The sequence below is a fragment of the Edaphobacter aggregans DSM 19364 genome (genome assembly GCF_000745965.1).
Taxonomy (GTDB): Bacteria; Acidobacteriota; Terriglobia; order Terriglobales; family Acidobacteriaceae; genus Edaphobacter; species Edaphobacter aggregans.
This window is the reverse complement of the sequence record NZ_JQKI01000001.1, coordinates 304,777-360,104: the sequence shown is the minus strand read 5'-3', so window position 1 is coordinate 360,104 and position 55,328 is coordinate 304,777. Positions and strand designations below refer to the sequence as shown.

Here is a 55,328-nt window from a genome sequence, read left to right as displayed (position 1 = left end):
CATCGATGAAGCCACATGAATGGGCACCCGGCGATGGATCATTCGGTGCGGAGGGCCTGCATTGGCTCGACGGCAGAGGCGCGGCGTGCGGGCATGACGCTTGCGACGACGGCGCTGAGGATGAGAGCGGCGCAGGCGGCAAGGATGGTCCGGGGATTGTAGCCGGTGACCTGGTAGAGCTGCGACTGGAGCAAGTGTCCGGCGATGAGGGCAGCGGGAACGCCGATAGCGAGGCCGATGGCGATCTGTGTGGCGGCTCCCTTGAGGATGAGGCGGACGACGCTGGCGCGGTCGGCCCCGAGAGCCATGCGGAGGCCGATCTCGGGGATGCGGCGGGCGACGCTGTAGGCAGTGACTCCGTAGAGCCCGATGGAGGCGAGGATAAGGGCGAGCACGCCGAAGATGGCAGTGAGGCGGACGACCAGGGTCTGGCGGGTGAAGTAGTTGCCGACCTGCTCGTCGTAGGTGGTGAGCTGGCGGATGGGGATGTTGGAGTCGATCCGCGCGAGCGCCTTGCGGACCTGGGCCGTGGCCTCGGCAGGGTCGCCCTGGTAGCGGACAATGAGATTTGAGGCGTAGTGCTTGAAGCGCTCGCCCTTGATGGCCTGCTCGCGCATGACAGCCGGGGCGTCGATGGTTTCGAAGTTGGTGGTCTGCGCCATAGGGGTGAAGAACATGGGGTTGGTGGGGCGTGAGGGGTCACCGTACTTGCTGTCGTCGACGACACCGACGATCTCATACTCGCCGGTCATGCTGGGATCAGGGCCAAAGTGCAGGCCGATCGGCTGCTTGCCGTTGAGGAACTTTTTGACGAAGGTCTGATTGACGACGGCGACGTGCGTGCTGGTCGCGGTATCGCTCTCGGTAAAGACGCGTCCCTGAAGCACGCGGGTTCCAACGGCGTCGAAGAAACGGGGACTGACGGAGGTGTAGCTGGCGTTGAGCTGGGCGTTGGGGTCGCCACCGTGAATGGCAATGCCTGTTCCCCAGTTGTTGTAGGACATGGGACTGTAGGTGGCGTAGGAGGTGTCGGAGAGGTTGGGAATGGCGGCGAATGTCTGGTCGATCCGCCGGTAGAGTCCATCGAGTTGCTCGTACTGGTAGCCGGCGGACTGAAGATCGGTAAAGGCGATGAGGCGGCCGTGGGTCTCGAAGCGGAAGTCCTGCTGCTGAAGCCGCTGGAGGCTGAGGATGAGGAGGCCGGAGGTGCTGACGAGAGCGACGGAGAGCGCGGCCTGGAGGATGACGAGAGCGCGCTGGAGTCCGCTGACGTTTCCGGTGGTGCGATTAGCTCCGCGCAGAGCATCGGCGGGGTCGAGCCGTGAGGCGAGCAGTGCGGGAGCGATGCCGAAGAGCACGCCGGTGATGGCGGAAACGGCGAGAGCGAAGAGCAGGACGGGGAGCGAGGGCGAGGCGCTGAGGGGATTGACGGAGACGCCGCGCATGACGATGGCAAGGATGGCCTTGACGCCGGCGTAGGCAACGAAGAGGCCGAGAGCGCCGCCGAAGATGGCGAGCGTGATGGATTCGACGAGCATCTCGCGAACAAGGCGAGAGCGGGAGGCACCAAGGGCGCTACGGACGCTGAGCTCCTGCCGGCGGGCTACGCCGCGGACGAGCATGAGGTTAGCGAGGTTGGCGCAGGCGATGACGAGGACGAAGGCAGCGATGAGTTGCAGCATGGTGAGGCTCTTTTCGTACTCGTCGCGAAGGTTGTTGATGCCGTCGCTGGCGGGGGCGAGCTCGGTGGTCTGCTTGGCGATATCGGCTTCAGAGTCGTGCGTTGCCGCGCCACGGTTGGCGCGGATCCAGCGTAGGAGCTCAACCTGCATAGCGCTTTGGACGGCGGGCACGGAGCGGGGGTCGCGGATGCGGACGAGGATATCGAGCCAGTGAGACTGCGGCAGGATGTAGAGTTTGCGCTCCGGTTCAAGGATTGGCTCCTCTGCGAGAGGAATCCAGACGCCCGCGGGGTCGGCGGAGTTGCGATCACCGAGAAAGCCTTTGGCGGTGATACCGACGATGGTGAAGGGATGACCGGTAAAGGTGACGGAGGAGCCGACAAGAGTTGGATCGCTGTTGAACTTGGACTGCCAGATAGCGTGACTGATGACGGCGACCGGAGGCGCACCTTCTTTGTCGTCGTCGGGGGTGAGGAGGCGTCCGGCGAAGGGCTTCACGCCGAGGACGGAGAAGTAGTTGCCGGAGATGGCGCGGGCTTCGAGCGGCTGCGCGGCAGTGTCGCTCTTGCGGCGTACGCCGATGGTGATGTTTCCGGCCTGGACGGCGGCCATCCCGTCGATGCCGGGGGTATGGTCGCGGAGGGTGCGGTAGAGGTCGTAGGAGAAGATCCGCCAGTGACCCTGGAGCCCGCCATCGACGCAGCACTCAATCTCTTTGCCGACCTTGTAGAGCTGCTCGGGATGGTCGACGGGCATAGAGCGGAGGACGACCTGGTAGGTAAGAGTGAAGATGGCGGTGGTGGCTCCGATGCCGAGGGCGAGGGTGACGAGCGCGGTGAAGGTGAAGCCGGGCGCGCGGCGCAGGCGGCGTAGTCCATGACGCAGGTCGTTGAGGATCGCTTCCATCATTACTCTCCAGTCACAGATCAGGTACGGCGCAGAACGGTGCCGTGGTTCCAGAAAGTTGCACGTCCGAGGCCATTGCGTGAGGGGCTGCTTTTACGGGAGATCAGCAACTTAGAGGACGGGAGAGAAGGCGTGGCTGTTCGATTTCAGGGATCGATGTCCGCTATTGGACAAGTTAGGATAGGCAAAAGGAAAGGCTCCCTTGCGGGAGCCCTTCGGTCGTTCGTATCGTTCAGCGTTTGCCCTGGATGACGGGGGCTCCGGCTTTGCGGCGGGCTCGTTTGGCGGCGATCTCGCGCATCTCGCGGCCGAGGGAGGTGCGGTTCATGATCATCTGCTGGGCGATGCCGAAGAAGTTTCCGACGGCCCAGTAGAGGCCGAGGCCGGAGGCGTAGTTCCAGACGAAGTAGCCGGAGATGGCGGGCATCATGAAGGCCATCATCTTCTGCTGCTGCGGGTCGACGCCGGGGGATGGCGTGTAGAACTGCATGAGGAACTGGCTGACGACCATGACGATGGGCAGGATGTGGTACGGGTCGGCGGCGGTGAGGTCGGGCAGCCAGCCCCAGTGGGCGTGGCGCAGCTCGACGACCTTGGGGAGCATGGTGAAGAAGGCGAAGAGCAGCGGGAGCTGGACGAGGGTCGGGATGCAGCCTCCGAACATGTTCACTCCGTTGTCCTTCTGGAGCTTCATGATCTCCACGTTCATCTCGTTGCGCTTGGGATCGTTGATCTTGTACTTCTTGTACTTCTCCTTGATGGCGTCCATCTGGGGCTGGATGCGCTGCATCTTGAGGCCGGACTGCATGGTCTTGATGCGCAGCGGGAGGAGAAGCACGTTGATGATGAGGGTGAGGGCGATGATGGCCCATCCCCAGTTGCCGACGATGTGCAAGTGGATCCACTGAAGGGTGAGGAAGAGGAACTTGCCGATGATGCCCCAGAAGCCGAAGTCGAGCAGAGGCTCGAGCGAGACGCGCTTGCCGTTGTACGGGGTGGAGTAGATGTTGCGGAGGATGTTGACGGCCTTGGGGCCGGCGTAGACGCGGGTCTGGGTGTGGCCGCTGGTATCGCCTAGCGCGGCACCGAGGACGGAGACGTTGATGGCTCCCTTGGCGGGCGAGCCGGAGCCGAAGCCGGTGCGCTTGATGGTCCTGGCGACGTCGAGCTCGTTGTGGAGCGTGGCGACGGTGGCGGTGCCTGGCGAGTCGGGGAGGAAGACGGCGGCGAAGTAGGTGTCGGAGGTGCCGGCCCAGTCGAAGGGACCATTGAGGGTGTCGCCGCCGGAGACCTTCTTGGCGGCGAAGTGCTCCTCGGTCGCGTTGCGGGAGAGGTCGACCTCGGCGCCGGCGTAGGCCTCGGCATGGTCCTGGTCGCCGAAGCCGCCGGGCCAGGCGATGAGCGCGCGGACGGGCGAGCCGTTGCGGATGACCTGGACGTCGGCGTGGAGGACGTAGGTCTCATCAAAGGAGAAGGTCTTGGTGACGTCGACGCCGTTGGCGGAGTACTTGAAGGTGAGGGTTGCGGGCGCGGTGACGTTGCCGGTGGCCGAGGGCTGGAAGAGCGCCTGCTTGAGCGCGGTGCTGAGGGCGGCGTCGTAGGTGTGGAGCGAGAGCGGGTAGCCGTACTGCTCGGCGGCCTGGGTGTGGACGAGGTTCAGGGGCTTGTTGTCGGAGTCCTTGTACTGTTTGAGGATCCAGCTCTTGACCTGGGCTCCGCGATTGGTGAACTCGATGCGGTAGAGCTCGTTTTCGACGACGGTGGTCTGCTCGGCGGCGGCCTGAACGGCGGGGGTGGCAGAAGGCTTCGCGGCGGTGGGCGCCGGGACGGCTGCGTCGGGCGCCGCCTGCTGGGCGGCGGGCTGCGACTGAGTGGGCGCGGGGGCGTTGGAGGACACGTGCTGCGGGTTCGCCGTCTGGGGGTTCGTCTTCTGGCGGTAGTAGCTGAGGCCGAAGAAGACCGCCAGCATGAGGAACATCATGACGAAGAGCGATCGGCTGTCCTGCCCGCCGCCGCCTTGCTGATTTGGGTTTTTGAACTCTGCCAAGGGGATGGTTCCTGTTCTGTTACGACGTGGACTTACGCACGGACGCGCCGGGGGCGCGAAAGACGCAACTTCTATGGTAAATGGTGCCGGGAAGTGGCGTAAATTCAAGCCGAACTAACTTAGTATCTATGGATACATGACCCACCCGGGGGCTCAGCGTTTGGCCCGCCAGTGCTTCGGTGTCGTCGCTGTATCTGAGTCGCGAGTTCAAAGACGGAATATTCATGGAGAGACCCATGCCGAGATCGACCGAGGAGTTGATGAAGCTGAACCTGCACGGCGTGTTTGGAGAGCGTGACCGGGCAAAACGTCTCGCCGTGATTTCCGAGATCTGGGCCACCGATGGTGTCTTCATCGATCCTGAAGGAAGGCATTCCGGTTATGCGGCCCTGGATGAGGCCGTGGAGAGTTTGCTGCGTAGGTTTCCGGAGTTCGTCTTTGTCGAGCGTGAGCCGCTGGATGCCTTTCATGGCCTGGGAAGACTTGGGTGGGGGTTCGGGCCTGCCGGGCAGGAGCCAGCCGTCACAGGGCTTGATGTGGTGGTGGTCGCCGGCGAACGCATCACAGCGCTGTATACCTTTCTCGATAAGCCGAAGTAGACCTTGGCGCCCGTCACTGGTTTAGCTTGAGTGAGACGATCTCGGGCAGCAGGTCTTCTTCGAAGATGAGCTGGGTGGACTGTCGCGCTCGCAGGCTGGTGACGACGTGCAGGAGGATTGCGGCGACGGCGAGAACGGCGACCATGAGTGCGAAGCTGCGGGGGTTGGCGAGCATGCGGCCTTCGAAGTCTGCGGCTTGTTTGAGCCAGTAGATGGAGGCGAAGAGCGCGGCCCAGAAGACGAAGTGGAGGTTCGCCTTGCCGGGCAGGTAGGAGCAGGCGAAAGAGATCTTCTGGAAGGTGAGGAGGCAGAGCTCGACGATGAGGATGCCGAGGAGCGCCATCGTGATGAGGTGGCCGGCGATCTGTGGAGGGGGGTCTCCTTGGAAGAGAGCCGTGGAGAGAGCCAGCAGCGCGGGAGCGACTCCGATGAGTAGCAGAGAGACGCGGACGGCGCGGTGGTACCGGTGTGCCTGACGAACCTGGGTGACGCGGAAGATCCAGTTGGCGCGCAGCGTGATGGGGATGGCGATGACGACGCGCAGGGCGAGGACGGTGAGTGAGACGGTGAGGACGCTGGCGAGAAGGAAGGTTGTGTTCAATCCCGGATGCAATGCGCCGGCCTGTACGAACTTCGTGTCGATGAAGCCGAGGATGATGGTGAGTCCGATGCCGACGTAGAAGCTGAGGATCATGCGGTGCTGTCGGCTGCGGAGCAGGGTGCGCAGGCTGAAGAGAGTGATGACTCCGGCCAGCGATGTTCCGAGCGAGAAGCCGAGGCCGAAGGAGCGCGTACGCGCGGAGGGCAGGATGTCCGGCTGCTCGACGATACGGGGAAGCATGCGGAAGTAGGAGAGCAGCAGGGCGGTGAGTGCGCCGAGAGCCGACAGAGCAAGCGCGATCCAGGCGTGATGCGCGAGGGGCGCAAGCTCAGGACGCATGGAGCCGTTTAACTGATTGAAGAGTCCGAGGAACCAGTAGGCCGGGAGCCACTGAAGCGTGCGCTGGTTCTGGGGCGCGGCGAGGGCGGCGGGCGAGTTGAAGGAAGGGCCGAGGAAGTAGGCGCTGAGCAGAAGGCACAGCGCGGCTGCCTGCAATATTGCGGAGAGGCGCAGGAAGATCTGGCGCGGAAGCAGGTTGGCGGCGAGTCCCTGAAGAGCGAGCACGGTGAAGACGAGGAAGGCTCCTGCGGCGAAGACGGTGAACCAGTAGGCGGGCAGCGTGCGCAGCAGGCTGAACTGACTGCCGACCCCGACGGCGAAGACCAGGGGCCATCCGAAGCCTGTGAAGAGGTTGAAGCTGAGGATCGCCAGCGCGGGCGCGGCAAAGAGGGCGGCGATCTTCGAGAAGAAGAGGGTGCTCGAGCGCATGGGCAGAGGACCGAGGACGAGCATGTCGCGGCGGTCGGGAAAGGCGGAGTCCCAGCTGAGGACAGCCATGAGCCCGGCGATGGACATCGTGGTCTCGATGAAGAAGTGCTCGAACATGTAGGCGGCAGGTACGGGGATGGGGCGACGCCCGACGATGAGGAACGGCACGGGGAAGGTGCAGAAGAAGCTAAGGGTGGCGAAGACGGAGGCGAACTGGCCCATGAGGCGCGAGGGGTCGCCGTCGGAGGAGAGGACCTCGAGATCGATGACGCGGAGGAGGAAGACGCGATAGAGGACGCGGAACTGGAATATGAAGCGGTTCCAGCTTGGTGGTATTAACTGTCCAAGCATATTCACGAATTCCTTCAAGAGAAGTGGCGCTGCACGCGAACCGCAGATCCTTCGACTACCCCTTCGACTCACTTCGTTCGCTTCAGGATCCGCTGAGGATGACACTGTTTTTCGTGACGTCTGTTTACGTTTGCCCCATCGGTTTCTATACGGCAGATGACATGGTCTATGCATGGATGAGGTCCGCGATCTCGCGTGAGATGGCAAGGAAGTCATGCTCGATGGCGAGCTGGGAGAAGATGCCTTCGAGCGTGGGCAGCTCCATGAGTGTGCGGAGGTGCTCGATGGAGTCGTCGGCGACGACCTTGCCGCGATGCAGGATGATGACGTGGGAGCAGATGCGTTCGACGGTCTCGAGCTCATGCGAGCTGAAGAGGACGACCTTGCCGCGACGGGCGAGCTCTTCGATGAGGCTGCGCAGCACCAGCGATGTGCCGACGTCGAGTCCGGAGAAGGGCTCGTCGAGCAGGACGAGATCGGGGTTGTGCAGGAGCGCGGCGGAGAGAAGGATCTTCTGGCGCATGCCCTTGGAGTAGGAAGACATGGGAACGTCGCGGTCGCTGTAGAGGCCGAAGAGGCGCAGAAGGCCGCGTATGCGCACGTTGGCCGCGGTGCGATCCATGGCGCGAAGCTGCGCGACCATGACGAGGTACTCGATGCCACTGAGGTGCGTGTAGAGATGCGGCTCCTCGGGAACGTAGCCCATGCGCTGGCGGTAGGCCATCAGGTCGTCGCGAATTGGGCGGCCGTCGAAGAGCACTTCGCCGGAGCTGGGCTCGATGAGGCCGGTGATGATCTTCATCGTGGTGGATTTGCCGGAGCCGTTGGGGCCGAGGTAGCCGGTGATCTCACCTGCGCGCGCAACGAAGCTGACGTCTTCGACCACCGCTAGGCTGGAGTAGCGTTTCGTGATGTTGCGAAGCTCGATCATGGATCGCCTCGTTGCGGGCTATCTAATGGAATGAAGTGAGAACCTGAATCCGTGCGAAGAGCCAGCTCTTTTGTGCGGCGTAGTCGGTGCGCGTGACCTTTGGCACCAGGTGGGTGAAGAGCAGGCTGAAGACGAAGGCGATGGTGAGGATGATGGAGCCTGCCTGGGTGAATCGGAAGAGTGGTGGCGCGGAGTTGATCTCGTGATAGCAGCCTTCGACGACCTGGGGGCTGCGCTCGCGTGCGGCGTGCTGGGTGACGAGGGAACGGACGCCGTCGAACAGAAGCTCAGCCGCGGTGCCGGAGTGGAGCTGCTCGTCGAAGATCCACAACATCTCGTCGCCGAATTCGGAGCGGAAGGAGTGCGGATGCAATCGAAGGATGACGCGATAGGCCAGGCGGAGGATCGATGTCATACGTTGCGCGGCTTCCTTTCGCGGAGACGGAGCTGGGCTTGTTGGACGATGCTTTGGAGGCGTTCGACCTCGGCGGAGAGGACGACACGGCCTGCGGGAGTGAGGCGGTAGAAGCGGCGGTCGTCATCTTTGTTGCGGCTGGTGCGGGGTGCGTCGATGACGAGTTTGGCATCCATCAGCTTCTTCAGGTTGTCGTAGAGGGTGCCGGGGCCGATGCGATAGGCGCCCTGGGTCTGCCGGGCAATCTCCTGGAGGATGCCATAGCCGTGCAGGTCTTCGCTGGCGAGGGCGAGGAGGATGTATTGCGCGGCAGTAGAGAGTGGTGAGGATTTGGTGGCGTCCTTCATAACAGCTCCTGGTCGGAAGCCGACTATATCGGATTCCGACTAGTCGGGCAAGAATTTTTTTGCGGCGGCACTCAGCGGTCGGGGACGGGGTCGAGGCCGCCTTTGGCGAAGGGGTGGCAGCGGGCGATGCGGCGCAGGGTGAGCCACGAGCCTTTGATGGCACCGAAGCGCGTGAGAGCGATGTAGGCGTACTCCGAGCAGGTGGGGAGGTAGAGGCACTGCGACGGGCTGATGACGTGCAGCGCGGGGGAGAGCACGGATTTGTAGATGCGGAAGAGAGCGCGGGCAGCGGGGCTGTGCTCGGGGTCGGGCATGGCGTTTAGTGCTGCGACGATTGCGCGGCCTTCTGGATGGTACGGAAGACGTGCGCGACCTCGCGGTCGAGAGTGGCGAAGTCGAGATCGATGATGCTGCGGCGCGGATGCAGGACGACGTCGATGGGGCCTTCAAGAGCGGCGATGTTGCGGCGCACCGCCTCGCGCATGCGGCGCTTGATGCGGTTGCGATCGACGGCCTTGCCCATGACCTTGCCGACGGTGAGTCCGATGCGCGGGGTGGGTTCGGTGAAGGTGGAGTCCGCGGGACGAGGGGCGACGAAGTAGGTCATCTGACGCGAGAACTGCTTGCGGCTGGACTGGTAGACGCGCTGGTAATCGGCGTGTTTGCGGAGGCGAAATGTGAGCGCCATGGCTGGGTGTGGCGGACGTTCGATGCGCCGCGGAGACTCCAGTCTATCGCGTCGATCGGATTAGTCGCGCGCTATGCTCGGGCATGCGAAGGCGTGACGCGGCAAAAAAATTCCCGCGAAGGTAGGCTTGCTCGTTCGCGGGTTGGTTGGGGAGGTCGTTAGACGTAGATGGTGTCGTGGCGACGGCCGAAGTCGATGAGGGCCTGGCGATCGGTGGGAGGCCAGACGGGCTCGCGGTGCATCCAGTCGACGAGTTCGAAGAAGAAGCGGTCGTGCCCGGGGGCCATGACGAGGAAGCGTGCCGGCGCATCAGTGGCATTGCGATAGGCGTGGACGGTGTGCGGAGGGATGAGGAGGAAGTCGCCGCGGCGCGCCTGGATGCGCTCCTGTTCGCGGGACACCTCGATGGTTCCTTCGAGCACGTAGAAGCTCTCGGTCATGTGCTGGTGTAGGTGCGGCGGCGCTCCGGGGAAGCGTGGCGGGATGCCGAGCTCGATGACGGAGGTGCTGCTGCCGGTGTCGTCGAGCGTGGCGTGGATGTCGATGGTTGCACCGAGAACAGCGAAGCGACGGCGAGACGAGGACGCAGACGGTACAGGATGTAGCGGGGGGAGGGCACGGTCAAATGCAGCGGAACTCATTCCGTTTCTCCTTTTCGACTTAGCTCTGGAGGAAAGGATGACTGAGTGCGCTGTTCGACGCGGAGGGACAAGGCCTTTGTGACAAGCGGCGGGAGGAGTGTGACGAGCGGAGAGGGAGCGCCTGTGATGCGGCGGATCTGCGGGGATTTGTGAGTGCCCCCCTCTGAAGCCCCGTCAGGCTGTAACTGAGGCTAAGTGTTGAGAAACACGCAGGCGCTCACAGAATTTTTTGATTTGGGGAACCCGAAGGAGGGACGCCGGGGTGGCGTCCCTATGAGAGGAAAGAACTAGTCGCGGTAACCGGCGCTGACGGCGATCTTGTGACGGCCCTTGGCGCGGCGGCGGCTGAGAACGTTGGCGCCAGCCTTGGTCTTCATGCGGCTCAGGAAGCCGTGGGTCTTGGAGCGGCGGCGGCGGTTGGGTTGAAAGGTACGCTTCGGCATGGAACTAACTCCTCAAAGTGGCAGGAGTCTCCTGCCGATCAAATTCGCTTCTTGCAGCAAGTATTGATTGTACCCTATCGGACTGGATTTTCACAGGGGCCTTGCGCGCGGCGGGAGGCCCGGGCAGGGGGTTCTCGACGAAACGAAAGTTGTAATGCTCGAAGAGGGGAATGAGACTCGTAAGGCATATCACAAAGTCCTTCGAGTTGATAGAGATTCTTCCGATAAGCGGACGAATTTCCTAAGGCATAGCGGAAGAAATTCCCTTCTTCACCGTAGATGGTGCAACTCCATTTTTTTCGGAGGGGGAGCTTGAAAAGGCTCTGGAAATCCGTGCTACTATCGAACCCGATTCGCAAGATTTTTTCTGCAGGTCCAGCAATTCCGCACTCTGCCTTTTGTAGCAACTCCTCTTCATGACGCATGTGATGGATGTCGGGTGAAGAGAATTCTAGCGACACAGATATGTCTCGACTTGCCTGCAATGGCGGGATGGACTTCTGTTTGCTGGCTTCGACTTTTTAGTTTGAGCAGTTAGTGAGAACCGTGTGCGGACCGCTGGTTTTCGGAAACACAGGAACAGATAGAAGGAAAAAGAGAGATGTCATTCGTTCCAACGGCCACCGCCGTGTTGAATTACTGGGTTCGCATCCTTGCCGCGCTCGAGAAGAAGATCAATCGCCAGTCGTACGAAACATGGCTGAAGCCGACGCGCTTCTCTCACTTAGAGGGCAAGAAGCTCTTTGTGCGAATCCCCTCCTCAGACTTCCAGCACATCGGGGACCGGTATGCGGACCTGATCCAGGAGGCGATCGAGAACCTGGGCCTGGACATTGAAGCGGTGGCGTTTACGACCCCCGAGCAGGACCCGAGAGCCCCGAAGGTACGCGAGGACGGCGGATTTGCGCCGGTGCCGAGCCACAGCCAGAGCGCTCCGAAGCAGACGCGCCCGGGCACGCTGACGACGGGAGCGCAGGCGGGACCGATGCCGGAGCAATCGCGGTTCGACTGGAACACGGCATCGCAACTGAACCCGAAGTATCAGTTCGACGCGTTCGTGGTGGGCAGCGGCAACCAGTTTGCCGTGGCTGGGGCGCAGGCGGTCGCCGAGCGGCCGTCCAAGGCGTACAACCCGCTGTTCCTCTACGGCGGCGTGGGCATGGGCAAGACGCACCTGATGCAGGCGATCGGCCACGAGGTGAAGCGCCGTCAGCCGCACGCGGCGATCTGCTACGTGAGCGGCGAGAAGTTCACCAACGAGATGATCGATTGCGTGCGCTACCAGAAGATGACGAGCTTCCGGGACAAGTTCCGCAACGTGGATGTGCTGCTGATCGACGACATTCAGTTTCTCGCGGGCAAGGAGCGCACGCAGGAGGAGTTCTTCCACACCTTCAACGCTCTGCACGAGTCGATGAAGCAGATCGTGATTGCGAGCGACCGCCCTCCCAAGGAGCTTGCTGACTTTGAAGACCGTCTGCGGTCGCGCTTCGAGTGGGGACTGATCACCGACATTCAGCCGCCGGATCTCGAGACGAAGGTCGCGATTCTGCAGAAGAAGGCGGAGAGCGAGCAGACGCAGCTTCCGACCGACGTTGCGCTGTTCATCGCCTCGAATGTTCGCACGAATGTTCGCGAGCTTGAGGGCGCGCTGGTGCGGCTGATCGCGTGGTGCTCGATGCACGGCGTGGAGATTACGCTGGCGGTCGCGCAGACGTGCCTGAAGCAGTTCATCGACACGCAGGTGCGCAAGATCACGATCGAGACGATTCAGCGGACCGTCGCCGAGAACTTCGGGATGCGCGTGGCGGAGCTGAAGCAGAAGAACAACTCGCGCCAGATCGTGGTGCCGCGGCAGATTGCGATGTATTTGGCCAAGCAGCTCACGGAGGCGAGCCTGCCGGAGATCGGGAGGCAGTTCGGGGGCAAGCACCACACGACGGTGATGCACTCGATCGCGAAGATCGACGAGCAGCGGCGGGCGGACAAGGACCTCAATCGGACCATCAACAAGCTGATGGAGACGCTGAGTTAGAGGCAGGAAGTAGGGAATAGGGAGTAGGGAGTGAGGGCCGCCTGGTGCGGCCCCCTTTCTCTTTGAGTTAGAGCGACCGAAGCTAGAGCAGTTCGATGGAGGTGACCTTCAATGTGTCGCCCTGGACGTCTCCTTCTACATTCACGCGGAGATGATCTTTTTTGCTGGAGGTCTTGAGGGCTTCGGTGATCCTGGCATTTCCCTCGGCGTCGAACTTCAGGAACTTCTGGTCACTAGTGATGATCCCGAAACCGTCGCCGGAGCACTTGAGAGCGCAATCGCGTGTGTGTGAATCGGGATCGGCAGCCACTCTCTTGGAGCAACTGACGTCGACGACCGCCACGTTTTGATAGCTGGCGGCAGATGCGAATGCCGGCATCGCGCACAGGCCTGCCAGCATGAGGACTGAAGTGATTCTTCTCATCGTGGATCCTCCGTTTGAAGCGGTTGAAGATGCATTTTTGGACTATGCAGCAAGGTGTGGAGCCGCGTTGCTATTGATTTGAAGCGCAGACTGCGCCTCGCGAGCTGTTGTCAGCTGGGCGAGGACGAAAGCCCCTACTGCGATCTCGAGATTGCGCACGGCAAGATCGTAGAACATGCCAGTGGTGACGAGGTTGATGGCAATCGCGATGAGCCATGCCATGACGATGTAGCCGCCAATCTTCGTCCAGCGGCTGAGCACGATGATGCCGGCGAGAATCTCGATGAGACCGACAACGTGCATGAAGGTCGGTATGCTGACCGGCAGAGCCTTTGTCGCCAGTGGGCTAAGGTACATTCCCCAGTCGGCGAGTTTATTGAAGTATTTGTCGATGCCGGCGATGATTGGGCCCACGCCGAGCGCTATCTTGAGTGCCCACCAGCTGATGTTCAGGCGATCGGTGGCGTTTGCGGAGTATGCCATTCGATTTACCCCTCCGCCTAAGAGAGCAGCGCAAGCGGAATTCGGTTACAAAGCCCGCCCAAATACTTGACCTGCTTTGCGCCAGCGTGGATGTAACCTTTTCCGGCAGAAACACTCTACAATCTGCAGAGCGATGGAGACTATGGAGAGCCTGGAGCGGGCCCGTTCCGAGAGTTGGACCGATCGGGAGGTCATCGATCGGGTACTGGCCGGCGATCTTGCGCTGTACGAGATCCTCATGCGCCGCTACAACCAACGGCTCTACCGTGTTGCGCGGTCGATTCTGCGGGACGATGCAGAGGCGGAGGACGTGATGCAGGATGCGTATGTCCGGGCCTACCAACATCTTGACCAGTTCGCGGGGCACTCCTCTTTTTCGACGTGGTTGACGCGCATCGCGGTCCACGAAGCTTTACGCAGGCTGCCTGGCCGCAGGCGCACCATGCAAATGGAGGAGATTGAGGTAGACGGAGAGGGTTCTATGGATGCTGCGGAGACTTCGCCTGATCCTGAGCAGAGAGCGTCGGTGAGCGAGCTTGCCCGGCTGTTGGAGGATGCGGTCCTTGCGCTTCCGAGTCAGTACCGCAGCGTGGTCATGCTGCGCGATATCGAGGAGATGAGCACGGCAGAGACGGCGGCGGCGCTGGATCTCACGGAGGAGAACGTGAAGATTCGACTGCACAGGGGACATGGCATGATGCGCACCGGGCTGTGCGAGCGCGTTGGCAGCCAGGGGAAGAATGCCTTTCCGTTCATGGGAGAACGTTGTGATCGCGTCGTGATGGCAGTCTTCGCGCGATTGAAGTCGTCGCTCTAAGCTCTATTGCATCGACAGATACAACCGCTCAAGAGGGAATCGTCTGCGCATCAATACGCGGCACCAACCTCATTTCATCTTCTTTGTGTGCGAAAACTCATTTGCGCAAGCCGTCATGCGAGGAGGATACTTGGCATTGCCCGTGGGTCTCTACCTACTGAATCGGAGGGATAGATGGCTGTGAAGAGATGGTGTGCGAGCTTTGCGATGACCGCCGTGATGATGGCGCCGTGTGTGGCTCAGGCGCCGAGTGCTCCTCCGGTGAAGATGGGGCTGTGGTCGGGGACGACGGTGACGAAGCTGACCGGGCTTCAGCTTCCTCCGGAGGTCCTCGAGAAGCTGAAGGCGATGGGGAAGCCTGTGCCGGGCTCGGAGCCGCGGACTATTGAGACGGAGTCGTGCCTGACGGCGGAGAAGTGGAAGGAGATGTTCACGAAGCTGCAGCAGGATCGCGAGGGCTGCAAGGTGGAGAACCTGAAGCAGGACTCGAGCAGCATGTCGGCCGACATGGTGTGCGATTCGGTGCGTGGTGGGACCGGAAAGGGCCACGTGCAGGTGAACTTCCTGAGCACGGAGAAGGTGCACGGGACGATGCACATGGAGATGATGGCGCAGAGTCAGCCGCAGCCGATCGTGGTGGACGTCACGTTCGACAACACGTACCAAGGCGCGGACTGCAAAGGCATCTCGCCGGACACGCCGAAGATGATCATGAAGTAGCGGCTACTTCGGCAGGTACTCGGCGGGGATGGGCGAGGCGGGAGTCTCGCTGTCCCAGAGGACCTGGACGATGTAGTAGCGGTCGCCGCTCTTGAGCAGTTGAATGCTGTTGATGCCGCGGGCGAAGGGCTGCGGGTCGGTGGAGGCGTGGCGCGACTCGTAGGTGCTCCAGACGTGGGCGATGTTGCCGAACTGCTGGACCTGGTTGTGAAGGCCGCGCTCGAAGAAGCCGTTGGCGGACATGGTGGGGCTGGAGCGCTCGATGTAGCCGTCGATGGAGAGAATGATGGCGTCGGCGCGGTGGGTGTCGCGGTCGAGCCGCGAGGGGATCAGGCGTGCGTCGGGCAGGAAGAGGGAGCGCATGCGGTCCCAGTCGCGCTGCTGGCCCTTGGGGCCGGAGATGACGTCGTAGAGCGCGGCGACGATGGCGTCGATGGAGCGCACGTCCTCGGGCTTCGCGGCGGGCCAGGAGGGGTGACCGGCGAGCGAGCCTTTGAGGGGTGACGGAGGCGGCTGCGTGGGAGCGGTGGGCACGGCGGGGCGCTGGGCAAAAGCTGTCGTTGCTGCGAGAAGTGCGAGCGTGGCGAGGCGTTTCATCGTCTGTCCGGTCTCCGTTGCCGTTTTATCTTCGGCCCTTCGGCAGTTTATCGCGCTTGTAAGCGCCGGGATGGATGAGCGATGATCCTGCGATGATTCGGTCGATGGTGTTGCTGGTTGCGGGTTTCGGTGCGCTGCTGGCCGGTGCGCAGAGGGCCGGGTACGATCAGCCGTATCGTCCGCAAGTGCACTTCTCACCGCGCGAGAACTGGACCAACGACCCGAATGGCCTCGTTTACTTTCGCGGCGAGTACCATCTCTTCTTTCAGTACAACCCGTTCGGCGATGTGTGGGGGCACATGAGCTGGGGGCATGCGGTGAGCACGGATCTCCTGCACTGGCGCGAGCTTCCAGTGGCGATTCCGGAGAAGGCCGGCGAGATGGTCTTCACCGGAAGCGTTGTGGTGGATCATGCGAACTCGAGCGGGCTGTGCGCGGCGGGCACGGAGTGCATGGTCGCGGTGTACACCGGCTATCGCAAGGATGAGAAGCGCACGCTGCAGAATCAGAACCTGGCGTACAGCCGCGACGCAGGGAGGACGTGGACGCGGTACGAGGGGAATCCTGTGCTCGACCTGCATATGTCGGACTTCCGCGATCCGAGCGTGTTTTGGGACGAGAAGGGCGGGTCGGATAAGAAGGGCCACTGGGTGATGGCGGTGGCGCTGCCGCTGGAGCACAAGGTGCGGCTGTACCGTTCGCCTGACCTGAAGCAATGGACGCAGATGAGCGAGTTCGGGCCGATGGGCGCCGTGTCGGGAGACTGGGAGTGTCCGGACCTGGTGCGGGTTCCTCCGGAGAAGAAGGGCGGCGCAGAGGTGTGGGTGATGAAGGTGGGGCTGAATCCGGGAGCGTTGCAGGGCGGATCGGGCGAGCAGTACTTTGTCGGCAGCTTTGATGGAACGCGCTTCAATGTAGGTACAGAGAGCGGAGCCCATGGGTGGACGAACTACGGGAAGGATGACTACTGCGCGATCAGCTTCAATAACCTTCCGGCGGGCGCGAAGCCTATGCTGCTGGGCTGGATGAGCAACTGGCAGTATGCGGCGAAGCTGCCGACGTCGCCGTGGCGGGGGCAGATGAGCGTGCCGCGCAGGCTCTCGTACGTTCGCGATGCTGCGGGTGTGGCGCTGCGGCAGGAGCCGGTGATCGCTCAGCTGCGGGGCGCGCATGCGGGGGTCGTCTCGGCGGCGGAGATCGTGCGCGAGGCTCCGTTCGAGATGGTGCTGCATTTTGATCCGAAGGCCCAGACGGCGTTCGGGGTGAAGCTGTACAGCGACGAGGAGCACTGGACCGAGATCGGCTTCGACCCCGTGACGCGCGTCTTCTACATGGACCGCATGCACGCGGGCGAGGCGGTAGCGCCGGAGTTTCCGGTGAAGACAGATGCGCCTCTCAGTAAAGACCGGCTGTACGATCTGCACCTGATCGTGGATCGGTCGTCGGTCGAGGCGTTCGCGCAGGATGGGACGATCGCGATGACGAACCTTGTCTTCCCTCGCTCTCCGCGGACCAGGGTCGTGTTCTTCGCGCGGGATGGAGAGAAGCCGGCAGTGAAGGGCGAGGTTTGGACGCTCCGGTCGATCTGGTAGACGTCCGGAGCGTCAGAAATCAGAGGCTCAGTCGCTGAGGTACACGCTCTTTCCGATCCACTCGGAGTTGGCGATCTGCTGGAACATGAAGTCGGCGACGTCGCTGCGGGAGATGCTGGAGCCGAGGCGGGGCAGGGCGTCGGCGTCGATGCGACAGATGCCGTGCGCGGGACCGTTGGTGAGCCTGGGGGGCAGGACCATGGTCCAGTCGAGGCCGCTGGCGGAGAGCAGGTTGAGCTGCACGATCTGATCGTGGATGGGCCATTTGAGCACGGTGTTGAAGATGAGGCTCTGGATAACCCAGCGGCGCCAGGCCGGCTGATTGCGGAGGGCGTCGGGGCGGGCGCCCGCGGCCCCGAGGACGATGATGCGGCGGACGCCGGCATGTCGCATCGCTTCGATGATGAGCGGCACGGCGCGGGGCAGAACGTTCTCGTTGCGGAGGGGGGATTTCGCACCAAGCGCGGAGAAGACGACCTGGGCGCCATCTACGGTGAGCGCGACAGCGGCGGGATCGAAGGCGTTGCCCTGGACGACGGTAACGCGATCGCGGAAGGGGAAGGATGCCGGCGAGCGGACGAGCGCGGTTACGGTGTGGCCAGCCTCAAGCGAGTGGTCGGTGAGGAGACGGCCGGTGGCTCCGCTGGCACCGAAGATGGCGATGTGCATGAGCGTGTCCTCCTTCCCGACCGGTCTTCTGGGCGGTTTCAGATTCGGGACTGATTATCCTCCGCCGCTGGCGGAAGGTGTGAAAAAAGAGGGGCGGTCAAGTGGCTGATTCGGTTTTATTTGGCGGCTATTCCCACGAAGTGGCGTGAGTCTTCTCAGCGATGAGGCGGGGTGGGCTGTGAAGAAGTGGGATAACGCGGGACGGAGCGGGGAGTTGTGAACAGCTCTTCCGCGTCTTGCTTTTTGCGGGGACGGGTTTTCTAAAACAGGACACGAGTGGAAGTCGATGATGGCAAAGAGGATAGGATAGTTATCCACTTTTCAGCAGCCAACGATTACGGCTACGAGTATTTGTCTTTAAATCATTCTTTCTTCTTAGAAGCCTCTCGCGCCCCGCCTTTGTTTCGCTTCGCCCCGGGGCTTTCGTGGCTGGCCTGGCTTTGTGTATTTCGTGCCCCCACCTGAACTGCTGTGCAGTCAACACAAACGGCGAGGTTTCCACAAAGAATTGTGTCGCGCGGCGTGCGGACAACGCCCTAGAATCAGGCAGGGGCGGCAGATGCACCCCGGCCCGACACTGCTTCCGAGTGCATGGCAGCCCGGATTCGGTGTACAGTTTGGCCAGCAGCGAAACCAAATAGAGTCGACCTTAGGCTTTTTCGAGCCAGCGACGGGAGAGAGTGACTGTGACGACCGCTACCCACGATTCCGAGATGACCGCAAACGCAGCGCCTACGGGCAACCTCGAGATCAGCGTCTCGCGTGCGGAGCTTCTGCGTGAGCTGACGGCGGCGCAGTCCGTCGTCGAGCGCAAGACGACGATCCCGATCCTTTCGAACTTTCTCTTCGAGGCGACCGAAGACGGCAAGCTGACGATCACGGCGACGGACCTCGATCAGTCGCTGCGCACCAGCTGCACGGCGAAGGTGAAGAAGGCCGGAGCGTGCACGATTCCGGCGCGCAAGCTGTACGACTACATCAAGCTGCTGCCCGAGGGCGACATCTCCATCAAGCTGATGGACAACCACTGGGTGCAGATTCGCGCAGGCCGGTCGAATACGAAGATGGTCGGCATGGCGCGGGCGAACTTCCCGCAGGTGCCAGAGTTTCCGGCCGCCGGCGCGGTGAAGATTCAGGTGTCGTCGCTGAAGAACATGGTCTTGAAGACGATCTTCGCGATCTCGAACGAAGAGAGCCGCTACACGTTGAACGGCGCGCTGCTGGTGCTGAAGGCCGAGTCGATGGCGATGGTGGCGACCGACGGCCATCGCCTGGCGCACATCGAGAAGATGGGCGAGCAGCTGGACGGCGTGCAGGGCGAGAAGAAGACGCTGATTCCGCGCAAGGCGCTGGGCGAGCTCTCGGGCCTGCTGGCGAATACGGACGCGGAGACGCTGGACTTCGCGGACGACGACCAGACGCTGTTCTTCCGCGTGGGCGGACGCGTACTGACCAGCCGCAAGCTTACGGGGCAGTTCCCGAACTACGAGGCCGTGCTTCCACGCGACAACAACAAGTTTGTGATCGTGCGCTCGGAGGATCTGATGGGTTCGATCCAGCGCGTGGCACAGTTTGCGGATGAGCGCTCGGGCGCGATCAAGATTCGTCTGGAGCAGAACGAGCTGAAGCTGTCGTCGTCGTCAACGGACGCGGGCGAGTCGGAGGACTCGATCGAGACGCCGTACAACTACGATCCTCTGGTGGTCGGGTTCAATAGCCAGTACCTGCTGGACTTCCTGAAGGCGATTGGGAACACGGGCGAGGTTCGGCTGGAGTTCAAGGACGCGCAGTCGGCTGGGCAGATGCGTCCCGAGGACGGCAACGAAGATGTGAAGTACCGCTACATCCTGATGCCGATGAGAATATGAGTGCTGCGCGCACGGCGAAGTGCAAAATCAACCATAATTTGGCCATCTGGCCAAGTTATGGTTGATTTAGTTATAACGCTGCATATCCATTTCATGCAGTCTCATGGCGTGGGTTAGTAATCGCGCAAAACGCGGTACAGAAGCGGCGTGAGGCGACATGCCCTACCACCTACGACGCTGTTCATCCCCCGGCCCAGAGAAGAGGTGTTCGCCTTCTTCGCGAACGCAGGTACCCTCGGAGGGAAGGCTGGTTTATAGCCTTCCCTCCTCGCTCTGTCTTCCATGGCTAAATTGGGACGACCGGGCGAATCTGTAGGGCTGGCATTTGCATGATCTATCAATCAGCAGAAAATAATTCCATAGTCGGTGGCGAGTCGATGGACATTCTGAATGGCAATCGCAGGGTCCTCAACGTGAAGTTGCCGTTCGGTTGGAGCAACCGCATTGTCCGGTGCGGGAAGAGCCGTCGCCATCACAAATTCCTCGAACCCGGAGGGCGAAAATACGAGGAGATAGTGATTCGTGACATTGCCAGAATTACGTAGTTCGTGAGGGATGTCGCGCGGGGCCATAAGAGTATCACCTGCCTTGAGAACAAAAACCTCTTCTCCGACGATGACCTCCAACTCTCCCGAGGTTACATAGTACGTTTCATCTTCACGCGTATGGATGTGGCGAGGCACACCTATGCCCGGCGCGAGACTTACCTCCAGGAGGCAGTATGCTCCTCCAGTGTCTGCTCCCGTTAAGCATACGGAACCCAAGCCGACATCGAAGTAATAGCGTTTGGATAGTGGCTGATGTTTGATGGACGGGGCTTTTTGAATGAGGGCTTGAACTTCTGGCATGTGTACTTCCTTTTCCACGGTATGTTGATTGGCTAAATCCATCGCTTAAATGCGACGTAGGTTTAACCCTGTTAAGGGAATGTCTATTCCCTAATTCGCTAAAAATTTTTAGCTCAGTAACTTCATCGCGGCATCGGCTACTGCCGTCATATCGGCGCGACTCCGTCCGGTCTTTCCGGCAACTCGCATGCCCTGCAGCAGGCATAGCATCAGGCGAGCTGTCGCGTTGCTGTCAATGGTGGCCGGGATGGAACCGTCTGCCTGACCCTGACGAATTAAGTCGACCAGGAGCATTTCCTGCCTGTGAAGCGCCGCTGTCACCCGCTGCGCGATCTCGCTGTCGAAGGTGGCCAATTCCGCTGCTGTGCCGACGATAAGGCATCCTCGTTTGCCTTCTATGCCATGCGAAGATTCGGCACAAAAGATCAACGCAGCGTGTATGCGATCCCGGCCGGACTTGGCCGCACTGATGATCGGCCGCAATTTTTCCCAACGCATCGTCGCTTCGTGATCGAAAGCGGCCAGAAAAACCGCACGTTTATCCTTGAATGCTTTGTAAACACTGCCTGAGGCTAGTTCCATGGCCTCCGTCAGATTGGCAATCGAGGTCGCATGGTAACCCCGTTCGCGAAAGACGCGCACAGACTTGGCGAGCGCTGTTTTCATGTCGAACTCGCGTGGACGACCCCGGTCCCTGGATGCTGTGGATGAAGATGCTGCCATCCAGCTATTATAGGGAAAGTACATTCCCTATATCAATATGGCCTTTGCGGAATTGATCGCCGGGTGCCGGGTCGGCACTTCCCGGTACCTAAAACGAAAGGTCTAGTCTAGTCCCTGCATTGATCTCCCGGATTTTGCAAGAAATTACCTTTTCCAGATATGCGGCCATCGCCGCACTCGTCTTCCTCGACTTCGCCCGGAGGCTGTCGTCACATACCGGCTGAGGTGACAGAGCGAGGTTATTCGCGACCTCAGAGTGAATCACGCGGTTTGAGGGGTTCTCCCACAACCTTGTTCGCCCATATCGGATACCTCAGCCCTGCCAGCCGATTAATAACAAACGCCTGCACGGTCAGCAGAACCACTGCTACTTCAATCACCACTAGATACACTCCACCTTCGCGAGAATCCCGAGCGACACAATCATAGTCGTTGCTCCCGCCGGCGGATGGCTTACCCGTAGAACACCATCAGTGCTCCCGTTGACGCCAGCGACAGTGCAGCTGCCAGGACCTCCGGCCAGTGGGCTTGCTGGAGCGCGCTCCCTCCGAAGCCGTGTGACCCAGTCACGATGTATGCCCCGTATCCGCAGACCAGACCGATCGTGTGTCCAAGTACAGCATTCCGTGGGCTCGACGACTCCCCCAGCGGTGTAAAGAAGAACAGATAAGCTGTCGGCCCCAGTGATGGAAAGACAAACGGTGTCCTCGTCGCCACGCTCAACAGGGCAAGCAGAGCGATCGTCATGAACCCGTTGAGGAACATATACGCCGACCACACCAGGCGCGCCGGCAGATGGTCCAACAGCCACGTCAACCGCAGCCGCTCCACCAGTTCCAGAACATGCCGCGCCTGCTCCTCGACCGCCAATCGCTCACCTGCCATCCGCACCTCGCTAGATATTGGGCAGCAGGTCGAAGTATTCGTCGTCCTCGTTCTTTCCGCCCTCGCCCTTGCCCAACAGCTTCTCCGACTCCACAAACTCTTCATCGCTGCCGACTAGGGACCAATAGGTCTTCCTCTGTCGCGATCGGTCTTAGTTCGCATAGGCTCTGTGTGGGGACATCTCTGAAACGTCAGCGTAGCAATTGCGGAAGAGCTGAATAAATTACATATTCCTTCTAGCAGCAGGCCACCAAGTTTCAGCCCAAAACGAAAGGCTCAGCATCCAGCCGAGCCTTTGTCTTTTCCCGACGGGAATGCTAATTTCCAGATCAAACAACCACGGAGGACTTGTGATCACGACACCGGAGATCGTTCCAAGCAACTGGTCAGAAGTTCGCGTTCATCCACGTCACGGTTCCGCGTGCGGAGATCGCAGAGGCCATGCACGCTGGGCTCGCTGAGCTGACTGCGGCGCTGAAGGCTCAGGGGGTTGCGCCGACGGGGCCGTGGTTTACGCATCACCTTCGTCGCCCCACGGCGACCTTCGACTATCGCATATGCTTTCCGGTGAACGAGGACGTGAGGCCGGAGGGGCGCGTGGAGATGGGCTCGCTCCCGCCGGCAACGGTGGTGCGCTCGGTGTACAGCGGCGACTACACAGGGCTTCCGGCGGCGTGGGGCGAGTTCATTGTGTGGATCGAGGCGAACAAGCTGGAGACTCGCGAGGATCTGTGGGAGCGCTATCTTGTTGGTTCGGAGTCGAGCGCGCGGCCGGAGGAGTGGCGCACGGAGTTGAACCGCCCGCTGGCCTAGGCATCTGTAATGTCAAAACCCAGAAAGGCCGGTCGATAAGCCGGGCCTCGCTTCGTGCGCTTTCTACCGCCGAATTTCGCTCGACGATGCGCGGGCGGCCAACCGCAGCGCGGCGATTTGCCTCCTATCATTCACCCCGCGAAAGAAGGGAGAACGCACGCGACAGAGACATAGAGGAGATAACTGCGATGAGTCTGCAAACTGTTCTGGTGGACGAGCTGAGAGATTTGTATAGCGCCGAGAATCAACTGGTAAAGGCGCTTCCCAAGATGGCGAAGGGCGTGTCGAGCCCGAAGCTGAAGGACCTGATCACAACGCATCTGGAAGAGACCAGGGGGCAGGTAGACCGGCTGAAACATATCTTCGAGCAGCTGGGTAAGAAGCCTTCGGGCGAGGTGTGCAAGGGCATGGAGGGCCTGGTGAAAGAGGGCGAGGCGCAATTGCAGAGCGACGAAGAGGGTGCCGCGAAGGACGTCTGCATCGCGGGCGCGGCTCTGAGGGTGGAGCACTACGAGATCGCGGGCTACACGGCAGCGATTGCGGTTGCGAAGTCGCTGGGGCAGGACGAGATTGTCTCGCTGCTGTCGGAGTCGCTGGAGGAAGAAGAAGCGGCGGGGCAGAAGGTCCAGGCGCAGGCCGAGCCTCTGCTGGAAGAGGCCGCGAGCGAGGGCGAAGAGGAGGAGGCGGAGCCCGCTGGCCGCGCTACGAAGACCGTCGCCAGGAGATCCGCGCATCGCGTCTCGCGTTGAAGACGAGGCCGCGAGGCCATGTCTTACCTTTTCAAGAAGATGGCTGGGCCTTGGAATCCGGGAAAAGGCCGCATTTTATGCGGCTTTTGCGCTTTCGCAGGCAACCATGTTCGGGCGCAACCGTTGAGAGAAAACGGCCATCCCACTTATCTAGTGAGGTGTTTTATGGCTTTTGAGCAGGTTTTTGAGCAGAAGGCAGTTCGTACCGTGATTGAGGTACTCCACGACGGCGAGAAAGGGTTTCAGTCGTTGGGCGAACAGCTAAAGGATTCGCGCGCCAAGTCGTTCTTCATTGAGGAGTCGGCGACTCGCAGGAAGTTTGCGTCGGAGCTGGAGTCCGCGTTGAGCTCCGCAACCGGCAAGAAGGTGGCGGAAGGTGGCACAACGTCAGGGTCGCTCCTTCGCGCATGGGGCGAGCTGAAGGCGAAGATGGGAGGCAGCGATCACACGCTGCTGGAGACGGCAGAGCAGGGCGAGGACGCCGCCAAGAAGGCGTACGAAGAGGTGCTCAGGATGAAGGATGTTCCCGCACCGATTCAGTCCATGCTTCGCCAGCAACAGACGCACATCCTCGAATCGCACGACAAGGTAAGGGCGATGCGCGATTCTACCGCGGCATAGTCCGCATCACAGAGGAGTTGAAGAAGGCCCGGCGCTCGTCGCCGGGCCTTTCTCGTGTTGTTCAGGTGCTCGTGTGCTGTTGTTCAGGTGGGAGATGAGAGCCTGAATCGCTCGCGAACCTCGTAGACCGAGCCGGTTGCGGTGGGTTTGCTCTCGTAGAGGAGAAATTCGTCCACAGAAGATGGCGTGAACCGGGGCGCTGAGGACAGCCTTGTCTTCAGGCCGCGAAGTGCGTTGTTGCCGCTTCTTCCTTTTGTGCGCGCCAGAGTGATGTGCGGATGGTAGGGCCGCGTCTCGGGCGTGAAGCCGCAGAGCGTGGTGGCTGCGACGACGTGGCGCTCGAGCGCGGTGAGCTCCGGCGAGGGATGCACGCCCACGAAGAAGACTCCGGCGCGCTCGAAGACGCCGGGAGCGTCGAGGCGCACGGTGAAGGGCGGGAGATGAATCTCGCCGAGCCGGGCGATCACGCACTCATACGCGTTGCGATCACTCGCGCCGAGGAACTGCAGCGTGATGTGCCATGACTCCGGGGCGGACCAGCGCAGTCCGTCGTCGGCGTGGCGGAGCTTCGCAGTCATGCGCGAGAGCTCGTCGATGACGGCGGGCGCCAGGGCGATACCCACGAAGAGACGCATGCTCATGAGACGTTCTCCGGCTCCGCTGCGGAGAGTCTGTCGAGGAGGAGATCGAGCACGGGCTGCTGACTCTCGAGGATGCGTGTGCGCGCTTCAGTGAGCGAGAACCAGGCGCCGCGATCGACCTCGGGGAACTCGGCCCGGCGGCCAGAGCGCGGCGGCCACTCCATCTGGAAGGTGCCGCTGACGAGCGCGGTGGGGTCGCAGTCGCCCTCGAAGGCCCAGACAGAGACGAGCTTTCCGCCTGCCTGTTTGATCGTTCCGAGCTCAAGAAAGTTTCCCTGCGCGGGGAAGCCGGTCTCCTCGGTGAACTCACGCCGCGCGGCGTCGAGGGGCGGCTCGCCGGCGGTGTACTCGCCCTTGGGAATGGTCCATGCGCCGAGATCCTTCTTCGCCCAAAAGGGGCCGCCGGGGTGGACGAGGAAGACCTCGAGGGCGGCGTTGCGGTGGCGGTACATCAACAGGCCTGCGCTCTGCTTCGGCATGGGTACTCCTTCAAAAGATTGATGCGGCGCGTGCCATGCCGGATACTGCATGGGTGGCTTTGACAGAAACGGGTGTCGCGGGGCGCAGCTGGACACGCATCGATGGTATTGACCTGCTGCGTGGACTATCGATCTTCTTCGTGTTGATGAATCACGTCAACATGCGGCTGTTGCTCGCGAGGGTTCCATACACGAAGGGCCTGCCACCGCAGCTTACGTCGTCGCTGGTGTGGAACGGGCAGTATGGCGTCCAGATTTTCTTTGCGGTTTCCGGCTACCTGATCACCTCAACGAGCATGCGGCGTTGGAGCTTTCCTGACAAAGTGTCGGCGAAGGAGTTCTACACGCTGCGCTTTGCGCGCATCGCTCCGCTGATGCTGCTTCTGCTGGTTGTGCTCCTGACGCTACATATAGTGGGCGCCCAGGGGTACGTCGTCTCGCAGAAGGTGGGTGGACTGTGGCATGCGGTGCTTGCGGCGTTGACGTTCCGCATCAACGTGCTGGAGGCGACGCGCGGCTATCTTCCTGGCAACTGGGACATTCTGTGGTCGCTCTCGGTGGAGGAGATGTTTTATCTCTTCTTTCCGCTGGCCGCTTTACTCTCAAAGCGCACGCGGTTTCTGGTTCCTGTGCTCCTGGCGTTCGTGATCGCCGGGCCCTTTGCGCGGGCAATCGCCTTCAATCCGAATCCTGTTTGGCGGGAGTACTCCTACATGGGAGGCATGGATGCGATCGCGATGGGCTGCCTGACGGCGATCGCTTTGGGGAGCACGAAACTGTCGAAGCGCTGGATCGCGGTCTGCGCTGCGCTGGGATCGGGGCTGCTGATCTTTATTCTTTGCTTTTCGATCAAGGCCAATGCGCGGGGACTGGGGCGTAACGGGCTGGACATGAGTGTGCTTGCTGTGGGTACTTGCCTTGTGATCGCGACGGCTGCACAGTCCGGGTGGCGCTCGCCACGAGTGCTTGGTCCGCTGCTCGCTCTGGGACAGTTGAGCTACGAGATATACCTGACCCACATGTTTGTGGTGCTGGGGCTGTTCGCAGTCTTCGTGCGTGCGGGTAAGCCGATGCGCGGTGTGCCCTTGCTGTTTGCGGCTGTGATCGTCTGCGCTGGCGTTGTGGGATGGATCCTCGCAAGGCTGTACGCGGAGCCGATGAATCTCTGGCTTCGCAAACGGGACAGCGATGGGCCGACGAAGCTTGGAGTGGCTGTGGAGGAGGCGAGCTGAGCTATTCCTCCTGAGACGATGATCTGTTGAAGTGGGACCCTCCCACGGCCGCGGCGCATTTCCTTTGGTAGGCGGCTATCGCACTGGTTCCAATAGGCTTGCAAGGCTTGAAAGAAAAAATGGGGCCTATACTTGACGCCGTACACTGTTTGTCATACAGTATGTTTCGTACAGTGTATGGGACCAGCGATCAAAGACGGCGTGAACGGAGCGGGCGGTGGACAGGCTGGCGGCGAGCTGTTTGACTCGCTGCGGCTGGAGCTGCGACGCGGCTGCCTGGTGCTGGCGGTGCTGGCGCAGCTGCGGGCAGAGCACTACGGCTATACGCTGCGCAAGTCGCTGGCCGAGGCGGGACTGGAGATCGAGGAGAGCACGCTGTACCCGCTGCTGCGCCGTCTGGAGACCCAGGGGCTGCTGACCAGCGAGTGGCGCGAGGAGGAGCGGCGCAACAAGCGCTTCTACCGGCTCTCTGCGGAGGGCGAGCGAATTCTGGGGCTTCTGCTGGCGGAGTGGAACGGGATCAACGACTCGCTGGGCAGGATCGTGCAAGGGGAGAAGGTCGATAAGGAGAGATAGCGATGGAGCTTCTGGAGCGTTATCTGCAGGCAGTTGGAGAGCATCTTCCGGTGCGCGGCCGCGCCGACACGCTGGCCGAGCTGAGGGCCAATCTTGAGGCGGAGATTGAAGGCCGCGAGGACGCCGCAGGCCGTCCGCTGACCGAGGCCGAGGTGGCCCAGGTGCTGGAGGCGCACGGAATGCCAGTGCTGGTGGCGGCGCGCTACGGGCCGCAGCACTTCCTCATCGGTCCGCAGCTGTTTCCCTTCTACTCGTACACGCTGAAGCGCAGCTTTCCGCTGGTGCTGGCGGCGTACTCTGTAGTGCAACTGGTGGCGGCGATTGTGCAGTCGGGCTCGGGGCAGGACCTGGGGCAGAGGATCGGGGCCGCGGCTGCTCACTTCCCGGCGGTTGCGCTGACGTTCTGGGGCGTAATCACGCTGGGCTTCGCGGTCTTCGAGTACGCGCAGGGCAGTTACGTCCCGAAGCTGATGCTGCCGAGGTGGACCGTGCGCGATCTTCCGGAGCTGGAGCCGGGGCAGAAGAAGCACTCGCTGGCGAACGGCGTGGCGGACCTGATCGTGAGCGTGTTGATCGTGGTCTGGCTGCTCGCGGTGCCGAATCATCCGTACCTGATCATCGGGCCGGGCGCGAAGGTGGTGAACGGGACGCCGTTCGGGCTGACTCCGGAGTGGCACGTCTTCTACTGGCAGATCGTGGGGCTGCTGATCGCGATGCTGCCGTTGAAGATTGCAATTCTGCTGCCTTCTCTGCGGCGCGTGCGCGGCTGGCTGAAACTGGCGGTGAATGCGATGGGGATCCTGATCCTGGTGGTGATGGTGCAGGTCCGGACGTTCTTTGTGGCGGGGACGGAGATCTCGGCGGAGAACCTGCGGTCGCTGGCGGGGATCAACGCGGGCATCACCTTCGCCTTCAAGGTCGCGCTGGCCATCTCGGTGGTGAAGTTCCTGTGGGATCTGTGGAAGGAGATCACCGCGGGCCAGCACCGCGACGTGGGCTACGCACCCGTGCGATGAGGTCCGGTAGCTTACACTGCCTCGTATGAGAGCGATGCTTGCGGTGTGCTGCGCCATGATTGCGATGACCTCCGGAATCAGTTATGCGAAGGCAAACGACGTGGCCGCGCAGTCTACCCAGATGATCGTAGTGACGACTGCGGCGTGGGATGCGGTCGACGGGAGGCTGCAGCGTTACGAGCGGGCTTCAACACGCGAGGCGTGGCAGCCGGTAGGGGACTCAATCGCTATCGTGGTCGGGAGGCATGGCCTGGGCTGGGGGTCAGGAGTGGCTGCAGTCGCGGCTGACCGCAGGCCTGATGATCCAGTGAAACGAGAGGGCGATGGCAAGTCCCCCGCGGGAGTGTTTCAACTGGGCACTGCCTTTGGCTACGCTTCCGGCCCGCTGAACGGATCGAAGATGCCTTACCTGGAGCTGACTTCGACGGTGGAGTGTGTCGACGATACGGGCTCGAAGTACTACAACCGCATCGTGGATCGATCGACCGTCAGGCCTGACTGGAAAAGCTCGGAGCACATGCGCAATACGGGGGAAGCCTATCGCTGGGGCATCGTTGTGGACCACAACGGGATCGCGGGGCCGCAGTCGAAGCAACCGGTACAGGGAGGAGGGTCGTGCATCTTTCTTCATATCTGGCAGGGAGCAGGACACGGCACTGCAGGATGTACTGCGATGGCCCCGGCTGAGCTTGAGGTGCTGTTGCGATGGCTCGATCCAAAGCGCAGGCCTCTGCTGGTGCAACTGACGGCAGGCGAGTTTGCGCAGGTGATGAAACAGTGGAAGTTGCCGCTGATCGTGACCCTACCAGGTGTGCCTGGTCGTTGAGCTGCTACTTGCCAAGGTCTTCGAAGCGGAGGTTCTGGATGCCGTACTCTCTCCAGTCCTTGTAGTCGAAGTGCCACCACTCGTGGGGGATCACGGCGAAGCCCTGCTCTTCCATCGCCTGGCGAAGAAGCGCTCGCCGGGCGCGCTCGTCGGCGCTTCCGCCGGGGTAGTCGGCGTAGGCGCGATCGGTCATCTCGTCGTACCCGCTGGGCATCACCACCTCTTGGCCGGTCTTCAGATCGTAGAGCGAGAGGTCGATGGCACAGCCGCGGTTGTGCTTCGAGCCTTCCGCGGGATCGGCGACAAAGATCTTCTGAGGGTCCGGCGTGGCGTCCCAGAAGATCTTCGTGATGTACCAGGGGCGGTAGCCGTCGTGCAGGATAAGTCCGTATCCATGCGCCTTCAGGCTTTGATTAGCGCGAACGACGGCCTCGGCGGCGGGGCGCTGCAGGAAGGCCCGCGCCTGGGTGTAGACCGGCGTGCCGAGGAAGTTGTTTGTGGTGGCGTAGCGGATGTCGAGCTTGATGGTGGGGTCGAGCTTCACCACCTCGACGAGGTCTGAGGGGCGGAAGCTTCCCTGCTCGTGCGGCGGCTCTGCCTTGAGCGCGGCGGTACGCAGCTCGGCGACGGGCTGCAGCGGCGTGATGTGGAAGCTTACCTGTTGGGCGCCAGCGGTGCAGACGAGCGCGATGGACAAAAGAAGGCCGCAGAGTCCTGGCTTGGGCATACTGCAAGCCTATCGCAACATGGCGGCGAAACAAGGCTCTGGCGTTGCGGGAGAGGGACGCTACAATCGACCCCAATGCATGGGAGGACGATGAAGGCGCGCTGGGGGATGAGGCCGGGACGTTGGGTGCTGGGTGCAATGTTGCTGGCGGCGGGCGCGGCGCATGCGATGGGCCAGGGCCGGACGAGCGAGTGCGCGAAGCTCACTGCGGTTCGCCTCGACGAGACGACGATCGAGTCAGCGGCGGTAGTGGAGGCGGGCTCGTGGATTCCGCCGGGCGCGGCGAATGCTGTTCGCAACCAACCGGCGTTCTGCCGCGTCGCCGGGGTGTCGAAGCCAGCCGTGAGCTTCGAGGTGTGGCTGCCGCTCGCGAAGTGGACCGGACGGTTTGAGGTGGTGGGCAACGGCGGCATGGCGGGAACGATCCCCTACGGCGCGATGCTGAATGCGCTGCGACGGGGGAACGCGACGGCGAGCACGAACACAGGCCATGTGGCGATCCCGGGCCAGGGCTTCGATTCCAGCTGGTCGCTCGGCGAGCCCGGACTGGTGGAGGACTTCGGACACCGGGCACTGCACCTGACGACAGCGCATGGCAAGCAGATCGTTGCGGCGTTCTATGGCAGGCCGCAGGAGCACTCGTACTACGTGGGCTGCTCGAAGGGCGGCGGACAGGGGCTGATGGAGGCGCAGCGGTATCCGGCAGACTTCGACGGCATCGTTGCGGGAGACCCGGCGTACAACTGGACGAGCCTCTACGCCGGCGCGCACCTCTACTACGCGCAGTCCACGTTGAAGGATCCGGAGAGCTACATTCCTCCGGCGAAGGTGAAGCTGCTGGCCGATGCGGTGAACCGTGCCTGCGACGCCAGCGATGGGTTTGCCGATGGAGTTCTGGATGATCCGATGGCGTGCCACGTCGATCCTGCGGTGCTGGCGTGCAGGGAAGGCGAGGACCCGGTGAACTGCTACACGCCGAAGCAGGTGGAGGCGGTGAGGAAGATATGGGCGGGGATGAAGGACGACGAAGGCAGGCTGATCTTTCCCGGACTGCTTCCGGGCGGCGAGGCTGGCTCGGGAGGGTGGTCGTCGTGGGTGACGGGCTCGGCGCCGTTTCAGGCGACGCACTGGAAGGCCGCAGATGGCTTCTTCCGCTACATGGTGATGGGCAATGCGAAGTACGACGCTATGAATTTTGATTATGACCGCGATAAGGCAGCTCTATCAAAGCTGGCCCCGGCGCTCGACGCAGTGGACGCTGACCTGCGGCCGTTCGCGCGCCGCCGCGGCAGGCTGATTCTTTATCACGGGCTCAGCGACCCGGATATCTCGGCGTTGAACACGATCCACTACTACCGCCAGGTGGTGGGGATCACGGGAGCGAAGACGCCGGAGTTCGCGCGCCTGTTCCTGGTGCCGGGGATGCAGCACTGCGGCGGAGGTCCGGGGCCGGATACGTTCGACGCAGTCTTGGCGATGGAGCGCTGGGTGGAAAAAGATGAGGCGCCGGAGAGGATCGTGGCTTCGCACAAGGCTCAGGGACACGTGGATCGCACGCGCCCGCTGTGCCCGTATCCACAGATGGCAGTGTATGCCGGCAAGGGGAGCACGACGGATGCAGCGAGCTTTGTATGTCGGGTGCCGCAGTCGGGGGCGAAAGTAGTGTTCAGGCGTTAGATTACTGCCGTCGTTCCACTTCAGTCGCGCCTTTGACGCGAAGCGCAGCTCAAAGATCACTGCCGTAGCTCGACCTCAGTGGCACCTTGTCCGCCCTGGTTCTGTGGTGGCTCGGTGATGTTGGCGACGTGCGGGTGGCTGCGCAGGTAGTCGCGCAGCGTGCGGCGAAGCACGCCCATGCCGGTGCCGTGCACGATGCGGATGCGCGGCAGGCCGGCGAGGAAGGCGCGGTCGAGGAAGCGGGCCACCTCGTCGTGGGCCTCGTCGGCGGTGCGGCCGATGACGTTGATCTCCGACGACATGTAGTCGGGATCTTCGGCGGTCGAGACGGTGACGCCTCCGCGCTTGCGTGCTGCTTCGAGCGGCGTGACCACCTTCACTTGTTCGACCTCGGCGATGTCGTCGATCGGGACCTTCATCTTCATCGGGCCGATGGAGACCTCGAAGGTCTTTGCGTCGATCACGCGTTCGACGCGCGCCTGTCGGCCCAGCGACTTCAGTTTGACGAGGTCGCCGACTCCTGCGCCTTTGACGATGTGCGGCTGCGCGTTGGGGTCGTTTTTGTCAGCGCCGGTCATGTGCGCGACGACGGTAGATTTGAACTGCTCGCCAAACTCGCGCCGTGCGCGGGCGAGCGTGGTGGCAGAGTCGCGCGCGATCTTCTTCGCGACGGCCTTGTCGTCGATTGCCCTCACGGACTCGCGCAGCTGGTACTCGAAATCGTTGATGAGTGATTCCAGCTTCTTCTCGAGCTCCTTGGTGCGCGCCTTGACCTCGGCGCGGCCTTCGAGGTCGAGCTGGATCTTTGCTCGAGATAGTTCATGCTCGCGCTGCTTCAGGGACTCGCGTTCCTCGGCAACCGCGGTGAGCTGCTGGTGCAGGCTGTCGAGGAAGGCGGCGATGTCGGCGGTCTGGGTGGAGAGCTGTGTGCGGGCCGCGGCGATGATCTCGGGCGAGAGGCCGAGACGCGAGGCGATGTTGAGGCCGGCGGAGGCGCCGGGTACGCCGAGGCGAAGCTGGTAGGTCGGGGTCAGGGTCTCCTGGTCGAACCCGACGGCGGCATTCAAAACGCCGGGGTTGTTCGCGGCGTAGACCTTCAGCGAGGTGAGGTGCGTGGTGATGCAGCTCCAGACGCGGGCGCGAAGGAAGTGCTGCGCCACGGCGACCGCGAGTGCTGCGCCCTCCTCGGGGTCGGTGGCGGAGCCGAGTTCGTCGAGCAGCACGAGCGACGACGAGGTGGCCTCGCGCGAGATGCGGTCGAGGTTGACGACGTGCGCGGAGAAGCTCGAGAGGTTGCGCTCGATCGACTGCGCGTCGCCGATGTCGGCGAAGATGCCGGTGAAGAGCGGCAGCCGCGCCTCTTCAGCAGGCACGGGAACTCCGGCCTGCGCCATCAGGGAGAGGAGGCCGATGGTCTTGAGCGAGACGGTCTTGCCGCCGGTGTTCGGGCCGCTGATGATGAGCTGCCGCGCGTCGTTGGTGAGGGCAACAGTGAGCGGGACTGGGGACTTCGCCTCCGTGCCTTCGGCGCGCGCTTCGGCGATCATGCGAAGCTCGAGTAGTGGGTGACGCGCCGAAGTCAGAGAGAGGTGTGTGCCTGCGGAGGCATCCTGCGAAACCCACGTCTCAGAATCGAGACGTGGGGCACCCGCATTTGTGCCGGTGAAGACGGGGCGGGTGCAGCGGAGGTCATTGGCGAAGCGCGCGCGGGCGGCGTGGGATTCGATCTCCGCGAGGATCGCCGCACCCGCGAGGATCGTCGGTGTATCGGCGGCGAGCGCACGCGTCATGGCGACGAGGATGCGGTGGATCTCCGACTGCTCCTCGTCGAGCAGGCGCACGAGCTCGTTGTTCTGCTCGATCGTCTCGAGCGGCTCGACGAAGACGGTCTGGCCGGATGAGGACGAGCCGTGCACGACGCCCGGAACCTTGCGTTTGAACTCGGCGCGCACGGGGATGACGAAGCGGTCGCCGCGGATGGTGATGACGGCGTCCTGGGTGCTGCCCTCGGCGGAGAGGCGCGCGAGCGAGCGGCGCAGGCTCTCTTCGATGGCGCGGCGCTGGTGCTCCATGGCGCGGCGAATGCGGCGTAGCTCGGGCGAGGCGTCGTCGGAGAGCGAGCCGTCGGGCTCGATCTTGCCGCGAAGCTGGCGCAGCAGCGGCGTCAGGTCGGAGTCGCGAATGGGGAGCGAGAGCGCGGCGATGCCGGGCCAGTCGCGCGGCTGCGTGCCGCCCTGCGGGACGATCAGGCCGCGCCACGCGTTGATGCGCTCGACGACGGTGATGAGTGAGAGGATCTCCAATGCTTCCAGAGCCGAGCCCTCGATGCGCGCCTTCTCGAGTAGCGTGGTGGGGTCGAAGAGGCCGTGGAAGTCGAAGCTGCCGCCGGAGGCGTAGAGCGCGCGCATCTCTTCTGTGCGCTGGTGTTGCGCGTCGATCCAGGCCTGATCGGCGGAGGGTTCGAGCACCAGCACCCACGCGCGGCCGAGCGGCGAAAAGGTGCGCCCGGCGAGGGAGTCGCGCAGGCGCGGCCACTCCAGCGCGGCGGAGCTGGCTTCGGCGAGAGGCGACGGAATCCGTGGGACTAATTCGAGCGAGGGCACGTCTATTATCGTAATCGCGCATGGAACCCGCCGCAGGCGGCGTGCGTAGCTGCTACAGCAAACGGGACCCACGGGAGCACGGAGGTGCTGTATGGTCTGTCAGGCATGTGGAAGTGCTGTCGAACCAGGAGGCAGATTCTGCCCCCGCTGCGGAGCGCAGATCGTAGCCGCCGCGCCGCCGGGCCCGCCTCCGCAGTACACTGCGTATCCGGCCTACGCTCCTATGCCCTACATTCCGCGGGTGCAGCGGCATCTGCAGGCGCTCGGCACGCTGTGGTGCCTCTATGCGCTCTACCGGATCGTCAGCGGCCTGCTTGGCCTGTTCGTCTTTCGCGCCGTCACGTGGCACCGCTGGGGTCCCGACTGGCCGCTGAATCATTGGGGCGACTGGGGCCACGGCTGGATGCACCTGGTCCCCTTCATCATCGCCATGACGATCACGGCGTCGCTCTTCGGGCTCTTCGTGGGATACAGCCTGCTTACGCGCCAGACGTGGGGCCGCGTCCTGGCCATCGTTGCAGGCGTGCTCGTGCTGTTCAAGCCGCTGCTGGGAACGGCGTTGGGAATCTACACGCTGTGGGTCATGGCTCCCTCGGCTTCGGGAGTGGAGTACGACGCGATGGTGGATGCCGGATATCGGCCCGGCATGCCTCCACCGCGCTAGCCGCGTAAACTGGACCCATGAACTTTCCCGTAACACGCATGCGCCGGCTGCGCCGCACCGAGGCGATGCGTTCGCTGGTGCGCGAGACGCATCTCCATCCCGGCGCGCTGATCTATCCGCTCTTCATATGCCCTGGCGAAGGCGTTCGCAAGCCGATCGGCTCGATGCCCGGCGTCTTCAACCTCTCGCTGGACGAGGCCATGAAAGAGGCTGAGGCCTGCGCCGCACTAGGCATCGGCGGGTTGCTGCTCTTCGGCCTTCCTGCCGAGAAGGATGAGCAGGCCAGCGGAGCATGGGCTGACGACGGCATCGTGCAGACGGCGCTGCGCGCATTCAAGGCGAACCGCAGGCTCGACACGCTGGTGACGATGGCCGACGTCTGTCTGTGCGAATACAGCTCGCACGGCCACTGCGGCGTCGTCGCGCGCGATGGCGATCACTACACCATTGAGAATGATTCGAGCGTCGCTCTGCTTGCGAAGACGGCGGCGTCGCTCGCGAAGGCCGGTGCCGACATCGTTGCGCCGAGCGACATGATGGACGGCCGCGTCGCCGCGATGCGCGAGACGCTGGACGCCAGCGGCCACGAGCAGACACCCATCCTCAGCTACGCCTCGAAGTTCGCGAGCGCCTTCTACGGCCCCTTCCGCGAGGCTGCGGACTCGGCCCCGCTGTTCGGCGATCGCCGCAGCTATCAGATGGACGGCGCCAACCTGCGCGAGGCCATGCGCGAGATAGAACTGGACATTGCCGAAGGCGCGGACATGCTGTTGATGAAGCCGGCGATGCCCTACCTCGATGTGATCCAGGAGGCGCGCCAGCGCTTCGATCTGCCCATGGGCGCCTACCAGGTCTCGGGCGAGTACTCCATGCTGCACGCTGCGTTCGAGCGCGGATGGCTGGAGCCGGAGCGCACGATGATGGAGTCGCTGACGGGGATCCGAAGAGCCGGCGCGGACTTTATCGTGACGTACTTCGCCAAGGATGCGGCGAAAGTGCTGGGTTAGCTAACCCTGCGCCTGCAGCTCCGGCGGTCACCACAGATACTTTCCTAGCGGGTTCGGCTTTGGATGGGATGAAGCTCGGGTCCGCGGGCCGTCGTGTCCGCGGCTCTCCGGAGCGCCGCGCGCGCCAGCAGGCGCGTGGAGTCCAGCGTTGGCAGCGGCGAGTTCTGATCGTTCATTAGCAGCGGAATCTCCGTGCAGCCCAGAACGACGGCGTCCGCGCCCTCGGCCTTCAGGTGTGTGATGATCCGCTGAAACGTAGCGACGGCTTCAGGCCGGAAGACTCCACGGAGCAGCTCGTCGAAGATGATGCGGTTGATCTCCTCGCGCTCCTCCGCCGTGGGCCGCACAAACTCCAGCCCCCGCGCCGCAAGCTTCTCCGGATAGATCTCGCTCTCGACCAACCAGCGCGTTCCGGTCAGGCCGATTCGCCGGAAGCCGCGCCGCTCGGCCTCCTCGGCGACGACCTCGGCGATATGCAGCCAGGGCTTGGGTGATCGTGCCTCGATCAGCGGCAGCGCCTGATGGATGGTGTTGTCCGGGCAGATCAGGAGGTCCGCTCCGATCTTCGCCAGCTTCTCGGCCGAGGAGAGCATCAGCTCGCCGACGCCCTTCCAGTCGTCGCGGTGGATGCACTCCATGTAATCGCGCAGCGAGTGCGTGTGCATCGAGACCTCGGGGTGGCCGTGCGTGCCCATCCACTCCGCGCCCTCCGCGCAGACCGTCCGATAGCAGAGCGCCGCTCCTTCGGCCGAGCAGGCGACGATTCCTATGTGCCGGGCCATTCTCTGATTTTAGAATGGTGCATGGCTCGAGTGGCGGTAGTGGGTGCAGGTGCAATTGGAGGCGTGGTGGCTTCGCTGCTGCAGTCGGCAGGGCGGCACGAGCTGGTGCTGTGCATGCGCAGGCCGCTCAAGGAACTCGTGGTGGAGACCCCGGCCATCGGCCTGCGCAGCGACATGCAGCACGAGATACGCCCTGAGATGCGCATCGAGGCGACGATTCTGACACAGCCCGAGGAGGCGCAGCCCGTCGACTGGGTCGTCGTCGCAACCAAGGCGTACGACGCGGCCGGCGCTGCGCTGTGGCTGGAGTGGCTGTGCGGCGGCGGCGCTCCCGTTGCTGTGCTGCAGAACGGCGTCGAACATCGCGAGCGGTTTGCGTCGTACGTCGCCCCCGAGCGCATCGTTCCCGTCATCGTCGACTGCCCGGCCGAGCGAAGGCCCGCAGACGATGCTGGCGTCGAGAGGATCATTCAGCGCGGCACGATGAGCCTGAAGGTCCCGGAAGGTACGCACAGCAGGGGGTTCGTCGAACTCTTCTCCGGCACGGCCGCCGACGCCGCGACAGTGCCCGACTGGACCACCGTGGCCTGGAGGAAGCTCTGCCACAACGCCGCTGGAGTGCTGCCGGCGCTGCTGCTTCAACCCGCTGGCGTTCTCCGCGGCGAGGCCGTGGGTGACGTTGCGCTCGACCTGGTGCGCGAGTGCGTCGCCGTGGGACGGGCCATGGGTGCAACGCTCAGCGACGCCGTGCCCGAGGAGGTGCTGGCCGCCTATCGCCGCTCGGCGCCCGACTCCGTCAACTCGCTCCACGCCGACCGTCTCGCTGGCCGGCCGATGGAGATCGACGCACGCAATGGCGTGATCGTGCGTATGGGGAAGAAGCACGGCATTCCGACGCCGGCCAACAGCATGGCCGTCGCGCTGCTGCAGGCGATGACCGCGCGATGAGCCTCAGCGCGCGAGACACGCCCCATTGCCGATCAGCCGCTGGTGCAGCAGCCGCGGCATCAGCAGGTTGAAGAAGGCGTCTTCCTTCGGCAAAAGGCAAGCCTGCGCGTTGGCGACGCCCGGCGTCGGGCGCGTCAGCCCTACGTCGTCCACCTCGATGTGCACGGGCGTCATCGCGCAGGTCTGCGCATCGATGGCATACGCCACCGCAACCGCATCGAAGAGCGTCGGGTTCGCCTGCCGTGTCGCGTGGCTCCACTCCGCGATCAGGATCTGAAGCGCGTCCGTCATCGGCGTGCTGACGGTCGCCAGCTCGGAGCGCCTGGCCTCGTCGAACCGGATCTGCGTCGAATCGAGTGGCAGCATGAAGACGGGCACGCCGGAGCGCATCAGCTTTTGTGCCGACCTCGGATCGCGCGCGATGTTGTACTCCGGCTCCGCCGGCTGCACGGCCGCCGATCCCTTCTTGTCGTACCCCCGATAGATCGATCCTCCCATCAGCACCACGCGCTTCAGCCTGCGAAACGTCGCCGGGTCGCGGTCGATTGCCGCGCCGATGTTGGTCAGCGGGCCCAGCGCGATCAGCGTGATCTCATCGGGATGCGCTGTGATCTGCTGCAGCAGAAACGTCACAGCATCCTCGCGCAGGTTGCGCGCTGCTCCGGCCCTGGCCCACGGCAGCTGCGTGAAGGCGGCGGTTGCCCCGGTTGGAATGCCCGCCCGGACCGCGATCTCGGTGCGGCCCGTCTCGCACAGCATTCGGTCGAGCATGCGCGCCCGCATCGCCGTGTCTCCCCACGCCGAGGAGATTCCCAGGATCTCGAACTCAGGGCTGGCCAGCGCAAGGTCGATCGCGAAGGCGTCATCCACGTCATCGCCCACGTCGGTGTCGAGGATGACCTTCATCCGCGGCTCGCCCGGCGCGCGAGACTGTGCCGATGCGGCCGCCGCGAAGAGGGCAAGCGCGGTGAGGAGAACGAGAGGACTTCGCCGGAACGCAATCACGTCAGTTCCCTTCTTCGCGAAGAAGATATGTAACGGCAAGGGTATCGCGAAACCGCCCGAAGGCGCTTGACAACTCGCGTACTCTAAAATGTTTGAGTAGCGAAAATAGGAGATAGCTTTGGCTGACACGATCTTTGACATAGTGATTCTTGGCGGCGGACCTGCCGGTTACACCTGCGGCATCCGCGCGGCGCAGTATGGACTGAAGGTAGCGCTGGTGGACGCAAACGACCGCCTGGGCGGAACCTGCCTGCTCTGGGGCTGCATCCCCACCAAGGCAATGCTCTTCTCAGCCGAGCTCTGGGACCACCTGAAACACTCCGAGCGCTACGGCATCGACGGCGTCACGCCCAAGCTGAACTGGAAGGGCGTGCTCGCCCGCAAGGACGACGTCATCACGCGTCACACCAAGGGCCTCGACTTCCTGATGAAGAAGAACAAGATCACCACCTTCAAGGGATTCGGCAAACTCACCGGCCCGGCGAAGGACGGCGTCCACACGATCGACGTCAAGCTGGCGGACGGAAAGGCCGAGACAATCAAGGCGAAGAAGGTTGTGCTCGCCACCGGCTCTGACGCGCGCGTGCTGCCCGGCTACAAGCCCGACGACACCATCCTCACCAACTACGAGATTCTCAAGATCGCCGAGATGCCGAAGTCGCTGGTCGTCATCGGCTCTGGCGCGGTGGGCGTCGAGTTTGCCTCCCTCTTCAAGAGCTTCGGCGCGGACGTGACCGTGCTTGAGGTGCTGCCGCGCGTGGTGCCGGTCGAGGACGAGGAGATCTCCAAGGAGCTGCTCCGTCAGTTCAAGAAGCGCGAGATCGACACGTACCTCTCCATCAAGGACACGAAAGTCGAGAAGAACAAGGACGGCGCTCTCGTCACCTGGACCGACGCGAACGGCAAGCAGCAGTCCAAGCAGGCCGAGAAGGTACTGATGGCCGTCGGCCGCGCGCCGCGCACTGAGGGCATCGGCCTTGAGAAGACCTCCATCAAGCCCGACCGCGGCTTCATCATGACCAACGAGTGGATGGAGACGACCGAGCCGGGCGTCTACGCGATCGGTGACATCGTCGCCGGAATGCCGCAGCTCGCACACTCTGGTTCGATGGCCGGACTCGTCGTCGCCGCGCGCATCGCGGGCAAATACGCGAAGGCGGTCAACCGCCAGCGCATCCCGGGCTGCACCTACTGCGAGCCGCAGATCGGCTCGGTCGGCCTCACAGAGGCGCAGGCCAAGGAGAAGGGCTACAACGTCAAGGTCGGCAAGTTCCCCTTCGTCGGCAACTCGAAGGCGACGATCCTCGACGCGCACGACGGCTTCGTGAAGGTCGTCTCCGACGCAAAATACGGCGAGATCCTCGGCGTCCACATCATCGGACCCAACGCGACGGAGATCATCGCCGAGTGCGTCACCGCCATCCAGCTGGAAGCGACGGTGGAGGAGATGATGTTCACCATCCACGCTCACCCAACGGTAGCTGAAGCGCTGCTCGACGGTTTCTCCAGCGTCGAAGGCAAAGCGGTGAATGTGTAAGATTGCACGGAAAAGGTGGGATGCATTTCTGCATTCCACCTTTTTGGAATGATGGATACAGAAATCGAGCTACACGATTCCGAACTGCTCAAGGTTGACATCGAAGCGGGAACGCTTTTGATTGATGCGTATGTCCATCGGAGTGGCGTCGACGTTCGGCGAGAGGGCGGCTATCAGCACACTCTCTTCAGGTTCGAAAATCTTCGGATGGAGAGCGACAAAAGCGCGCTCTCCGGAGATATTTATGACTGGACTATCTTTGCCTCGAATCTGAATCAGAAACGATCTGATTCCACTTCCGTTCAAGACTGCAAGCCCGGTAAAGATGAAGATCACTTTCAGAGAGGATGGTCGTGAGGTCATGTTTTTCGGCGACAGATTAATCGTCGAGGAAGCAGGCCCCTACCGATTCGTCGAATTCTGGCGTGAATAAGAAATGGCACTCTAACCCTCAATCTACAGCAGTCATCCATCTTGACATCATGATGTTCCCAATGAAAACATCATGATGTGCGAACCACCCTGACCATCGACGACGACGTCGCCACCCTCCTCGAAAAGGAGATGCGCCGTACCGGCCAGCCATTGAAGCAGACCGTGAACCAACTGCTTCGCTCCGGCCTGCAACAGGCGGCCACTCCTGCGAAGCCGAAGCCCTTTCGCGTGAAGGCGCGAAAGCTTGGCTTGCCGGCCAAATGGACCTCCGGCTCCGTCTCCGAGCTGATCGAGATGCTTGAAGGGCCGCTGCATCGATGATCGTGCTCGACGCCAACATTCTTCTCTATGCCTACGATGCGGAAGCTGCACAGCATCGCGTCGCGCGCGCGTATCTTGAGCGCGTCTTCTCAGCCCCGGATCCGATCGGTCTTCCTGTCCACAGCATTGCGGCCTTTCTGCGCATCATGACGCATCCCGGACTGCGCAGCGGCCGGTTCTCGCTCGAAGAAGCAATCGAAACCGTCGACGAGTGGCTCTCCCTGCCGCAGGTGCGCCTGCTCGCACCCGGCGAACGGCACTGGGCTCTTCTTCGCCGGACGCTCCTCGAAGGCCGCGCCACCGGCCGCCTCGTCACCGACGCCGAGATCGCGGCGATTACCATGGAATATGGAGGCGAGCTGCAGACCAACGATCGCGACTTTGCCCGCTTCCCCGGCCTGCGCTGGAAGAATCCGCTCGCGAAGCACTGATGTACATCCACCTCCTCCAACTCGGCCGTATCTCCTATACCGAAGGTCTCGCCGTTCAAAAGCGTGTAGTCGACGCGCGCAAGCAGAACCTTATCGGCGACACGCTCCTGCTGCTCGAGCATCCGCCCGTCCTTACGCTCGGCCGCAACTCGCATCGCGAGAACGTCCTGGCAAGCGATGAACTCCTCGCATCCCGTAACGTCGAGCTGCACGAGATCAACCGCGGTGGAGACGTCACCTACCACGGTCCCGGTCAGCTCGTCGGCTATCCCATCGTCGACCTGCGCGGCGACTGGCCCGGAAAAAAAGGCCCGCACCTCGGCCCCGTCGACTTCATGCGCATGATGGAAGAGGTCGTCATTCGGATCTGTTACGACTTCGGCGTCCCCGCGCAGCGCATCGCCGGCCGCACTGGCGCCTGGACGATTGCCAGCGGCAACGTTCAGGAGAAGAAGCTCGCCGCGATGGGCATTCACGTCTCCCAGGGAGTCACCTCGCACGGCTTCGCGCTCAACGTCACGACTGACCTGCGCGATTTTGAACTGATCGTCCCCTGCGGGATCACCGACCGCACCGTCACCTCGCTTGAGCTTGAAGCACAGCCCACCGACGACCCTGCGCGGCAGGTCACTATGGAGAATGCAGTCAACTCCACCGCGCGCAACTTCGGCCGCATCTTCGAGCGCCAGATGATCTGGGCCACCTCGCTCGACGAGATATTCATCACTCCGTCACATTCCTAGCCGACGAAATCTTTACATCGTTTCACATGCCTCTCATCGTGCAGCAAGACCGCGTTGCTTTCATGGCTGAAAGCGGTGTTGCCGGTATGAAGTGGACTGCGAGCGCGTGGCATGAAGCAGACTTCGGCAACTCGTAAATCACTGCGTGGAGACTAAAAAATGTATACGCCCCGACTCCCCCGGCTTTTCGGCACGCTCGCACTCTGTGCCGCATGCAACCTCAGCGCACACGCACAAGAGGTCAAGACCGTCTTCGTGATTGCGATGGAAAACCACAACTGGACCCAGCCCGCCAACCAGTCCACCGGTGGCATTCAGCAGATCTTCCAGAACCCCAACGCGCCCTTCATCAACAGCCTCGTCGACGGCACTGCCTGGGCAGAGATCGATGGCCGCACCCAGCACATCAGCGAACAGGTCGCCTACGCCAGCGCCTATCACAACGTCCTCGCCACCATGAACGGCAGCAACCCACACATCCATCCCTCTGAGCCCAACTACATCTGGGCGGAGGCAGGCAACAACTTCGGCGTAGCCAACGACAACGATCCGTTCGCCGCCAACGGCCCCAACAACCAGAACACCACCCAGCACCTGGTCACACTGCTCACCAAAGCGGGCAAGACGTGGAAGTCTTACCAGGAAGATACCGAACTCACTCCTGACGCCAACGGCAAACTCACCAACGTTCCACTATCCCCGAGCCAGTACACGGTCCCGCTCAGCAGTATCTCCGGAACCTTTACCAGCGGCGTCAACCAGTTCAACGGCTCCGCTCAGTACAACTACGCCGCCAAGCACAACCCCATGGTCTTCTTCACCGACTCGAACGGCGGCAACGACAAGTCCACCTCCAACCCGCTCGCATCGCATTACGCTCCGCTGCAGCAGTTCTTCTCCGATCTCGAGAACAACACCGTGGCTGACTACAACTGGATCACGCCTAACCAGTTCAACGACATGCACACCACACTCTCCGCGGGCTACAAAGGCCTGACAGGCGACCCCGCCAAGATCCTTCAGGGCGATGACTTTCTGCGCCAGGTGATCCCCGTGATCATGGCGTCGAAGGCCTATCAGGACAACGGCGTCATCATCCTCTGGTGGGACGAGTCCGAGACCGACGGCATCACCGGTGACAACCCCGATGCCTTCGACCACACAGTGCCCGAGATCATCATCTCCAAGCACGCTCACAAGAACGAGAACGGCATCCCCTACGCCAGCCCGGTCAACCTCAGCCACTCCTCTGACCTCAAGACCATGCAGGAAATCTTCCACGTAGAGCCGTTGCTCGGCGACACGGTCAACGTCAACGATCTCTCCGACCTCTTCCAGCCCGGCGCGATCCAGAAGTAGCCCTTCTAGATTGCCGGCCTTTTGTTGTGTCGTTCCCGTACGACAAGCGCAGAGACCTCGCCAATCGGAGGTCTCTGCGCTTTTTCTTTCGGTACGACGCCATTTGCTCGTTTGGGGACTCTCCGACCGCTAACCGCACCATCCACGCCAGCCCTGTTGAAATCGCCGTATAATCCGATTCGTATGCTCGGTTCAGGCCGGGCCGTAGCGAGTGTCTGTGTTGAACCGCCGCAACTGTTTCAGGGAGAGATTCATGCCGACAGACGTAGTTATGCCCCAGATGGGCGAGTCCATCACCGAAGGCACCATCACCAAGTGGCTCAAGAAGCCGGGCGACTCTGTCCAGCGCGACGAGCCGCTCTTTGAGATCTCGACCGACAAGGTCGACGCCGAGATCCCTTCGCCCGCTGCTGGAACCCTGAAGGAGATCAAGATCGGCGAAGGCACTACCGTCACGATCAACACCGTCGTCGCCGTCATCGACGCGGGCGGCGCGGCCTCCGCGGCTGCCCCCGCCAAGGCCGCAAACGCTGCTGAGCCGCCGGTCGACTCCGCGACTCCTCCCGCCGTCGACGCGCCCGCCACCACGATGGCCAATCCCGCCGAGGCCGACTCCGCAGCCGCGGGCACAACCATCGAGGCAGGCGGTGGCACCGAAATCCTGATGCCGCAGATGGGCGAGTCCATCACCGAGGGCACCATCACCAAGTGGCTCAAGAAGGTTGGCGACTCCGTCCAGCGCGACGAGCCTATCTTCGAGATCTCGACCGACAAGGTGGACGCCGAGATCCCCTCGCCCGCTGCCGGAACCCTCACCGAGATCAAGGTCCCCGAGGGCAAGACCGTCACCGTCAACACCGCCGTCGCCGTCATCAGCGGAGGCGCCGCCAAGGCCGCTCCTGCTCCCGCGAAGGCCGCTCCCGCCGCCGCTGCTCCTGCTGCTACCGCCGCTCCTGCCGCTCCCGCTGCTGCAGCCTCTGTCGGTGAGCGCGGACGCTCCTCGCCGCTGGTCCGCAAGATCGCCCAGGAGAACGCCGTCGATCTCGCGCAGGTCCCCGGAACCGGCTCCGCCGGCCGCATCACCAAGGAAGACATCCTCGGCTACATCGAGGGCAAACCTGCAGCTGCCCCTGCCGCCGCTGCACCAGCAGCAGCCGCACCGGCCCCGGCCGCACCGAAGCCCGCCGCCCCGGCCGCTCCTGCGCCGCAGCCCGGCGAGCTCGTCCCCATGTCGAAGATGCGCGCCATCATCGCGCAGCGCATGGTCGAATCGAAGCGCACCTCGCCGCACGTCCACACCGTCTTCAAGGTCGACATGACCCGCATCGTGCGTCTGCGCGAGAAGGAGAAGTCGAAGTACGAGCAGCGCAACGGCGTTAAGCTCACCTACATGCCGTTCATCACCCGCGCCGCCGTCGTCGCGCTGCGCAAGCACCCGGTGGTCAACGCCGCCGTGCAGGGCGACGCCATCCTCTACAACAAGAACATCAATATCGGCATCGCCGTCGCGCTCGAGTGGGGCCTGATCGTCCCTGTCATCAAGCAGGCTGAGGAGAAGAACTTCCTCGGCATCGCGCGCAGCATCGTCGACCTCGCCGAGCGCGCCCGCAACAAGAAGCTCGCCCCCGACGAGGTTGGAGGAGGCACCTTCACCCTCACCAACTCCGGCATCTTCGGCGAGCAGTTCGGAACGCCGATCATCAATCAGCCGCAGGTCGCCATCCTCGGCATCGGCGGTCTCAACAAGGAGCCCGAGGTCATCACTGATAAGGAGGGCAACGACTTCATCGCGATCCGCTCGATCCAGCGCTTCACGCTCGGCTTCGATCATCGCATCGTCGACGGAGCCGACGCCGGCAAGTTCATGAGCGACTTCAAGGCCTACCTCGAGAACTGGTCCGAAGACATCGGCTAGTCCTTCGCGGACGGCGAAGAGCCTCTTCGGCGCGTCAGCGCAAATCACAAGCGGCGGTTCCTCCATGGAGCCGCCGCTTTTGTCCTTCGTTTCCGTCAGCCGAGTCAGGCTTGGCGATTGTTTCGCTGCCTCTATCGGTTTGCTAGTCTTTGCTCGCGTAACAAACCTGGCCCGAGTAACGCAGAATGGCGTGACCGGTGTTGAAATCGATTTCGCCTATGGCAGTCATATCCCCGGTAGCGTTGGCGAACCGGCCCGTGCCTCCCGTTAGGTGAACCTTGTAGTCGGTGATTGTAAACAACCCTGCCCTAACAAATGTGCCATGGGCCTGAGCCTGGTCGATCGTCAGCGTCTCTCCTGTATCGGTTACCAAGTGGTGCTCCACCGTGACGGTTGTGGAATCGGAGCTGGTAGACAATATCTCGACTCCGATGGCTCCCTTCAGGTCGCCGGTTACGACCCCCAGCGTTGTGGGATGGCCGTCTATCTGTCCGAAGCCCCCTACATTTGTAAGGATTGCTCCGCCAACGTCTGAGCAGGTTTTATTCTTTGCGAATCCGTTTACTGTAAGCAATGCCGTCAACAGGGCCACACTAGAAACAAAGCTGAAGAAGCGAGTCGCAGACTTCATAGAATCCTCCTGGGATTGTTTGCGGCTTCGGGTTTTCAGCAAATGGCCGGTGGGGTTCTTCCGAACGCGCAAAGACGGTAGAACACATTCCAAAGTCTTGGACAGCCTGGGCCTGGAGGGATGGAGCCTGTTGTGGTGCGCCGCATACTTTGGATGGGGAACAATGGTCTGTGGGTTATCCGAGCGATGTGAGCAATGAGGAGTGGAGGTTCGTGGCGCTCTATCTGGCGTTGTGCCGGGAGGACGCTGCGCAGCCGGGTTCGCCAGCCTGCCCTGAGCTTGCCGAAGAGGCTCGATTCCGTAGACGGCGAAAGGCGCCTTCGGGGAAGAAGCGCAGACATCAAGCGGCGGTTCCTCCATGGAGCCGCCGCTTTTGTCTTACCTCACTTACATCTTCAGACCGCGATTACTTGAACAGATGCGTGGAGTGCGTAACCGCTGCGCCCGCGCGCATGGCTGCGGCGACTACAGCAGTCTCGGCCAGCATCGGCTCTGTCGCACCCGCCTGCACTGCGGCTCTGCGATGAAGCTCGATGCAGTATGGGCACTGTGTCGTCAGCGCCACCGCAAGCGCCATCAGCTGCTTGTGCAGAGCATCAATGGTACCTGGCTGGAACGCTAGCTTGTCGAACTCCCAGAATGCCTTCATCGACTCAGGCGCGTTTTCGTCCAGCTTCTTCAGCTGGGTGAGATTCTTCATGTCAAACATGCGTGTTCTCTCCTTTTCAAGATTCGAGCGGTGCCGAACTGCGCAGCGTGAGCCAGGCCGGGGACCGGTTCTCATTAGAGCACTCCGTGCGGTGAGGGTTACAAACAACGCCTTAAAAATCCGGCGAAACCGCCCCGATGGCGACCCTTTACAAGCAGAAGGCAAGCACGCTACAAGCTTTGTTCCAGCCCCTCTCCGCACCTATACTCAAACATGGGAAGAGGAGTTTCATGGCTGCACTCATCGAAGCGATCAACGTCAAGCGCAAGACCCTGTTCGAGCACGAAAATATGCCTTACTACTGCATGGAAGCCGACGTCAGCTCGCCCACCGCGCGCGGCGGACAGACGCTGGTGCGCCTGAAGATGCGCAACCTGCTGACCAACGCAGTCTTCGAGAAGACCTTCAAGGCCGGCGAAAAGTTCAAGGAGCCCGACCTTGAGCTCGTGCCCGCAACGTTTCTCTACGCCGACAGCGACGGCTTCCACTTCCTCGACCAGCAGAGCTTCGAGACGCTGACGCTCACAGACTCGATGGTCGGCGACGCAACGGACTTCCTCGTCGAGAGCCTCGAGATCCAGGTCCACAAGTACAACGGCAACCCCATCGGCCTCCAACTCCCAATCTTCGTCGATCTCGAAGTCACCGAGACCGAACCGGGCCTCAGCGGCGCCTCGCAGAGCGGCAGCGTCACCAAGGTCGCCACGCTCCAGACCGGTCTCGAGATCCGCGTGCCTCTCTTCATCAAGGAAGGCGAGAAGGTGAAGGTCTCCACCGAAACCCGCGACTTCGCCGGCCGCGCGTAAAAACTCAGTCCAGCCTAAAACGGTGTCATCCCGACCGAAGCGCAGCGAAGTGGAGGGATCTGCTTTTCGCCATGCGGCCACGACCGCATGGGATTTTCCATCCAGCTAGCGCTGAAGCAGCCAGGCGATCCCAATCGTGACAAGCCCTGCACCCAGCAGCCACGCTCGTGCAATGTTGAGACGCTCAAGCCATTTGCCATTCATCATCGTCGCACCTCGCGACGTAGACCATACGCCTACTTCCCTTCCTTCAATCGGTCCAGCAGCCGCGTAAGCACCTCGCGCTCCTCCTCGGAAGGCTGGAACTGGAGCGGCTTCCGCCGTATATATCGCAGGTTCAGGTTCGCAATATCCGAGGCCATCACGATGAACAGGTTGCCCGGAATGTTGAACCAGTACTCGTCCGGGACGGTCTCCAGATCCTCCGCCTTCGCCTTGCGAAACTCCGCGCGCTCGAACCGCCGCGGATTCGCCAGCGTGATGCTCGCGAGCGAGCCGTCGCTGTTCAGCATGCGATCCTGCACCGTGCCCTGGTAGAGACCGCCCGTCTTCGTCAGCACGTCGGCCATGATGCGGAACGTGCCCTCGGGCAGTAGCATGTCGCTGAACAGCAGGTCCCACTCCGAGAGCCGCGGCACGATCGTCGCCAGCAGCGTGCGCATCCAGCGCCGGCGCAGACGCCGCCATATCAGGTTGTAGTTCAGGACGATCATCACGCGCACCGCGCACGCAATCAGCACAATCAGGTACAACCGCCAAAGGATCGCGTAGTTCATCCAGAAGAACGCGTACAGGCTGGTGAAGAATGGAGCGTGGTGCTGCTGAAAAAAGCTGTCGCTCTGCAGCGCGGAGAAGACCGTCTCCACGTCACCCTGCGTGCCGCTGCTCCACAGCGCGCCCGACCACCGCGCCCATGCCACGGCAATCACCAGCGGAACCGTGGCGCCGATGACGGAGCGCGCCACCTCTTCGGCCCGACTCTCCGCACGCGTCTTGCGAAAGACGACAAGGTCTGCGGCCCAGCGAGCGATCAGGTTGGGTCCCAGCAGGTAGACGGCGATGAGGAAGCTGACAAGAAGCGCCAGCACCAGAGAGTCTCCTAGGCGACGGCTTCGCGGAGGTCGGCAAGGTTCAGCGTAATCTCGCCGAACGACGTGGGAATCACGGCCGACTCGTGTGTGCGGAGCTGCGCCAGCACCGCATCCTCATGCCGCTGAATGAAGTCGATGATCTCGGCGCGCAGCCGCTTCTGACTGGTGCCGATGTTGTCATCGCGCAGCGAAAGCACATACTCAAGCTCAGAGCTGCTCATCGAAAACCCCTCAAACGCACTGCACGAAATTCAGTGCATCCGCTCTGAAGATACCACGCAAAGTGGAAAATAGCGCGTGCTTGTTGAGGTTCGGGTTTGACGAGATGGGGTATCTTGAACGCAAGAGCATGCCCGGTAACTGAAAAAGTATTTCTAATTGTTCGTCTCGTTATCGAAGCCGTATTTGGAGCAGTTTGTTTCGTCGACTTACTTCTTCTCCCGCAGATATGGAGAGAAAGAGATCAGTTGGCTCTAGCAACGGGTAAATTGCTCGGGGTGACCCTCGTGATCCTGATCGGCATTCTTTGCTTCAAAGATGTTGTAAAGATCAGCCATGTTTTAAAAGGAACTCGCCCCAGCTCATCCGTAAAGTAAATACGCCTGCAGCATTAATGAGCAATTGCTACAGCAGCTCCTGAGCCCGCAGCACAGCCGCCACAGCCTCATCCGCCGTAGCCCCCACCGCACTCAGGTGCCCCATCTTCCGCCCCTTCCGCGGACGATGCTTCTCATACAGATGCAGCCTCACGCCCTCGACCGCCAGCGCCGCATCAAAGTGCGGCTCGCGCGCCGAGCCATCCTCATTCAGCCAGACATCTCCCAACAGATTCGCAATCGCACACGGCTGCACGACGTCCACATCTCCCAGCGGAAGATCGCACACCGCGCGCACAAGCTGCTCGAACTGGCTCGTGACGGAAGCGCGCTCGCTCGCGTGATAGCTGTTGTGCGGACGCGGAGCTAGCTCGTTCACCAGCAGCTTACGATCGGTCGTCACGAACATCTCGACCGCCAGAATCCCCTCAAGCTGAAACGTGTCGGCGATCTCCTCCGCGAGCCCGCTCGCCTCCTCGGCCATCTCGTCCGTGATCGGCGCAGGCATCACGCTCCACGCCAGAATCTGGTTCTCATGATGATTCCACGCCGCGGGATACACCTTCACCTCGCCCGATGGCGAACGCGCCACCAGCACGGAGATCTCGCGCTCCAGATCGACGGCCTTCTCCACAACTCCCGCAGCCTCGCCCAAGGCCTCCCACGCGCCACGAACCTCCTGCTCGAAGTCCGCACCCACCCGAAAACCAACCTTGCCCTGCCCGCGTCCGTCGTAGCCGCCCGTCGCGCTCTTGCAGAAGACCCGCCCACCCAGCGCCGTTACCGCCTCGCGCACCTGGTCGAGCGACCGCACCGCGCGATACTCCCCTCCCGGAAAGCCGTGCTTCCGCAGCCAGTCCTTCTGCTCGATCCTGTCCTGGATCACGGCCAGCATCGCGTGCCCCGGCCGCACCGGAGCGAAGCCCGCCGCCGCATCCATGCTCGCCAGCGAGATCTGCTCGATCTCCAGCGTCACCACATCGCATCCCCTCGCAAGGTTGGCCGCCTCACGCGCATCGTCCCAGTTCGCCTCAATGCACGCATCCACGACGAAGCGCGCCGGGCACGCCGGATCGGGATCGAGCACCTGGATGCGATAGCCCATCGCGCGCGCCGCCATCGCGGTCATGCGGCCCAGCTGTCCGCCTCCGAAGATGCCGATCGTCGCTCCGGGAAGAATCGGCTGCGCGGTAGCACGATGCGATATAGCACGGCTGCTCACGCCTCGCCTGCCTCGGCGACCGGCTCTTCACCAACGGTTTGCGCCAGCACCTCATCGCGCCGCGCCGCGCGCCATGCCGTCAGCTTCTCCCGCAACGCATCATCGGTCGTCGCAAGAATCTGCGCCGCCAGCAGGCCCGCATTCGCCGCGCCCGCCGCACCGATCGCCAGCGTTCCCACAGGAACACCCTTCGGCATCTGCACGATGCTCAGCAGCGAGTCCATCCCCTGCAGCGCCGTCGCCGGAATCGGAACGCCGAGCACCGGAACCACGGTCTTCGCCGCGACCATGCCCGGCAGATGAGCCGCGCCGCCGGCACCGGCGATGATCACGCGCAGCCCGCGCGCAGCGGCAGTCTGCGCATACTCGAACAGAAGATCGGGCGTGCGATGCGCCGAGACCACACGCACCTCGTGCGGCACTCCAAACTCCGTCAGCATCTCGACGGCGCCGCGCATCACCGCATAGTCATTGCGGCTACCCATGATCACTCCAACCAGCGGTGAGGCGTCCATACGCTGATTATAGTTGTCAGTTGTCAGTTGTCAGTTGTCAGTTGGAAAGACTCCAACAACCAACAACCAACAACCTGAAACCTGCAACTGACAACCTGTAACAGTCTTCACTTCGCCCAGACGCTCGCGTTCAGGCACTCCACCATGCCGTCGATGATCGCGCTCAGCCCCGCCGTGAAGCGGTCGGCATCGGCGATGTGCTTGTTGCTCACGGCATCCGTGATGTTGATCGCCGCGCCGACGATCTCCACCGCCGCCTTCCTCTTCACGTCGCCATTGCCCGCACCGAAGATCGCTCCGTGCCGTGAATAACGCCCGGCAGAAACGCCAGCCCGCGCAGAAATACCTTCAGAAAATCCATCTCATCTCTCCCTCGAAGTCTTGGTTGTCATTCCGACCGGAGCGGGTGAAGCCGCGCAGTGGAGGAACCTGCTTCTCCACCGCCACCGCCCCGCCCCGCTACCGCCTGAAAAAATCAATCGCCAGGTGAGCCAGCGTCACCAGCGCGCCCACAGCCGCGGTGAATCCTTCACCCGCTGCACGCTCCGCTCATGCCGCTCCACGCGTTCTTCAATCTGCGTAAGTCTCCCCACCTGGCCGATCCCCTAGAACCTGCCCCTCAAACTCAGTCATCATCCCACTCCCCACCTCTGCGCGATCATGAGCTGACCGGCAGGTTCGTAAACACAGCACCAGGTCGGGGTTCGTTCCCGGCCCAAACGCCCAGTCTCTGCGCCGCACCTCGAAGCCTCCGCCCGCAGGCGGATCCGCGCCGGCGTCGATCTCGAGAGCCGAGCCCGTCGTACTTACCACCGCGAGCGCAGGCAGGTTCGCCAACACGCTCGCAGGCGTGGCGGCGGCCGTCTGCGGCAGCAGAGCATCGGCCGCGACGGTGTCGGAGAGCGTCAGCCCCAGCCCCTCCGACCAGCCGTTCGCAAAGCCCACGCGATAGCGCACCAGCTCCGGCCGCGCATGACCATCCTCGATCGTCACCGAGCGAACCAACACCTTCAGGTGACTGTCCGGAGAGGCATCACTCCCCCACAAAAACGGGGAGTAAGGAATAGGGAGTAGGAGTAGAAGGCCACTCCTTATTCCATATTCCCTACTCCCTCGAAAAACAGGAGCAGGGTGCAGAGCGCAGCAAGATGACTTGCTATTCCCTACTCCCTCCTCCCTGCCGTTTACATCTCCCAGTGGCAGCCGCTCACCGCCTTGGGATTCGGAACATCCCGCAGGGTCAGGGTGCCGTTGGCCGGAACCGTCACTGTGGTTCCGAAGGCCAGGCCGTTGATCAGCTGGTTGGCATTCAACGGCGCGACGTTCACGGTGTACGCCGACTGAGGATTGTTGATCCGGTAGACGGCGCCGCTCTGCCCGGTGCAGTCCGGCAGCGTCAGAGTGCCGGCTCCGGTCAGTCCCGACAGGCTGATCGATCCATCTCCCGCCGCCATGCTGTAGGGCAGCGTAGTGACAGAGCGCGGATTCGTATCGTTATAGCCGAACGTGTAGTTCAGCGCGTTGCTGGCTGCATTGGCCAGCAGCTGCTGTCCCGCTGTCGTGGGATGAGTCCCGTCGGTGTTGAAGTACGTCGTGTTGGCGTAGGCTCCGTCGGCTCCCAGCAGCGGGTTCGCCGCGAAGTCGATGATGCCGTCGGCTCCCACCTGTCTTGCACGGCCCAGGATGAGCGTGTCGTACGTGTTCTTGTCGCTGTCGACCGTGGCCCCGGAGGGGTCAAGACCGATGCGCGAGAGCATCGTTCCAACGAACACCTTGCAGCCTGCCTGCTTCAGCGTTTGAATCTCGCCGACGAGTGCCGAGAACGTCGTCGTCGTCGATGATCCGCCGGTCAGGTCGTTGGTTCCGGCGAAGACGACGGCGACGGACGGGCCATAGTTGGAGAGGCATCGCATCCCCACGCGATTCGACTCCGACCCGTTGATCTCCTGCATCTGGATGCCGGATATTCCCCAGTTCGTTGTTGTGTACGTCGGTTGGTTGGTCAGCGTCAGCAGCGAGGGCCAGGGCGATGAGGCTCCCTGACCGAACGTGATGGAGTCGCCGATTGCGTGTAGCTGCGGCGAGGCCGCCACGATGGGCTGCGACGTTACCATGACGCCGCGGATAGCTACTTCGTTACGAATCGCGGTGCTTATGGTCTGTACGTCGCTTGCGGCGAGCTCCGTCGGATACGTTCGCAGCCGGTAGAAGATGCCGTTCAATCCCGAGCCTGTCCACGGGCTGATGTTGCTGGACCCGAGGAAGAGATTGCCGGTCGTCTGCGCTCCTGCCGAAGCTCCCTGCATCGTGTAGGAAGGTACCTCGGCGCCATCGATATAGATGTGGTCCAGTGATCCGCCGCCCGTGCCCAGCGTCACCGCGAGCACATGAAAGCCGGAGATGACATTTCCCACCGATGTGCGTGGGCTGTTGTTGATGTAGAGCCGGGGAGAGTAGGCGTGTTGGATCACATTCCCGCCGTCGAACAACTCATACATATAGTTGAAGCCGTTGCCGCCCTGGCTGCTGGAGACCATTACGGGGAATCCGTTGGACGGCTGGCTTCCTGCAGTCAGCGGGTTGATGTAGACCGCCATGAAGAACGTGCGCGTGTTGTTGAGCGCGGCCGGAAGCGAGACTCCCTGCGAGGTGGCGAACTTGAGCCCCGTCGAAGTCCACGCCGGTGCAGCCGAGCCGGACGACAGCGTCGCGTCATCGCCGTTCGCGGTGCTGTCGGTGACGGTAGTGCCTGCGCCCTCGAGGAAGCTGTAGTCTGCGGTTGCGCCGGGAAGCAGCGTCGAACCAGCGCTTCCGCCGACCCCACCGGTTCCGCCGGAGCCGGAGACTCCGCCAGCCGGAACGGCCCACGTACCATCCTCGCGCAGGAAGCGTGTGGTTCCGGTAGTCGCGCCGGGATCAGGCACTGCACCCTGCGCGTGCGAGGCTCCCGAGGCGTGGAAGACCGGAAGCTGCGATGCACTGACGGCGCCGTTCAGCGTGGTCGCGTTGACCGTACCCGCGTTGATGGTGCCCGCGGTGAAGCCCTGCGGCGAGAAGGTGTATCCCGTTCCGCGCAGAACCATGCTCAGCGAGCTGGTGGTCGGCTGGAAGGCGATCGTGTCGGTTGCCACGCTCGAGTCCAGCTCGAAAAGGTTGTAGCTCGAGTTCCACTTTCCGCAGCCGTGCGAGTTGCAGTGAATCGTGAAGACGCTCTGCTCGCCGGCATCGATGATCATCGAGCGCAGCCACACACCCTTGGCCACGTAGGCCGCGGCAGGAGCGCTGTGCGTTCCTCCGTTGCCGAAGTAGTTGGAGGCGGCCGCGCTGTTGGTCACGGTCCAGCCGATCAGGCCGGGGCCGTTGTTTCCCTCGTACTGCATTCCGGCCTGTTGAGCCGAGGTCGGACGCGGCACGTACTGGCTGACGTACTCCAGATCGGGGCCTACCTTTTCCTGGTAGTAGTGCGGCTCTTCCACGGGATCGTTCGCGGCCCACGTAACGGTGTTCGGCGCAAGGGTCATGGTTCCGTCGACCAGCTTGGTCGCCGGGTTCATGACGCTGAGCACCTCGGCCATCGGATACAGCGCGTACCGTCCTGTCAACACGGAGATCGTTCCCCCGCTGCTGGTGCTGTTCGCTCCGCTCTGCGTGTAGGTCAGGGTATTGGGCCCGGTGGTCGTCACGACGAAGCTTCCGTTGTAGCTCGCGTCGGTAACCCCGGCGATGTTCATCGTCAGCCCGTTGACGTCAACAGGCAGGTTTCCGGCGGTCGTCACGGTAACGGTGTTGCCGTTGCGAACCGCTGAGGTGATGGCGGCCGACAGGTTCACGAAGGCAGACGTATTGTTCATCAATCCGACGATCGCGGTTGCGCCGCCGGCGTAGTAGAGCCCCGTGGACGAGTACGATCCCAACACCGGGAAGACCTGGCGGATTCTGCCGACGGTGTCGACCGTCTGCTCAAGACCGTAGCCGCACAGTCCTCCGATGGCCACGGTCGCCTGCGCCGCATGGGCGCGGTTGAGGGTAAATTGCAGGTGCGTTCCATCGACGACGGTGTAGTTCGCCATCTCGTAGACTTCGACGCCGTTCACCGCGGCCGTCGGATCGGCGAGGCAGGCGACGCCGCTCGACGCAGGCGCCGCAACCGTGTTGGAGGCGAACCCTGAAGGCAGGCCGGTGGTGGCAATCGCAACCGTCACCGTACCCGGCGCCACATCGTGCGCCTGCGAAGGAACCGCCTGCGCGATGCGGAAGAAGGTGCTCACCGGAAAGCTGGTTCCGCTGAAGGCCGCTGAGGCATTGGGGCCGCTCGTCCCTTGCCCGATCAGCCTTCCTGCAGTCAGGACCTTCGCAGGGTTGGTGTTGATGAGATAACGGCCGTCGCCCTGCGTTCCGGGGTCGGTGATGGGCGATACCGTGAGACTGGTGGAGCCGGTGCTGCAGCCGGAGGCGCAGGTCCCAGTAAAGAGGCGCGAGTCCTCGCGGATCTGCAGGTCGAATGGATGCGCGCCCTCGTCGGCGTTGTCGCGAAATCCTCCCGAGGCGAGAAGGAACTGCGATCCGATCAG

At 62.5% G+C, this 55,328-nt stretch carries 56 protein-coding genes and 1 pseudogene (1 of these 57 running past the window's edge); 25 read left to right on the top strand and 32 right to left on the bottom strand.

Annotation, left to right across the window (positions count from 1 at the left end):
* Positions 1-38: 38 nt before the first annotated feature.
* Positions 39-2,591 (bottom strand): ABC transporter permease, encoded by a 2,553-nt coding sequence (locus Q363_RS01670; RefSeq protein ID WP_245631978.1) that lies wholly within the window; start codon positions 2,589-2,591, stop codon positions 39-41.
* A gap of 229 nt (positions 2,592-2,820) precedes the next feature.
* The gene (gene yidC, locus Q363_RS01665) at positions 2,821-4,635 is read right to left on the bottom strand and encodes a membrane protein insertase YidC (RefSeq protein WP_035347299.1); all 1,815 of its coding nucleotides are present in this window, start codon (positions 4,633-4,635) and stop codon (positions 2,821-2,823) included.
* Between the two features lie 236 nt (positions 4,636-4,871).
* On the opposite strand from yidC, the gene Q363_RS01660 reads away from it, so the two are divergent.
* Positions 4,872-5,234, top strand: a complete 363-nt coding sequence (locus tag Q363_RS01660) for a nuclear transport factor 2 family protein (protein ID WP_035347297.1) — start codon at positions 4,872-4,874, stop codon at positions 5,232-5,234.
* A 13-nt stretch (positions 5,235-5,247) separates the two neighbouring features.
* Here the strand turns inward: Q363_RS01660 and Q363_RS01655 are convergent, their stop codons facing one another.
* The 8 genes from Q363_RS01655 to rpmH all read right to left on the bottom strand — a co-directional run bounded on the left by Q363_RS01655 (position 5,248) and on the right by rpmH (position 10,419).
* Positions 5,248-6,954 (bottom strand): hypothetical protein, encoded by a 1,707-nt coding sequence (locus tag Q363_RS01655; RefSeq protein ID WP_035347295.1) that lies wholly within the window; start codon positions 6,952-6,954, stop codon positions 5,248-5,250.
* Between the two features lie 166 nt (positions 6,955-7,120).
* Positions 7,121-7,885, bottom strand: coding sequence for an ABC transporter ATP-binding protein (locus Q363_RS01650; protein ID WP_035347293.1), 765 nt, complete (start codon positions 7,883-7,885; stop codon positions 7,121-7,123).
* A gap of 22 nt (positions 7,886-7,907) precedes the next feature.
* A complete protein-coding gene (locus Q363_RS01645; protein WP_035347291.1) occupies positions 7,908-8,300 on the bottom strand; it encodes a hypothetical protein in 393 nt (130 codons plus the stop codon).
* On the bottom strand, positions 8,297-8,647 hold the full coding sequence (locus Q363_RS01640; protein WP_035347289.1) for a PadR family transcriptional regulator: 351 nt from the start codon (positions 8,645-8,647) through the stop codon (positions 8,297-8,299). The genes Q363_RS01645 and Q363_RS01640 overlap by 4 nt, the downstream gene beginning before the upstream one ends.
* A gap of 71 nt (positions 8,648-8,718) precedes the next feature.
* Entirely contained in the window at positions 8,719-8,961 is a 243-nt protein-coding gene (gene yidD / locus Q363_RS01635; protein ID WP_051978224.1) for a membrane protein insertion efficiency factor YidD, read from the bottom strand.
* Between the two features lie 5 nt (positions 8,962-8,966).
* A complete protein-coding gene (gene rnpA, locus Q363_RS01630; protein ID WP_035347287.1) occupies positions 8,967-9,335 on the bottom strand; it encodes a ribonuclease P protein component in 369 nt (122 codons plus the stop codon).
* Positions 9,336-9,493: 158 nt separating this feature from the next.
* A complete protein-coding gene (locus Q363_RS35550; RefSeq protein ID WP_051978223.1) occupies positions 9,494-9,976 on the bottom strand; it encodes a cupin domain-containing protein in 483 nt (160 codons plus the stop codon).
* 287 nt (positions 9,977-10,263) lie between these two features.
* Positions 10,264-10,419, bottom strand: coding sequence for a 50S ribosomal protein L34 (gene rpmH, locus Q363_RS01620; protein ID WP_035347285.1), 156 nt, complete (start codon positions 10,417-10,419; stop codon positions 10,264-10,266).
* A gap of 601 nt (positions 10,420-11,020) precedes the next feature.
* On the opposite strand from rpmH, the gene dnaA reads away from it, so the two are divergent.
* Positions 11,021-12,454: a chromosomal replication initiator protein DnaA gene (gene dnaA, locus Q363_RS01615; RefSeq protein ID WP_035347283.1), complete on the top strand. Its 1,434-nt coding sequence runs from the start codon at positions 11,021-11,023 to the stop codon at positions 12,452-12,454.
* 82 nt (positions 12,455-12,536) lie between these two features.
* Here the strand turns inward: dnaA and Q363_RS01610 are convergent, their stop codons facing one another.
* Positions 12,537-12,878 carry a hypothetical protein gene (locus tag Q363_RS01610; RefSeq protein WP_035347282.1) on the bottom strand — a complete coding sequence of 114 codons (342 nt, stop codon included), beginning with the start codon at positions 12,876-12,878 and terminating at the stop codon, positions 12,537-12,539.
* A 42-nt stretch (positions 12,879-12,920) separates the two neighbouring features.
* Positions 12,921-13,361 (bottom strand): hypothetical protein, encoded by a 441-nt coding sequence (locus Q363_RS01605; protein ID WP_035347280.1) that lies wholly within the window; start codon positions 13,359-13,361, stop codon positions 12,921-12,923.
* A gap of 133 nt (positions 13,362-13,494) precedes the next feature.
* Between Q363_RS01605 and Q363_RS01600 the strand changes: the two genes are divergently transcribed.
* A complete protein-coding gene (locus Q363_RS01600; RefSeq protein ID WP_064742579.1) occupies positions 13,495-14,178 on the top strand; it encodes an RNA polymerase sigma factor in 684 nt (227 codons plus the stop codon).
* A gap of 174 nt (positions 14,179-14,352) precedes the next feature.
* Positions 14,353-14,898: a DUF3617 domain-containing protein gene (locus Q363_RS01595; RefSeq protein ID WP_035347279.1), complete on the top strand. Its 546-nt coding sequence runs from the start codon at positions 14,353-14,355 to the stop codon at positions 14,896-14,898.
* Positions 14,899-14,901: 3 nt separating this feature from the next.
* Here Q363_RS01595 and Q363_RS01590 read toward each other — a convergent pair whose 3' ends face one another.
* Positions 14,902-15,495: a hypothetical protein gene (locus Q363_RS01590; RefSeq protein WP_035347277.1), complete on the bottom strand. Its 594-nt coding sequence runs from the start codon at positions 15,493-15,495 to the stop codon at positions 14,902-14,904.
* A 74-nt stretch (positions 15,496-15,569) separates the two neighbouring features.
* Here Q363_RS01590 and Q363_RS01585 point away from each other — a divergent pair, with 74 nt between their 5' ends.
* The gene (locus tag Q363_RS01585; protein ID WP_157466462.1) at positions 15,570-17,087 is read left to right on the top strand and encodes a glycoside hydrolase family 32 protein; all 1,518 of its coding nucleotides are present in this window, start codon (positions 15,570-15,572) and stop codon (positions 17,085-17,087) included.
* Positions 17,088-17,114: 27 nt separating this feature from the next.
* Here Q363_RS01585 and Q363_RS01580 read toward each other — a convergent pair whose 3' ends face one another.
* Positions 17,115-17,756: an NAD(P)-dependent oxidoreductase gene (locus Q363_RS01580; RefSeq protein ID WP_051978221.1), complete on the bottom strand. Its 642-nt coding sequence runs from the start codon at positions 17,754-17,756 to the stop codon at positions 17,115-17,117.
* A gap of 713 nt (positions 17,757-18,469) precedes the next feature.
* Between Q363_RS01580 and dnaN the strand changes: the two genes are divergently transcribed.
* Positions 18,470-19,624 carry a DNA polymerase III subunit beta gene (gene dnaN, locus Q363_RS01575; protein WP_035347699.1) on the top strand — a complete coding sequence of 385 codons (1,155 nt, stop codon included), beginning with the start codon at positions 18,470-18,472 and terminating at the stop codon, positions 19,622-19,624.
* A 341-nt stretch (positions 19,625-19,965) separates the two neighbouring features.
* Here the strand turns inward: dnaN and Q363_RS35545 are convergent, their stop codons facing one another.
* The 3 genes from Q363_RS35545 to Q363_RS01560 form a co-directional block, all read right to left on the bottom strand.
* Complete coding sequence (locus Q363_RS35545; RefSeq protein WP_051978219.1) at positions 19,966-20,472, bottom strand: cupin domain-containing protein; 507 nt, start codon at positions 20,470-20,472, stop codon at positions 19,966-19,968.
* A gap of 108 nt (positions 20,473-20,580) precedes the next feature.
* A complete protein-coding gene (locus Q363_RS01565) occupies positions 20,581-21,138 on the bottom strand; it encodes a TetR/AcrR family transcriptional regulator (RefSeq protein WP_051978218.1) in 558 nt (185 codons plus the stop codon).
* A gap of 510 nt (positions 21,139-21,648) precedes the next feature.
* On the bottom strand, positions 21,649-22,080 hold the full coding sequence (locus Q363_RS01560; RefSeq protein ID WP_051978216.1) for an HPP family protein: 432 nt from the start codon (positions 22,078-22,080) through the stop codon (positions 21,649-21,651).
* Between the two features lie 396 nt (positions 22,081-22,476).
* Here Q363_RS01560 and Q363_RS01555 point away from each other — a divergent pair.
* The 3 genes and pseudogenes from Q363_RS01555 to Q363_RS01545 form a co-directional block, all read left to right on the top strand.
* Positions 22,477-22,893, top strand: a pseudogene (locus Q363_RS01555) (GyrI-like domain-containing protein); the annotation flags it as partial.
* 188 nt (positions 22,894-23,081) lie between these two features.
* Complete coding sequence (locus Q363_RS01550; protein ID WP_035347275.1) at positions 23,082-23,642, top strand: ferritin-like domain-containing protein; 561 nt, start codon at positions 23,082-23,084, stop codon at positions 23,640-23,642.
* Positions 23,643-23,807: 165 nt separating this feature from the next.
* Positions 23,808-24,263, top strand: a complete 456-nt coding sequence (locus tag Q363_RS01545) for a PA2169 family four-helix-bundle protein (RefSeq protein WP_035347273.1) — start codon at positions 23,808-23,810, stop codon at positions 24,261-24,263.
* Positions 24,264-24,346: 83 nt separating this feature from the next.
* On the opposite strand, the gene thpR is transcribed toward Q363_RS01545, so the two are convergent.
* Positions 24,347-24,904 (bottom strand): RNA 2',3'-cyclic phosphodiesterase, encoded by a 558-nt coding sequence (gene thpR, locus Q363_RS01540; protein WP_051978215.1) that lies wholly within the window; start codon positions 24,902-24,904, stop codon positions 24,347-24,349.
* The gene (locus Q363_RS01535; RefSeq protein WP_035347272.1) at positions 24,901-25,383 is read right to left on the bottom strand and encodes an NUDIX hydrolase; all 483 of its coding nucleotides are present in this window, start codon (positions 25,381-25,383) and stop codon (positions 24,901-24,903) included. Before Q363_RS01535 ends, thpR begins: the two co-directional genes overlap by 4 nt.
* A 53-nt stretch (positions 25,384-25,436) precedes the next feature.
* Between Q363_RS01535 and Q363_RS01530 the strand changes: the two genes are divergently transcribed.
* From Q363_RS01530 to Q363_RS01515, 4 genes are all read left to right on the top strand, one after another.
* Entirely contained in the window at positions 25,437-26,615 is a 1,179-nt protein-coding gene (locus Q363_RS01530; protein ID WP_035347693.1) for an acyltransferase family protein, read from the top strand.
* 177 nt (positions 26,616-26,792) lie between these two features.
* Positions 26,793-27,191: a PadR family transcriptional regulator gene (locus Q363_RS01525; RefSeq protein ID WP_051978210.1), complete on the top strand. Its 399-nt coding sequence runs from the start codon at positions 26,793-26,795 to the stop codon at positions 27,189-27,191.
* A gap of 2 nt (positions 27,192-27,193) precedes the next feature.
* Positions 27,194-28,207, top strand: a complete 1,014-nt coding sequence (locus Q363_RS35540) for a hypothetical protein (RefSeq protein WP_051978208.1) — start codon at positions 27,194-27,196, stop codon at positions 28,205-28,207.
* A gap of 34 nt (positions 28,208-28,241) precedes the next feature.
* A complete protein-coding gene (locus tag Q363_RS01515; RefSeq protein ID WP_051978206.1) occupies positions 28,242-29,033 on the top strand; it encodes a L,D-transpeptidase family protein in 792 nt (263 codons plus the stop codon).
* Positions 29,034-29,037: 4 nt separating this feature from the next.
* On the opposite strand, the gene Q363_RS01510 is transcribed toward Q363_RS01515, so the two are convergent.
* Complete coding sequence (locus Q363_RS01510; RefSeq protein WP_084079823.1) at positions 29,038-29,760, bottom strand: M15 family metallopeptidase; 723 nt, start codon at positions 29,758-29,760, stop codon at positions 29,038-29,040.
* A 90-nt stretch (positions 29,761-29,850) separates the two neighbouring features.
* Here Q363_RS01510 and Q363_RS01505 point away from each other — a divergent pair, with 90 nt between their 5' ends.
* Positions 29,851-31,437 carry a tannase/feruloyl esterase family alpha/beta hydrolase gene (locus tag Q363_RS01505; protein ID WP_169746904.1) on the top strand — a complete coding sequence of 529 codons (1,587 nt, stop codon included), beginning with the start codon at positions 29,851-29,853 and terminating at the stop codon, positions 31,435-31,437.
* Between the two features lie 56 nt (positions 31,438-31,493).
* Here the strand turns inward: Q363_RS01505 and Q363_RS01500 are convergent, their stop codons facing one another.
* Positions 31,494-34,040, bottom strand: a complete 2,547-nt coding sequence (locus Q363_RS01500; RefSeq protein WP_051978201.1) for an endonuclease MutS2 — start codon at positions 34,038-34,040, stop codon at positions 31,494-31,496.
* 91 nt (positions 34,041-34,131) lie between these two features.
* Between Q363_RS01500 and Q363_RS01495 the strand changes: the two genes are divergently transcribed.
* Both Q363_RS01495 and hemB read left to right on the top strand, forming a co-directional pair.
* Positions 34,132-34,704, top strand: a complete 573-nt coding sequence (locus tag Q363_RS01495; protein ID WP_035347270.1) for a zinc ribbon domain-containing protein — start codon at positions 34,132-34,134, stop codon at positions 34,702-34,704.
* A 17-nt stretch (positions 34,705-34,721) separates the two neighbouring features.
* Positions 34,722-35,711, top strand: coding sequence for a porphobilinogen synthase (gene hemB, locus Q363_RS01490; protein WP_035347269.1), 990 nt, complete (start codon positions 34,722-34,724; stop codon positions 35,709-35,711).
* A gap of 44 nt (positions 35,712-35,755) precedes the next feature.
* Here the strand turns inward: hemB and Q363_RS01485 are convergent, their stop codons facing one another.
* Positions 35,756-36,493: an aspartate/glutamate racemase family protein gene (locus tag Q363_RS01485; protein WP_051978198.1), complete on the bottom strand. Its 738-nt coding sequence runs from the start codon at positions 36,491-36,493 to the stop codon at positions 35,756-35,758.
* Between the two features lie 21 nt (positions 36,494-36,514).
* Here Q363_RS01485 and Q363_RS01480 point away from each other — a divergent pair, with 21 nt between their 5' ends.
* Complete coding sequence (locus tag Q363_RS01480; protein WP_035347267.1) at positions 36,515-37,441, top strand: 2-dehydropantoate 2-reductase; 927 nt, start codon at positions 36,515-36,517, stop codon at positions 37,439-37,441.
* A gap of 3 nt (positions 37,442-37,444) precedes the next feature.
* Here the strand turns inward: Q363_RS01480 and Q363_RS01475 are convergent, their stop codons facing one another.
* Positions 37,445-38,485: a nucleoside hydrolase gene (locus Q363_RS01475; protein ID WP_051978197.1), complete on the bottom strand. Its 1,041-nt coding sequence runs from the start codon at positions 38,483-38,485 to the stop codon at positions 37,445-37,447.
* Positions 38,486-38,564: 79 nt separating this feature from the next.
* On the opposite strand from Q363_RS01475, the gene lpdA reads away from it, so the two are divergent.
* From lpdA to Q363_RS01440, 6 genes are all read left to right on the top strand, one after another.
* Positions 38,565-39,983, top strand: a complete 1,419-nt coding sequence (lpdA, locus tag Q363_RS01470) for a dihydrolipoyl dehydrogenase (protein ID WP_035347264.1) — start codon at positions 38,565-38,567, stop codon at positions 39,981-39,983.
* 510 nt (positions 39,984-40,493) lie between these two features.
* Positions 40,494-40,739: a DUF2191 domain-containing protein gene (locus Q363_RS01460; protein WP_035347260.1), complete on the top strand. Its 246-nt coding sequence runs from the start codon at positions 40,494-40,496 to the stop codon at positions 40,737-40,739.
* The gene (locus Q363_RS01455; RefSeq protein ID WP_035347258.1) at positions 40,736-41,170 is read left to right on the top strand and encodes a TA system VapC family ribonuclease toxin; all 435 of its coding nucleotides are present in this window, start codon (positions 40,736-40,738) and stop codon (positions 41,168-41,170) included. The genes Q363_RS01460 and Q363_RS01455 overlap by 4 nt, the downstream gene beginning before the upstream one ends.
* Entirely contained in the window at positions 41,170-41,913 is a 744-nt protein-coding gene (gene lipB / locus Q363_RS01450; protein WP_035347256.1) for a lipoyl(octanoyl) transferase LipB, read from the top strand. Before Q363_RS01455 ends, lipB begins: the two co-directional genes overlap by 1 nt.
* Positions 41,914-42,072: 159 nt before the next feature.
* A complete protein-coding gene (locus tag Q363_RS01445; protein ID WP_051978194.1) occupies positions 42,073-43,272 on the top strand; it encodes an alkaline phosphatase family protein in 1,200 nt (399 codons plus the stop codon).
* Between the two features lie 253 nt (positions 43,273-43,525).
* On the top strand, positions 43,526-45,187 hold the full coding sequence (locus tag Q363_RS01440) for a 2-oxo acid dehydrogenase subunit E2 (protein WP_035347253.1): 1,662 nt from the start codon (positions 43,526-43,528) through the stop codon (positions 45,185-45,187).
* Between the two features lie 142 nt (positions 45,188-45,329).
* Here the strand turns inward: Q363_RS01440 and Q363_RS01435 are convergent, their stop codons facing one another.
* Positions 45,330-45,818 carry a hypothetical protein gene (locus tag Q363_RS01435; protein WP_035347251.1) on the bottom strand — a complete coding sequence of 163 codons (489 nt, stop codon included), beginning with the start codon at positions 45,816-45,818 and terminating at the stop codon, positions 45,330-45,332.
* A 406-nt stretch (positions 45,819-46,224) separates the two neighbouring features.
* A complete protein-coding gene (locus tag Q363_RS01430; protein WP_035347249.1) occupies positions 46,225-46,527 on the bottom strand; it encodes a carboxymuconolactone decarboxylase family protein in 303 nt (100 codons plus the stop codon).
* Positions 46,528-46,757: 230 nt separating this feature from the next.
* Here Q363_RS01430 and Q363_RS01425 point away from each other — a divergent pair, with 230 nt between their 5' ends.
* The gene (locus Q363_RS01425; RefSeq protein WP_035347247.1) at positions 46,758-47,333 is read left to right on the top strand and encodes an elongation factor P; all 576 of its coding nucleotides are present in this window, start codon (positions 46,758-46,760) and stop codon (positions 47,331-47,333) included.
* A gap of 236 nt (positions 47,334-47,569) precedes the next feature.
* Here the strand turns inward: Q363_RS01425 and Q363_RS01420 are convergent, their stop codons facing one another.
* Together Q363_RS01420 and Q363_RS01415 are read right to left on the bottom strand one after the other, a co-directional pair.
* A complete protein-coding gene (locus Q363_RS01420) occupies positions 47,570-48,421 on the bottom strand; it encodes a hypothetical protein (RefSeq protein WP_035347245.1) in 852 nt (283 codons plus the stop codon).
* An 11-nt stretch (positions 48,422-48,432) separates the two neighbouring features.
* Entirely contained in the window at positions 48,433-48,645 is a 213-nt protein-coding gene (locus Q363_RS01415) for a hypothetical protein (protein ID WP_035347244.1), read from the bottom strand.
* A 114-nt stretch (positions 48,646-48,759) separates the two neighbouring features.
* Between Q363_RS01415 and Q363_RS39980 the strand changes: the two genes are divergently transcribed.
* Positions 48,760-49,020, top strand: coding sequence for a hypothetical protein (locus tag Q363_RS39980; protein ID WP_157466461.1), 261 nt, complete (start codon positions 48,760-48,762; stop codon positions 49,018-49,020).
* A gap of 28 nt (positions 49,021-49,048) precedes the next feature.
* Here the strand turns inward: Q363_RS39980 and purK are convergent, their stop codons facing one another.
* The 5 genes from purK to Q363_RS01390 all read right to left on the bottom strand — a co-directional run.
* Positions 49,049-50,149, bottom strand: coding sequence for a 5-(carboxyamino)imidazole ribonucleotide synthase (purK, locus tag Q363_RS01410; RefSeq protein WP_051978270.1), 1,101 nt, complete (start codon positions 50,147-50,149; stop codon positions 49,049-49,051).
* Positions 50,150-50,238: 89 nt separating this feature from the next.
* Positions 50,239-50,727 (bottom strand): 5-(carboxyamino)imidazole ribonucleotide mutase, encoded by a 489-nt coding sequence (purE, locus tag Q363_RS01405; RefSeq protein WP_425387619.1) that lies wholly within the window; start codon positions 50,725-50,727, stop codon positions 50,239-50,241.
* A gap of 137 nt (positions 50,728-50,864) precedes the next feature.
* Positions 50,865-51,008, bottom strand: coding sequence for a hypothetical protein (locus Q363_RS43610; protein WP_245631975.1), 144 nt, complete (start codon positions 51,006-51,008; stop codon positions 50,865-50,867).
* Positions 51,009-51,327: 319 nt separating this feature from the next.
* Complete coding sequence (locus Q363_RS01395) at positions 51,328-51,765, bottom strand: hypothetical protein (protein WP_157466460.1); 438 nt, start codon at positions 51,763-51,765, stop codon at positions 51,328-51,330.
* A gap of 176 nt (positions 51,766-51,941) precedes the next feature.
* On the bottom strand, positions 51,942-55,328 hold the 3' portion of the coding sequence (locus Q363_RS01390) for an SGNH/GDSL hydrolase family protein (protein ID WP_035347238.1). The gene runs 1,215 nt beyond the window's last position; 3,387 of the gene's 4,602 nt are visible here — the last part of the coding sequence; its start codon lies off the right edge, out of view; the stop codon is at positions 51,942-51,944.

Excerpts from the sequence above, each read along its gene's own strand:
- Q363_RS01670 (WP_245631978.1), bottom strand. The coding sequence starts at position 2,591 with ATGATGGAAGCGATCCTCAACGACCTGCGTCATGGACTACGCCGCCTG.
- Q363_RS01660 (WP_035347297.1), top strand. The coding sequence starts at position 4,872 with ATGCCGAGATCGACCGAGGAGTTGATGAAGCTGAACCTGCACGGCGTG.
- Q363_RS01655 (WP_035347295.1), bottom strand. The coding sequence starts at position 6,954 with ATGCTTGGACAGTTAATACCACCAAGCTGGAACCGCTTCATATTCCAG.
- Q363_RS01650 (WP_035347293.1), bottom strand. The coding sequence starts at position 7,885 with ATGATCGAGCTTCGCAACATCACGAAACGCTACTCCAGCCTAGCGGTG.
- Q363_RS01645 (WP_035347291.1), bottom strand. The coding sequence starts at position 8,300 with ATGACATCGATCCTCCGCCTGGCCTATCGCGTCATCCTTCGATTGCAT.
- Q363_RS01640 (WP_035347289.1), bottom strand. The coding sequence starts at position 8,647 with ATGAAGGACGCCACCAAATCCTCACCACTCTCTACTGCCGCGCAATAC.
- yidD (WP_051978224.1), bottom strand. The coding sequence starts at position 8,961 with ATGCCCGACCCCGAGCACAGCCCCGCTGCCCGCGCTCTCTTCCGCATC.
- rnpA (WP_035347287.1), bottom strand. The coding sequence starts at position 9,335 with ATGGCGCTCACATTTCGCCTCCGCAAACACGCCGATTACCAGCGCGTC.
- Q363_RS35550 (WP_051978223.1), bottom strand. The coding sequence starts at position 9,976 with ATGAGTTCCGCTGCATTTGACCGTGCCCTCCCCCCGCTACATCCTGTA.
- rpmH (WP_035347285.1), bottom strand. The coding sequence starts at position 10,419 with ATGCCGAAGCGTACCTTTCAACCCAACCGCCGCCGCCGCTCCAAGACC.
- dnaA (WP_035347283.1), top strand. The coding sequence starts at position 11,021 with ATGTCATTCGTTCCAACGGCCACCGCCGTGTTGAATTACTGGGTTCGC.
- Q363_RS01610 (WP_035347282.1), bottom strand. The coding sequence starts at position 12,878 with ATGAGAAGAATCACTTCAGTCCTCATGCTGGCAGGCCTGTGCGCGATG.
- Q363_RS01605 (WP_035347280.1), bottom strand. The coding sequence starts at position 13,361 with ATGGCATACTCCGCAAACGCCACCGATCGCCTGAACATCAGCTGGTGG.
- Q363_RS01600 (WP_064742579.1), top strand. The coding sequence starts at position 13,495 with ATGGAGACTATGGAGAGCCTGGAGCGGGCCCGTTCCGAGAGTTGGACC.
- Q363_RS01595 (WP_035347279.1), top strand. The coding sequence starts at position 14,353 with ATGGCTGTGAAGAGATGGTGTGCGAGCTTTGCGATGACCGCCGTGATG.
- Q363_RS01590 (WP_035347277.1), bottom strand. The coding sequence starts at position 15,495 with ATGAAACGCCTCGCCACGCTCGCACTTCTCGCAGCAACGACAGCTTTT.
- Q363_RS01585 (WP_157466462.1), top strand. The coding sequence starts at position 15,570 with ATGAGCGATGATCCTGCGATGATTCGGTCGATGGTGTTGCTGGTTGCG.
- Q363_RS01580 (WP_051978221.1), bottom strand. The coding sequence starts at position 17,756 with ATGCACATCGCCATCTTCGGTGCCAGCGGAGCCACCGGCCGTCTCCTC.
- dnaN (WP_035347699.1), top strand. The coding sequence starts at position 18,470 with ATGACCGCAAACGCAGCGCCTACGGGCAACCTCGAGATCAGCGTCTCG.
- Q363_RS35545 (WP_051978219.1), bottom strand. The coding sequence starts at position 20,472 with ATGCCAGAAGTTCAAGCCCTCATTCAAAAAGCCCCGTCCATCAAACAT.
- Q363_RS01565 (WP_051978218.1), bottom strand. The coding sequence starts at position 21,138 with ATGAAAACAGCGCTCGCCAAGTCTGTGCGCGTCTTTCGCGAACGGGGT.
- Q363_RS01560 (WP_051978216.1), bottom strand. The coding sequence starts at position 22,080 with ATGGCAGGTGAGCGATTGGCGGTCGAGGAGCAGGCGCGGCATGTTCTG.
- Q363_RS01550 (WP_035347275.1), top strand. The coding sequence starts at position 23,082 with ATGAGTCTGCAAACTGTTCTGGTGGACGAGCTGAGAGATTTGTATAGC.
- Q363_RS01545 (WP_035347273.1), top strand. The coding sequence starts at position 23,808 with ATGGCTTTTGAGCAGGTTTTTGAGCAGAAGGCAGTTCGTACCGTGATT.
- thpR (WP_051978215.1), bottom strand. The coding sequence starts at position 24,904 with ATGAGCATGCGTCTCTTCGTGGGTATCGCCCTGGCGCCCGCCGTCATC.
- Q363_RS01535 (WP_035347272.1), bottom strand. The coding sequence starts at position 25,383 with ATGCCGAAGCAGAGCGCAGGCCTGTTGATGTACCGCCACCGCAACGCC.
- Q363_RS01525 (WP_051978210.1), top strand. The coding sequence starts at position 26,793 with ATGGGACCAGCGATCAAAGACGGCGTGAACGGAGCGGGCGGTGGACAG.
- Q363_RS35540 (WP_051978208.1), top strand. The coding sequence starts at position 27,194 with ATGGAGCTTCTGGAGCGTTATCTGCAGGCAGTTGGAGAGCATCTTCCG.
- Q363_RS01515 (WP_051978206.1), top strand. The coding sequence starts at position 28,242 with ATGCTTGCGGTGTGCTGCGCCATGATTGCGATGACCTCCGGAATCAGT.
- Q363_RS01510 (WP_084079823.1), bottom strand. The coding sequence starts at position 29,760 with ATGCCCAAGCCAGGACTCTGCGGCCTTCTTTTGTCCATCGCGCTCGTC.
- Q363_RS01505 (WP_169746904.1), top strand. The coding sequence starts at position 29,851 with ATGAAGGCGCGCTGGGGGATGAGGCCGGGACGTTGGGTGCTGGGTGCA.
- Q363_RS01495 (WP_035347270.1), top strand. The coding sequence starts at position 34,132 with ATGGTCTGTCAGGCATGTGGAAGTGCTGTCGAACCAGGAGGCAGATTC.
- hemB (WP_035347269.1), top strand. The coding sequence starts at position 34,722 with ATGAACTTTCCCGTAACACGCATGCGCCGGCTGCGCCGCACCGAGGCG.
- Q363_RS01485 (WP_051978198.1), bottom strand. The coding sequence starts at position 36,493 with ATGGCCCGGCACATAGGAATCGTCGCCTGCTCGGCCGAAGGAGCGGCG.
- Q363_RS01480 (WP_035347267.1), top strand. The coding sequence starts at position 36,515 with ATGGCTCGAGTGGCGGTAGTGGGTGCAGGTGCAATTGGAGGCGTGGTG.
- Q363_RS01455 (WP_035347258.1), top strand. The coding sequence starts at position 40,736 with ATGATCGTGCTCGACGCCAACATTCTTCTCTATGCCTACGATGCGGAA.
- lipB (WP_035347256.1), top strand. The coding sequence starts at position 41,170 with ATGTACATCCACCTCCTCCAACTCGGCCGTATCTCCTATACCGAAGGT.
- Q363_RS01445 (WP_051978194.1), top strand. The coding sequence starts at position 42,073 with ATGTATACGCCCCGACTCCCCCGGCTTTTCGGCACGCTCGCACTCTGT.
- Q363_RS01440 (WP_035347253.1), top strand. The coding sequence starts at position 43,526 with ATGCCGACAGACGTAGTTATGCCCCAGATGGGCGAGTCCATCACCGAA.
- Q363_RS01435 (WP_035347251.1), bottom strand. The coding sequence starts at position 45,818 with ATGAAGTCTGCGACTCGCTTCTTCAGCTTTGTTTCTAGTGTGGCCCTG.
- Q363_RS01430 (WP_035347249.1), bottom strand. The coding sequence starts at position 46,527 with ATGTTTGACATGAAGAATCTCACCCAGCTGAAGAAGCTGGACGAAAAC.
- Q363_RS01425 (WP_035347247.1), top strand. The coding sequence starts at position 46,758 with ATGGCTGCACTCATCGAAGCGATCAACGTCAAGCGCAAGACCCTGTTC.
- Q363_RS01415 (WP_035347244.1), bottom strand. The coding sequence starts at position 48,645 with ATGAGCAGCTCTGAGCTTGAGTATGTGCTTTCGCTGCGCGATGACAAC.
- purK (WP_051978270.1), bottom strand. The coding sequence starts at position 50,149 with ATGACCGCGATGGCGGCGCGCGCGATGGGCTATCGCATCCAGGTGCTC.
- purE (WP_425387619.1), bottom strand. The coding sequence starts at position 50,727 with ATGGGTAGCCGCAATGACTATGCGGTGATGCGCGGCGCCGTCGAGATG.